General features: G+C 71.4%; 51 protein-coding genes and 1 other RNA gene (1 of these 52 running past the window's edge). 20 read left to right on the top strand and 32 right to left on the bottom strand.

Annotated features, from left to right (window positions below):
• On the top strand, positions 1 to 1,037 hold the final stretch of the coding sequence (locus J4573_RS54765) for a SulP family inorganic anion transporter (RefSeq protein ID WP_307797365.1). 1,378 nt of this gene lie to the left of the window's left edge; only the last 1,037 of its 2,415 coding nucleotides appear in the window; the start codon falls outside the window, past its left edge; its stop codon occupies positions 1,035 to 1,037.
• A 101-nt stretch (positions 1,038 to 1,138) separates the two neighbouring features.
• Here J4573_RS54765 and J4573_RS42845 read toward each other — a convergent pair whose 3' ends face one another.
• The 4 genes from J4573_RS42845 to J4573_RS54760 form a co-directional block, all read right to left on the bottom strand.
• Complete coding sequence (locus J4573_RS42845; protein ID WP_208261924.1) at positions 1,139 to 1,420, bottom strand: hypothetical protein; 282 nt, start codon at positions 1,418 to 1,420, stop codon at positions 1,139 to 1,141.
• 236 nt (positions 1,421 to 1,656) lie between these two features.
• Positions 1,657 to 2,055, bottom strand: coding sequence for a hypothetical protein (locus tag J4573_RS42840; RefSeq protein WP_307797364.1), 399 nt, complete (start codon positions 2,053 to 2,055; stop codon positions 1,657 to 1,659).
• Positions 2,056 to 2,210: 155 nt separating this feature from the next.
• The gene (locus J4573_RS42835; protein ID WP_208261921.1) at positions 2,211 to 2,555 is read right to left on the bottom strand and encodes a hypothetical protein; all 345 of its coding nucleotides are present in this window, start codon (positions 2,553 to 2,555) and stop codon (positions 2,211 to 2,213) included.
• 46 nt (positions 2,556 to 2,601) lie between these two features.
• Complete coding sequence (locus J4573_RS54760; RefSeq protein WP_243774490.1) at positions 2,602 to 3,363, bottom strand: pyridoxamine 5'-phosphate oxidase family protein; 762 nt, start codon at positions 3,361 to 3,363, stop codon at positions 2,602 to 2,604.
• Positions 3,364 to 3,472: 109 nt separating this feature from the next.
• On the opposite strand from J4573_RS54760, the gene J4573_RS42825 reads away from it, so the two are divergent.
• The 5 genes from J4573_RS42825 (at position 3,473) to rnpB (ending at position 7,930) form a co-directional block, all read left to right on the top strand.
• Entirely contained in the window at positions 3,473 to 4,282 is an 810-nt protein-coding gene (locus tag J4573_RS42825) for a Nif3-like dinuclear metal center hexameric protein (protein WP_307797363.1), read from the top strand.
• On the top strand, positions 4,279 to 5,022 hold the full coding sequence (locus J4573_RS54755) for a zinc ribbon domain-containing protein (protein ID WP_307797361.1): 744 nt from the start codon (positions 4,279 to 4,281) through the stop codon (positions 5,020 to 5,022). Before J4573_RS42825 ends, J4573_RS54755 begins: the two co-directional genes overlap by 4 nt.
• Positions 5,023 to 5,024: 2 nt before the next feature.
• Complete coding sequence (locus J4573_RS54750) at positions 5,025 to 6,131, top strand: bifunctional RNase H/acid phosphatase (protein WP_307797360.1); 1,107 nt, start codon at positions 5,025 to 5,027, stop codon at positions 6,129 to 6,131.
• A gap of 78 nt (positions 6,132 to 6,209) precedes the next feature.
• Complete coding sequence (locus J4573_RS42815) at positions 6,210 to 7,523, top strand: TrpB-like pyridoxal phosphate-dependent enzyme (RefSeq protein WP_307797359.1); 1,314 nt, start codon at positions 6,210 to 6,212, stop codon at positions 7,521 to 7,523.
• A gap of 25 nt (positions 7,524 to 7,548) precedes the next feature.
• Positions 7,549 to 7,930, top strand: an RNA gene (gene rnpB, locus J4573_RS42810) — RNase P RNA component class A.
• A gap of 12 nt (positions 7,931 to 7,942) precedes the next feature.
• Here rnpB and J4573_RS42805 read toward each other — a convergent pair.
• Genes J4573_RS42805 through J4573_RS42795 form a run of 3 tightly spaced genes read right to left on the bottom strand, consistent with a single transcriptional unit; the run spans position 7,943 to position 10,415 of the window.
• Entirely contained in the window at positions 7,943 to 8,533 is a 591-nt protein-coding gene (locus J4573_RS42805; protein ID WP_208261917.1) for a histidine phosphatase family protein, read from the bottom strand.
• Positions 8,534 to 8,541: 8 nt separating this feature from the next.
• A complete protein-coding gene (locus J4573_RS42800; protein WP_208261916.1) occupies positions 8,542 to 9,381 on the bottom strand; it encodes a TIGR03620 family F420-dependent LLM class oxidoreductase in 840 nt (279 codons plus the stop codon).
• A 32-nt stretch (positions 9,382 to 9,413) separates the two neighbouring features.
• Complete coding sequence (locus J4573_RS42795; protein ID WP_208261915.1) at positions 9,414 to 10,415, bottom strand: oxygenase MpaB family protein; 1,002 nt, start codon at positions 10,413 to 10,415, stop codon at positions 9,414 to 9,416.
• 82 nt (positions 10,416 to 10,497) lie between these two features.
• On the opposite strand from J4573_RS42795, the gene J4573_RS42790 reads away from it, so the two are divergent.
• A complete protein-coding gene (locus J4573_RS42790; protein ID WP_208261914.1) occupies positions 10,498 to 11,121 on the top strand; it encodes a TetR/AcrR family transcriptional regulator in 624 nt (207 codons plus the stop codon).
• A 6-nt stretch (positions 11,122 to 11,127) separates the two neighbouring features.
• Here the strand turns inward: J4573_RS42790 and J4573_RS42785 are convergent, their stop codons facing one another.
• From J4573_RS42785 to J4573_RS42765, 5 genes are all read right to left on the bottom strand, one after another.
• The gene (locus J4573_RS42785) at positions 11,128 to 12,384 is read right to left on the bottom strand and encodes an oxygenase MpaB family protein (protein ID WP_208261913.1); all 1,257 of its coding nucleotides are present in this window, start codon (positions 12,382 to 12,384) and stop codon (positions 11,128 to 11,130) included.
• 36 nt (positions 12,385 to 12,420) lie between these two features.
• Positions 12,421 to 13,590, bottom strand: coding sequence for a PucR family transcriptional regulator (locus J4573_RS42780; protein ID WP_208261912.1), 1,170 nt, complete (start codon positions 13,588 to 13,590; stop codon positions 12,421 to 12,423).
• Positions 13,591 to 13,675: 85 nt separating this feature from the next.
• Positions 13,676 to 14,623, bottom strand: coding sequence for a DMT family protein (locus tag J4573_RS42775; protein ID WP_208261910.1), 948 nt, complete (start codon positions 14,621 to 14,623; stop codon positions 13,676 to 13,678).
• 96 nt (positions 14,624 to 14,719) lie between these two features.
• The gene (locus tag J4573_RS42770) at positions 14,720 to 16,597 is read right to left on the bottom strand and encodes a hydroxysqualene dehydroxylase (protein ID WP_307797357.1); all 1,878 of its coding nucleotides are present in this window, start codon (positions 16,595 to 16,597) and stop codon (positions 14,720 to 14,722) included.
• A 129-nt stretch (positions 16,598 to 16,726) separates the two neighbouring features.
• On the bottom strand, positions 16,727 to 17,338 hold the full coding sequence (locus tag J4573_RS42765; RefSeq protein ID WP_208261908.1) for a TetR/AcrR family transcriptional regulator: 612 nt from the start codon (positions 17,336 to 17,338) through the stop codon (positions 16,727 to 16,729).
• A 74-nt stretch (positions 17,339 to 17,412) separates the two neighbouring features.
• Between J4573_RS42765 and J4573_RS42760 the strand changes: the two genes are divergently transcribed.
• Together J4573_RS42760 and tatA are read left to right on the top strand one after the other, a co-directional pair.
• The gene (locus J4573_RS42760) at positions 17,413 to 18,960 is read left to right on the top strand and encodes a flavin-containing monooxygenase (protein ID WP_208261907.1); all 1,548 of its coding nucleotides are present in this window, start codon (positions 17,413 to 17,415) and stop codon (positions 18,958 to 18,960) included.
• On the top strand, positions 18,957 to 19,298 hold the full coding sequence (gene tatA, locus J4573_RS42755) for a twin-arginine translocase TatA/TatE family subunit (RefSeq protein ID WP_208261906.1): 342 nt from the start codon (positions 18,957 to 18,959) through the stop codon (positions 19,296 to 19,298). Before J4573_RS42760 ends, tatA begins: the two co-directional genes overlap by 4 nt.
• Here tatA and J4573_RS42750 read toward each other — a convergent pair.
• The gene (locus tag J4573_RS42750) at positions 19,213 to 20,505 is read right to left on the bottom strand and encodes a YncE family protein (protein ID WP_208261904.1); all 1,293 of its coding nucleotides are present in this window, start codon (positions 20,503 to 20,505) and stop codon (positions 19,213 to 19,215) included. The genes tatA and J4573_RS42750 overlap by 86 nt on opposite strands.
• A gap of 135 nt (positions 20,506 to 20,640) precedes the next feature.
• Here J4573_RS42750 and J4573_RS42745 point away from each other — a divergent pair, with 135 nt between their 5' ends.
• The gene (locus J4573_RS42745; protein ID WP_208261902.1) at positions 20,641 to 21,297 is read left to right on the top strand and encodes a TetR/AcrR family transcriptional regulator; all 657 of its coding nucleotides are present in this window, start codon (positions 20,641 to 20,643) and stop codon (positions 21,295 to 21,297) included.
• Positions 21,298 to 21,305: 8 nt separating this feature from the next.
• On the opposite strand, the gene J4573_RS42740 is transcribed toward J4573_RS42745, so the two are convergent.
• On the bottom strand, positions 21,306 to 22,211 hold the full coding sequence (locus tag J4573_RS42740) for an alpha/beta fold hydrolase (protein WP_208261900.1): 906 nt from the start codon (positions 22,209 to 22,211) through the stop codon (positions 21,306 to 21,308).
• A 70-nt stretch (positions 22,212 to 22,281) separates the two neighbouring features.
• On the opposite strand from J4573_RS42740, the gene J4573_RS42735 reads away from it, so the two are divergent.
• Entirely contained in the window at positions 22,282 to 22,824 is a 543-nt protein-coding gene (locus J4573_RS42735; RefSeq protein ID WP_307797356.1) for a helix-turn-helix domain-containing protein, read from the top strand.
• Here the strand turns inward: J4573_RS42735 and J4573_RS42730 are convergent.
• Positions 22,821 to 23,411, bottom strand: coding sequence for a TetR/AcrR family transcriptional regulator (locus tag J4573_RS42730; RefSeq protein ID WP_307797354.1), 591 nt, complete (start codon positions 23,409 to 23,411; stop codon positions 22,821 to 22,823). The two genes, J4573_RS42735 and J4573_RS42730, sit on opposite strands and share 4 nt — an antisense overlap.
• A 101-nt stretch (positions 23,412 to 23,512) precedes the next feature.
• Here J4573_RS42730 and J4573_RS42725 point away from each other — a divergent pair, with 101 nt between their 5' ends.
• Entirely contained in the window at positions 23,513 to 24,979 is a 1,467-nt protein-coding gene (locus J4573_RS42725) for an MDR family MFS transporter (RefSeq protein ID WP_208261899.1), read from the top strand.
• A gap of 234 nt (positions 24,980 to 25,213) precedes the next feature.
• Here J4573_RS42725 and J4573_RS42720 read toward each other — a convergent pair whose 3' ends face one another.
• Positions 25,214 to 25,411 carry a hypothetical protein gene (locus tag J4573_RS42720; protein ID WP_208261897.1) on the bottom strand — a complete coding sequence of 66 codons (198 nt, stop codon included), beginning with the start codon at positions 25,409 to 25,411 and terminating at the stop codon, positions 25,214 to 25,216.
• Between the two features lie 115 nt (positions 25,412 to 25,526).
• Here J4573_RS42720 and J4573_RS42715 point away from each other — a divergent pair, with 115 nt between their 5' ends.
• Complete coding sequence (locus tag J4573_RS42715; protein WP_208261896.1) at positions 25,527 to 26,651, top strand: helix-turn-helix domain-containing protein; 1,125 nt, start codon at positions 25,527 to 25,529, stop codon at positions 26,649 to 26,651.
• Between the two features lie 8 nt (positions 26,652 to 26,659).
• On the top strand, positions 26,660 to 27,616 hold the full coding sequence (locus J4573_RS42710) for an NsdA family TPR-like regulatory protein (protein ID WP_208261895.1): 957 nt from the start codon (positions 26,660 to 26,662) through the stop codon (positions 27,614 to 27,616).
• On the opposite strand, the gene J4573_RS42705 is transcribed toward J4573_RS42710, so the two are convergent.
• The 4 genes from J4573_RS42705 to J4573_RS42690 form a co-directional block, all read right to left on the bottom strand.
• The gene (locus J4573_RS42705; protein WP_208261894.1) at positions 27,611 to 28,000 is read right to left on the bottom strand and encodes a hypothetical protein; all 390 of its coding nucleotides are present in this window, start codon (positions 27,998 to 28,000) and stop codon (positions 27,611 to 27,613) included. The genes J4573_RS42710 and J4573_RS42705 overlap by 6 nt on opposite strands.
• Positions 28,001 to 28,070: 70 nt before the next feature.
• Complete coding sequence (locus J4573_RS55705; protein WP_208261893.1) at positions 28,071 to 28,175, bottom strand: alpha/beta fold hydrolase; 105 nt, start codon at positions 28,173 to 28,175, stop codon at positions 28,071 to 28,073.
• A gap of 32 nt (positions 28,176 to 28,207) precedes the next feature.
• Complete coding sequence (locus J4573_RS42695; protein ID WP_208261891.1) at positions 28,208 to 28,924, bottom strand: alpha/beta fold hydrolase; 717 nt, start codon at positions 28,922 to 28,924, stop codon at positions 28,208 to 28,210.
• Positions 28,921 to 30,360 carry a carotenoid oxygenase family protein gene (locus J4573_RS42690; RefSeq protein WP_208261890.1) on the bottom strand — a complete coding sequence of 480 codons (1,440 nt, stop codon included), beginning with the start codon at positions 30,358 to 30,360 and terminating at the stop codon, positions 28,921 to 28,923. The genes J4573_RS42695 and J4573_RS42690 overlap by 4 nt, the downstream gene beginning before the upstream one ends.
• A gap of 80 nt (positions 30,361 to 30,440) precedes the next feature.
• Here J4573_RS42690 and J4573_RS42685 point away from each other — a divergent pair, with 80 nt between their 5' ends.
• A complete protein-coding gene (locus J4573_RS42685) occupies positions 30,441 to 31,055 on the top strand; it encodes a TetR/AcrR family transcriptional regulator (protein ID WP_208261888.1) in 615 nt (204 codons plus the stop codon).
• Between the two features lie 173 nt (positions 31,056 to 31,228).
• Positions 31,229 to 31,516 carry a hypothetical protein gene (locus J4573_RS42680; RefSeq protein WP_208261887.1) on the top strand — a complete coding sequence of 96 codons (288 nt, stop codon included), beginning with the start codon at positions 31,229 to 31,231 and terminating at the stop codon, positions 31,514 to 31,516.
• A gap of 25 nt (positions 31,517 to 31,541) precedes the next feature.
• Here J4573_RS42680 and J4573_RS42675 read toward each other — a convergent pair whose 3' ends face one another.
• Together J4573_RS42675 and J4573_RS42670 are read right to left on the bottom strand one after the other, a co-directional pair.
• A complete protein-coding gene (locus J4573_RS42675) occupies positions 31,542 to 31,703 on the bottom strand; it encodes a hypothetical protein (RefSeq protein WP_208261885.1) in 162 nt (53 codons plus the stop codon).
• A gap of 112 nt (positions 31,704 to 31,815) precedes the next feature.
• Entirely contained in the window at positions 31,816 to 32,418 is a 603-nt protein-coding gene (locus J4573_RS42670) for a TetR/AcrR family transcriptional regulator (RefSeq protein WP_208261884.1), read from the bottom strand.
• A 65-nt stretch (positions 32,419 to 32,483) separates the two neighbouring features.
• Here J4573_RS42670 and J4573_RS42665 point away from each other — a divergent pair, with 65 nt between their 5' ends.
• Together J4573_RS42665 and J4573_RS42660 are read left to right on the top strand one after the other, a co-directional pair.
• Positions 32,484 to 33,482: an ATP-binding cassette domain-containing protein gene (locus tag J4573_RS42665; RefSeq protein ID WP_208261883.1), complete on the top strand. Its 999-nt coding sequence runs from the start codon at positions 32,484 to 32,486 to the stop codon at positions 33,480 to 33,482.
• Positions 33,479 to 34,306, top strand: a complete 828-nt coding sequence (locus J4573_RS42660; RefSeq protein ID WP_208261882.1) for an ABC transporter permease — start codon at positions 33,479 to 33,481, stop codon at positions 34,304 to 34,306. Before J4573_RS42665 ends, J4573_RS42660 begins: the two co-directional genes overlap by 4 nt.
• A 21-nt stretch (positions 34,307 to 34,327) precedes the next feature.
• On the opposite strand, the gene J4573_RS42655 is transcribed toward J4573_RS42660, so the two are convergent.
• Positions 34,328 to 34,654, bottom strand: coding sequence for a cupin domain-containing protein (locus J4573_RS42655; RefSeq protein WP_208261881.1), 327 nt, complete (start codon positions 34,652 to 34,654; stop codon positions 34,328 to 34,330).
• Between the two features lie 71 nt (positions 34,655 to 34,725).
• Here J4573_RS42655 and J4573_RS42650 point away from each other — a divergent pair, with 71 nt between their 5' ends.
• Positions 34,726 to 35,667, top strand: coding sequence for a helix-turn-helix domain-containing protein (locus J4573_RS42650; RefSeq protein WP_243774489.1), 942 nt, complete (start codon positions 34,726 to 34,728; stop codon positions 35,665 to 35,667).
• Positions 35,668 to 35,675: 8 nt separating this feature from the next.
• Here the strand turns inward: J4573_RS42650 and J4573_RS42645 are convergent, their stop codons facing one another.
• From J4573_RS42645 to J4573_RS42605, 9 genes are all read right to left on the bottom strand, one after another.
• Positions 35,676 to 36,587, bottom strand: coding sequence for a hypothetical protein (locus J4573_RS42645; RefSeq protein WP_208261880.1), 912 nt, complete (start codon positions 36,585 to 36,587; stop codon positions 35,676 to 35,678).
• Entirely contained in the window at positions 36,584 to 38,485 is a 1,902-nt protein-coding gene (locus tag J4573_RS56425) for a class I SAM-dependent methyltransferase (RefSeq protein WP_208261879.1), read from the bottom strand. Before J4573_RS56425 ends, J4573_RS42645 begins: the two co-directional genes overlap by 4 nt.
• Entirely contained in the window at positions 38,482 to 39,717 is a 1,236-nt protein-coding gene (locus tag J4573_RS42635; RefSeq protein WP_208261878.1) for a glycosyltransferase, read from the bottom strand. Before J4573_RS42635 ends, J4573_RS56425 begins: the two co-directional genes overlap by 4 nt.
• Positions 39,714 to 40,568 (bottom strand): alpha/beta fold hydrolase, encoded by an 855-nt coding sequence (locus J4573_RS42630; RefSeq protein ID WP_208261877.1) that lies wholly within the window; start codon positions 40,566 to 40,568, stop codon positions 39,714 to 39,716. The genes J4573_RS42635 and J4573_RS42630 overlap by 4 nt, the downstream gene beginning before the upstream one ends.
• Positions 40,510 to 41,277: an alpha/beta fold hydrolase gene (locus J4573_RS42625; protein ID WP_208261876.1), complete on the bottom strand. Its 768-nt coding sequence runs from the start codon at positions 41,275 to 41,277 to the stop codon at positions 40,510 to 40,512. The genes J4573_RS42630 and J4573_RS42625 overlap by 59 nt, the downstream gene beginning before the upstream one ends.
• A 7-nt stretch (positions 41,278 to 41,284) precedes the next feature.
• Positions 41,285 to 41,572, bottom strand: coding sequence for an acyl carrier protein (locus J4573_RS42620; protein WP_208261875.1), 288 nt, complete (start codon positions 41,570 to 41,572; stop codon positions 41,285 to 41,287).
• Positions 41,565 to 46,073, bottom strand: coding sequence for a type I polyketide synthase (locus J4573_RS42615; protein ID WP_208261874.1), 4,509 nt, complete (start codon positions 46,071 to 46,073; stop codon positions 41,565 to 41,567). Before J4573_RS42615 ends, J4573_RS42620 begins: the two co-directional genes overlap by 8 nt.
• 143 nt (positions 46,074 to 46,216) lie before the next feature.
• A complete protein-coding gene (locus J4573_RS42610; protein WP_208261873.1) occupies positions 46,217 to 53,473 on the bottom strand; it encodes a type I polyketide synthase in 7,257 nt (2,418 codons plus the stop codon).
• Between the two features lie 251 nt (positions 53,474 to 53,724).
• Positions 53,725 to 54,828 carry an alpha/beta fold hydrolase gene (locus tag J4573_RS42605; protein WP_208261872.1) on the bottom strand — a complete coding sequence of 368 codons (1,104 nt, stop codon included), beginning with the start codon at positions 54,826 to 54,828 and terminating at the stop codon, positions 53,725 to 53,727.
• A gap of 324 nt (positions 54,829 to 55,152) precedes the next feature.
• On the opposite strand from J4573_RS42605, the gene J4573_RS42600 reads away from it, so the two are divergent.
• A complete protein-coding gene (locus tag J4573_RS42600; RefSeq protein ID WP_208261871.1) occupies positions 55,153 to 56,895 on the top strand; it encodes a RelA/SpoT family protein in 1,743 nt (580 codons plus the stop codon).
• Positions 56,896 to 56,990: the final 95 nt, after the last annotated feature.

The following is a 56,990-nucleotide window of genomic DNA, read 5'->3' as shown; positions in this document are numbered from 1 at the left end:
GGTCCGGTGGAACCGGAGCGAGGTCCGGCGAGCGCTGGCACGTGGTCGTGGAGGGCACGCTGACCTTCCTCGGCGTGCCCAAGGTGACCAAGGTCCTGCAGCAGGTCCCGGCCGGCGCCGGTGTCGATCTGGACCTGAACGTGGACTTCATGGACCACGCCGCGTTCGACGCCATCCACGAGTGGCGGAGGGCCCATGAACGCCAGGGTGGCGGGGTCGACATAGATGAAATACACGAGGCTTGGTATGAAAGAGCTGTGACAGGTGATATGTCTCCGCCGCGTAAGTCGTCCCCTCCTGCCCGCTGGTGGGCTCCGTGGGCGAATCGCCGCAGGCGGAGTGAGGCTCCCGAACTCGACGCGCCCGAGGTGTCGGCGAGCGCCCTGCTGCTGGCGGGCGTTCGCGAGTACCACGGCCGTACCGCCCGGCTGGTCCGGCCGATCATGGCCGAGCTGGCCTTCGAGCAGAAGCCGGAGCACCTCTTCATCACGTGCGTCGACTCGCGCGTGGTGCCCAACATCATCACCGCCAGCGGCCCAGGTGACCTGTTCATCAACCGCAACGTCGGCAACCTGGTGCCGCGGTTCGGCTCCCGTACGCCCGACGACTCGGTGGCCGCCACCGTCGAGTACGCCACCAACGTGCTCGACATCAAGACGATCACGATCTGCGGCCACTCCAACTGCGGGGCGATGGCCGCCCTGCTCGCGGGCGGCACCGAGGTCGAGCACCTGCCCGCGCTGTCGCGGTGGCTGAAGCACGGCAACACCAGCCTGGCCCGCTTCCTGGCCACCGAGCCGCCGCCGGACGACGAGACGCCGCCGCTGGCCCGGCTGTGCCAGACCAACGTGATGCAGCAGCTCGACAACCTGCTGACCTACCCGTGGCTGCGCAACCGCGTCGAGGCCGGGAAGCTCGAGCTGGTGGGCCTCTACCTGGACCTGGAGACCGCCGAGGTCAACGTCCTGGACACCGCCCGCAACGCCTTCGTGCCGATCCCGGACGAGGCGCCCGACGACGACCGCGCCCTCACCTGACCAGGGGCCCGCAAGGAAAATGATCATGGGGTCGTCCCCCGACCGGACGACCCCATGATCTACCCGGCCCGCGGTCACCCGCCGCCGCGGACCCGCTTCGGTCAGCTGCCGATCAGCTCGTCCACACCGCTTCCCGCGGTCCCGCGATCCTCGTAGGTCCCGTAACCGCGATCCCCGTAGCCTCCGCGGTCCCCGTACTCGGCGTCACGCGCCGCCCGGTCGTCGCGGACGTACACGCCCGCCAGCCGACGCGACCAGCGGTCCTGCGCGTCGGTCGCGGGGGCGTACAGCCAGTCGTGCCGGCTCGACTGCGAGAACGCGACGACCCCTATCACCGCGGCCAGCAGGACCGTGATCCCGACCACCAAGAGCACGATGAACATCGACGCTCCTCTCCGCGGGGCGCAACGGGAGCCCCGCCGCCACCGCCGATCCCCCAAGGCGATCAGCTGTACCTTGGACGTTAGATGCGCCGTTTCCGCTCCTTTGTGTCGTGTGACCCGAACAGGGTGAGATGCGACCCAGTTCACACAAAAAGGCCCCGAACGCCTGCGTCGGAGCCTCAGAGAGCGGTGGGACGGGTGACGTGAGGGCGTTCAGAGCTTCGGCGTGAGGGCGCTCAGAGCTTCGGCGTGAACGGGCGGCGATAGTCGGGATCGTCGGGCTGGACCTGGCCGCGCAGGGCCGCCTCCACCAGTTCGATCGCCTGGGAGAGGTTCACCAGGCGCCCGCCCTCGCGGCGGTAGGTGTCCAGCACGGCCTCGACGCCGTGCGGTGGAACGAGCTCGGCCAGATCGACCCGGGCCGTACGGAAGCCCTCCCGGGCGGCCTCGACCGCGGCGTTGACGTGGAGACGGGCCATGCGGGCCAGCGCGATCGGATAGCGGCGCAGCACCCCGTACCGGCGGTACTCGGGCGGCACGATCTCGAGGAGCCAGGTCATCGCGGTGTCCTCGAAGCGCTCGGAACCGGGAGGGTGGACCTGGGCGGGCCAGCCGGGCGGGACGTACGTGCTCACGTGCCTAAGATAACGCGATATTCGAACCCATGTTCGACTCATATCGGACATAGGTTCGTTACTCGGGCGGGGGCAAGGCCAGGGCGGGGACGGGCCGGAGCGAGGACGGGCCGGAGCGAGGACAGGGGCGTCGAGGGCGAGACCTGCTCGGCGGGCTACTCGGTCTCCGGCTGGCGGCGAATCCGGATCTTGCCGGACGCCAGGTCGTCGCGGCCGTCGGACGAACCGGCCTGCAGCATGTCGTCGGCCTTGCGCAGCTTCTGCTGCTCGGACTCCTCGATCTTGACCTTCTTGGAGCCCTCGAACGCCGAGGCCAGATCCTCGAACATGCCGCCGCCGAAGCCGGCGCCGGTCTCACCGTCGCCGCGGATCGCACCCATCAGCGACGACTTGCCCGTGCCCTCTTGAGGCCACTCGACGGGCTCGTGCTCGGTGGGCTTGGCGGCCGTGCCCAGGGGACGGCCCTTGACGCGCTTGCGGCGGCGAAAGGGTGACTTCACGCACACTCCAACGCAGAGAGGCTCCGAATTGATCCCGCCGGGAGGTTCATCGTGTGAACCCCCAGCGAGTAGGAGAACCCTTGAAGTCCTCCTGTTGCAGTCCGAACGCCCATTGTGGACGCACGGCGACCACGGCGTTCACCTCGGGGTCGAGGAAGTCCACACGATAGCCGGTGTCGTACTTGGCATTGACCATGTCGATGAACCGCTGGAGGTCCACCGGATCGGTGACGATCTCGGCCCGCCCCTCGATGACCACGGGGTTCTCGGCCTCCTCGGTCGTCACCACGACGTCCGCGTTGTCCCGCAGATTTTTGATCTTGCGTGACGGACGGCTGCTGCTGAACCAGAACGCCTCGCCCGACCAGCACCCCCAGACCGGCATCGCGTGCGGCCGGCCGTCGGGCCGCACGGTGCACAGCCAGAAGTTCCGCGCGGCGTTCAGCCGCCGCACCGCCCACTCCCAGGGCAGCAGGCCCGTGCCCTCGTCCGGCCCCTGCAGCCCATAGCCGGGCATGTAAGGCCGTTCCGCCACAGGCCCGGTCCCCTGCGCAGGCGTCGTGGCCGCGGGCAGACCTACGGTCGGCGCACCCGAGGCCGGGGGCGCGTGGGTGGGCGGGATGGCGAGTCCGGCCAGCGGCGACGGGCTCGGTGAACGCACGGTCGGGCCGGGCGGCGGTGCGGGCCGGACCGCGGAGGCGGGGTGATGAGAAGATCCGTGCGCGTTCACCCCCCGATCCGTGGCGGCCCCATCGGGACGCTTGAGCGGTTCGGGCTGATCTTCCGGTACGAGGCCGGAAGCCGACATGACGATCTCCCCTCGGTGTGGCTCTCCGATCCCATCGTTTCAGACGCGGTCGCACATAGTGGTCGTTCGTGACTCGGCTGAAGCCTCAGGGAACGGTAGCCTGCGGGGCGTGCGCCTATCCCATGTCATCAAGGTCCTCGAGGATACCTATCCGCCGTCGTGGGCCGAGTCGTGGGATGCGGTCGGACTGGTGTGCGGCGACCCCGATCAGGAGATCGGGCGGGTACTGTTCGCGGTCGACCCGGTGGCCGCCGTCGTGGACGAGGCGCTGGAGTGGTCGGCCGACCTCATCGTGACCCATCACCCGCTGCTGCTGCGCGGGGTGACGAGCGTGGCCGCGACCACGCCGAAGGGCCGCCTGATCCACCGCCTGATCACCGCCGGGACCGCGCTCTACACCGCGCACACCAACGCGGACGTGGCCGATCCCGGCGTGTCCGACGCGCTGGCCAGGGCGGTCGGGCTGACCGGTGACCTGCGGCCGATGGTCCCCGCCGCCGACGACCCGGCCCGCGGGCTCGGCCGGATCGGTGAGCTGGCCGAGCCGATGACGTTCGCCGACTTCACCGCCCGCGCGGCCGCCGGCCTGCCCGCCACCGCGTGGGGCGTACGGGGCGCCGGCGATCCGGCACGTGAGGTCCGTACGGTCGCGGTGTGCGGCGGCGCGGGCGACTCGCTGCTGGACACCGCGCGTTCCGCCGGCGTGGACGTCTACCTCACCGCCGACCTGCGCCACCATCCCGCGTCGGAATTCGCCGAGCACGACGGCCCGGCCCTTGTCGACGCGGCCCATTGGGCTACCGAGTGGCCCTGGCTCGCCGACGCTGAAACGCGGCTCACCCAGGCGCTCGATGTCAAGACACGGGTGTCCACGCTCGTCACCGACGCGTGGAGCCTGCATTACGAAGGAGCAATGTGAAAGCCGCACCGGAAGCCCAGCTGCGCCTGATCGACCTGCAGGAGCTCGACACCTCGCTCGACCGCCTCGCCCACCGCCGCCGCACGCTGCCGGAACTGGCCGAGCTCGACCGGCTCGAGGGCCGCAGGACCGAGCTGCGCGACGCGATCGTGTCCGCCGAGACCGAGGTCGGCGACCTGGACCGGGAGCAGAAGAAGGCCGAGCAGGACGTCGACCAGGTCCGCACCCGCGCCGACCGCGACCAGAAGCGGCTCGACTCCGGCCAGGTGACCTCGGCCAAGGACCTCGGCAGCCTGCAGGCCGAGATCGCCTCGCTGCAACGCCGCCAGTCCGACCTCGAGGAGGTCGTGCTGGAGATCATGGAGCGCCGCGAGGAGGCCGAGGGCAAGGTCAACGCGCTGAAGACCGAGCGGGAGAGCTCCGAGAAGGAGTACGCCGACGCCGGGGCCCGCCGCGACGAGGCCCAGCAGCAGATCGACGGCGAGTCGGGGATGACCACCACGGCGCGCACCGCCGTCGCCAAGGACGTGCCGGACGACCTGCTGGCGCTGTACGAGAAGCTGCGCGGCCAGTTCGGCGGCGTCGGCGCGGCCAAGCTCTACCGCGGCGCGTGCCAGGGCTGCCACCTGGCTCTCAACACCGTCGACCTGAACCGGATCCGCGCCGCCGCGGGCGACGAGGTCATCCGCTGCGAGGAGTGCCGCCGCATCCTCATCCGTACGCCGGAATCGGGCCTCTAGGCGTGGCCGGTCGCAAGCTGGTCGTCGAGGCCGACGGCGGGTCGCGGGGCAATCCGGGTCCCGCCGGGTACGGCGCGCTGGTCCGTGACGCGCTCACCGGCGAGGTGCTCGCCGAGGTCGCCGAGTCGATCGGGCACGCCACCAACAACGTCGCCGAGTACCGCGGCCTGATCGCGGGGCTGCGCGCCGCCGCGGGCATCGACTCCTCCGCCCGCGTCGAGGTGCGGATGGACTCCAAGCTGGTCGTCGAGCAGATGTCGGGCCGCTGGAAGATCAAGCACCCGGACATGATCCCGCTGGCGCTGGAGGCGCGTGAGCTCGCGTCCGCCCTCGGCTCGGTGACGTACGGCTGGATCCCGCGCAACCGCAACGCCCACGCCGACCGCCTGGCGAACGAGGCGATGGACGCGGCGGCACGCGGCGAGGACTGGAGCCGTACCGCCGAGCCGCAGGACCCTAAGCCGGCCCCCGCCCCGGCCGCGTGGTCGGGGGCCGCCATGAAGCCGACGCGCACGCTGCTCCTGCGGCACGGCGAGACCACCATGTCCGTCGAGGGACGCTGGGCGGGCATCGGCCCGGTCCAGCTCACCGAGAACGGCCTGGCGCAGGCTCGCGCCGCCGCGGTCGCGCTCAAGGACCGCGACATCGACGCGATCGTGACCTCGCCCCTGGCCCGCTGCAAGGCGACCGCCGCCGAGATCGCCGCCACCACCGGCGCCGAGGTGCGGGTCGAGGACGGCCTGCGCGAGACCGACTTCGGCGACTGGGAAGGCCACACCTACCGCGAGGTGATGGAACGCTGGCCGGCGGAGAACCAGGCCTGGCTCTCCGACCCGTCCGTCGCGCCGCCGAACGGCGAGAGCTTCCTCGCCGTCCAGCGCCGCGTCCGTACGGCCCTCGACAAGCTCAAGGTCCGTCACCGGCACCAGACGGTCCTGGTCGTCTCGCACGTCACGCCCATCAAGCTGCTGGTCGTCGAGGCCCTCGGCGCGCCGATGTCGGCGCTCTACCGGATGCACCTGAACGTGTCGTCGCTGTCGTCGATCGACTGGTACGACGACGGTGCCGCGACCCTGCGGGCCTTCAACGACACGAATCATCTGTCCTGACCGGTTCCGGACGCCCGGGAGGCCACGGCCGGTCCCTACGGTGGGTGTGACGACCGTCACCGCACCGTGGAGGGCCCCGTGGCCACTCTCCCGTCCCGCTGGTACAACATCGTCCCCGACCTGCCGTCGCCTCCCCCGCCGCCCCTGCACCCGGCGACCCGCGAACCGGTAGGTCCCGAGGACCTCGCGCCCCTCTTCCCCGCAGACCTGATCGCCCAGGAGGTCGCCACCGACCCCTACCTGGAGATCCCCGAAGAGGTCCGCGACGTCTACCGTCTCTGGCGCCCGACACCCCTCAGAAGAGCGCACCGCCTAGAGAAAGCCCTAGGGACACCAGCCCGCATCTACTACAAATACGAGGGCGTCTCCCCGGTCGGCTCCCACAAGCCCAACACCGCAGTCCCTCAAGCCTTCTATAACGCCCGCCAAGGCATCCGCCGCCTCACCACCGAAACCGGCGCGGGCCAATGGGGCAGCGCTCTGGCCTTCGCCTCATCCCAGTTCGGTCTGGAAACCGAGATCTGGATGGTGCGCGCCTCGTACGACCAGAAGCCGTACCGCCGCTCGATGATGGAGCTCTACGGCGCCAAGGTGCACCCCAGCCCCTCTCCCCTCACCACCTCCGGCTCCAAGGTCCTAGCCGAGGCCCCCGACTCCCCCGGCTCCCTAGGCATAGCCATCAGCGAAGCCGTAGAAGTGGCCGCCTCCTCCGAAGACACCCGCTACGCCCTGGGCAGCGTCCTCAACCACGTCCTCATGCACCAGACGGTCATAGGCGAAGAGGCCCTAGAACAACTAACCGACATCAACGACCCCCCAGACCTCATCATCGGCTGCACAGGCGGAGGCTCGAACTTCGCAGGCCTGGCCTTCCCCTTCCTCCGCGAGAAACTAAAAGGCCGCATCAACCCCGACTTCCTGGCCGTGGAACCCGCCGCATCGCCCTCCTTCACCCGGGGCCGCTACGCCTACGACTTCGGCGACACCGCGGGCTTCACCCCGCTCCTCAAGATGCACACCCTGGGCCACGACTTCATCCCCGACCCCATCCACGCCGGAGGCCTCCGCTACCACGGCATGGCACCCCTGCTCTCGCACATCTACGACCTCGACCTCTTCACGGCGGTCGCCAAACCCCAACGCGAGTGCTTCGAGGCAGGCGTCCTCTTCGCCCGTACCGAAGGCATAGTCCCGGCCCCCGAACCCACCCACGCCCTGGCCGCCGCCATAGAAGAGGCCCGCCGCTGCACCGAGCCCAAGGTCATCCTCACCGCCCTCTGCGGCCACGGCCACTTCGACATGACCGCCTACGACCGCTACCTCCAAGGCGACCTCGAAGACCTGTCCCTCTCCCCCGACCGCATAGACCGATCGCTAACCCGCCTCCCCTGAGCCTGTAACCTTTACCCACGGCGGACGAGCCGGCCGGGCGGCCGCGACGAGGGGCGACTCTCGCCGAGGAAAGTCCGGGCTCCACAGGGCAGGGTGGTCGGTAACGCCGACCCGGGGTGACCCGCGGGACAGTGCCACAGAAAACAAACCGCCACCTCTGGTGGTAAGGGTGAAACGGTGAGGTAAGAGCTCACCAGCGCCCACGGCGACGTGGGCGGCTAGGTAAACCCCACCCGGAGCAAGGTCAAGAAGGAGAGCCGACAGGCCCTCCGCGCAGGTGCTCGAGGGCTGCTCGCCCGAGCCTGCGGGTAGACCGCTGGAGGCCGCCGGCAACGGCGGCCCGAGATGGATGGCCGTCGCCCGCCGCAAGGCGGGAACAGAACCCGGCTTACAAGCCGGCTCGTCCGCCCCGACATCGGCTATGAGTGAGGCCAGTCGGGGCAGCGCCATTCCTGGCCGTTCCACTCGACCAGGAACGGGCGTGCGTGCGGGAGGGGCGTTCCCCAGACATGTGCTCCCAGGGCGCAGAGGTGGGCCAGTGCGGTGGTGAGGCTCGCCACGTGGCCGACCAAGGCGACGGTCCCGCCCGTGTGGGCCGCGATGATGTGGTCGAACGCCTTGGTCATGCGCGCGAGGACCTGCCGTCCGGTCTCGCCGTCCCCAACCTGTTGTGACAGGTCCTGGTCGACCACCCAGGCGCGGAGCACGGCGGCGGTGCGCCGGCGAATCGCGGGATCGGTGGTCCCCTCGTGGCGGCCGATGCCGACCTCATCCAGCTCGGACATGGACGTCGCCGGGGCGGTCAGGGCGTCGGCGGTCTGACGCGAGCGGAGCGCGGTGCTGGTGTAGACGTGGCTGATCGGTTCCGCGGCGAGGAGCTCGGCCGCTTCCTTGGCCTGGTGATGGCCGCGCGAGGTGAGCGGGGCTGAGGGGACAGCGCCCGCTACGGCAGAGGTGACGTTCACCGATTCGGCATGGCGCAAGCACCACATGCGGACGACTCTGCTCATCTCGTCATTTAGAGGAGGGCGTCGGCCAGGTGGCGCCAGTGGGGCATTGGGTCTTTGTTGATGACCTGGATGGCTACGTGGTCGGCGCCCGCTTTGATGTGGCCCTGGAGCTTGTCGACGATGGTGTCTGGGGTGCCCCAGAAGACCAGGTCGTCGATGAGGCGGTCGCTTGCGCCGGAGATCTCGTCGTCGGTGTAGCCGAGGCGCTTGAACTTCGCGATGTTGTACGGGCTGGTCAGGTACGTGTGCATGTGCTCGCGGGCCTTGGCGCGGGCGGTTGAGGGGTCGGGCTCGAAGAGGACCGCGTGCTCGACCGCCAGGAACGCGTCGCCCAAGATCTCGCGGGCTTGGGCGGTGTGCTGCACGTTGACGTGGTAGCTCTGTGCGCCGTCGGTGCGGTCGCGGGCCAGCTCCAGCATCTTGGGGCCGTACGCGGCGAGGATGCGGCGGATGGGGGCTTGTGGGTTGGGCGTTTGGGTTGCCTGCATCTCGTCTAGGTAGGCACTCATTGCGGCTAGAGGTTTGACGTCGGAGTCTCGTTTGCCGCCGAAGCCCAGGCCGAGGATGTGGCGGTTGGGGTACGCGTCGGCCAAGAGGTTCGCGGCGCCTTGGGTCCAGCGGGCTTCTCGGGACCAGATCTGTGCGATGCCGTTGACGATGTGCATGCGTTCGGTGGAAGCAAGGAGGAAGCCTGCGTGGGTGAGGGCTTCGCGGCCTAGGAGCTCGGGGAACCAGAACGCGCCCCAGCCGAGGCCTTCGAGTTCCTGGATCGCGTCGCGCATGCGTGCGGCGGGCAGATGCTCGAAGTCGAAGGTGTAGATGCCGAAGGTGCCTAGATCGATGCTCACGCATCGAAATATCGCAGAATTGCGATCTGAGGTCAAACGGCGGCTTCGATCTGGTCGCGGGTGAGGACGGGGTCGGGGGCGGTGGGAGCGGTGGAGAGGACGGGCGGCCGGGTGCCGGCTGCGACGCGGGCCTTGGCTTCGCGGAACTCCTTGATGGGGCCGGTCGCCTCGTACAGGCCGTTCACCGCCAGCCAGAGGGAGTAGCGGCGCATGCGCAGGCGGAGGGCGTTGGGCGGCTGGTAGAGCGCCAGGCGCTGGGCCCATTCGGGGAGCATGTCGCGGGCCGCCCAGTCCATGAAGGTGCTGCCCGGCTCCCACGGCTTGGCCTGGCTGTCGCGGAGGTTGGGGCCAGTGCCGAACGCCTTGATGGGGGTGATCGCGAGTTTGGGGAGGTAGGACTCCAGGCAGTCGGCGACTTCTTTTTTGGTGGCGGGCAGGTCGGTGCCGCCGAGGGCTTCACCGATGCGGACGAACTCGGCGTAGTAGCACTCCAGGTCGGCACCTCGGAGGGGGCGGCGGTGGTAGCGCTCGTGCGCGGTCGCCAGGCCCCAGACCACCGTGGCGTAGTTCCAGCGCAGCCACTCGGGCGAGTCGGCGTCGTAGGCGAGGCCGTCGGGGCGGGTGCCCTTGATGGTGTGGTGCATCGCGCGAACGGTGCGGGCCAGGCGTTCGGCGGTCTCGGTGGAGCCGTACGCGGTGCCGATGAAGAACGAGATGGAGTGACCGAGGCGGACCGAGGCGCCTTCGATGTCGATGTTGCCGGTCGGGATGCCGTCGTCGCCTCGTTCGGCGATGCGGGAGTGGTCGTAGCCCATCCAGCTGATGCTCGGGTCGAGGCCTTCGATGTACGCGGCGGAGACGAGACCGAGGACGAGGGTCGGCAGGTGCGAGTGCACGTACCAGACCGCACTGTCGGGCCCGAACCAACCGGGGTCGCCCTCCGGGCCGGCGAAGTCCAGGCCGCGGAAGAAGCGGGACCGGATGTCGGCGTCGAAGGACTGCTCAAAGCGGCTCGCGAGGACGTTGACGGGCATTCGACACTCCCTGTCTGGCTACGACTGTATCCAGAATAAGCATTTGGGTACGGGCGTGTCCAGACTTGGTAGGGTGTCGGGCATGACGACGTCGGCGACGCGATGGGCAGGGGTGCCGGCGGCGCGGCGCAAACAGGAACGGCGCGACATGCTCGTCGAGGCCGCGTTCACGCTGTTCGGTGAGGACGGCGAGGCGGGGCTGGCGGTCCGGGCGGTCTGCCGGAAGGCCGAACTGCACACCCGCTACTTCTACGAGAACTTCGCCGATACCGATGCGCTGCTCGCGGCGATCTACGACCGGCAGGCGGCGGCCCTCGCGGAGATTCTCGAACGGACCGTCGAGGCGGCCGGGCCCGAGATGGAGGCGCGGACGCGCGCCGGGATCCGCGGCGTTCTGCAGTTCATCAGCGACGACCCGCGGCGGGGCCGCGTCCTGTTCACCGAGGCCCGCGGCAACGAGGTCCTGGCCGCGCGGCGCCGGGCCGCCGAGACCGCCCTGCTGGACGCGGTGATCGCGTCCGGCGGAACGGAGGGGCCGCGGCTGCCGGTCCTGGTCACGGCGATGATGTTCACCGGCGCGATGAGCGAGCTGGCCCAGCAGTGGGTGGACGGGCGACTCGGGAATGACCTCGACGCGGTCGTCGACCACGCGGTCGAACTCTCATTGGCGCTGCATCGGACTGCTCTTAAACTCGCCAGCGAATAGGCCCCTTCAGGCGGTGCCGGGATCGGGGGCGGTGATGTGGCGGGCGTCTTGGCGGCTGTGCGTACGGTCTGCGTGCTGCTCGCGCGTCATGCGGCGGATCAGGGTGGTGCGGCGGCGTTGCCCAAGGCGTTCGCTCAACCGGGTGGCGCCCGGGATCAGCGTCCGCGCGGTCTCCAGAACGAAGACGACGGCGGCGGTCGCTCCCACGGCGGCCTGATACCGCAGGTCGTCGGGAGCCCCTAGGAAGTCGGCGTTTCGCTTGCCGAGGATGAGGCGGCTATAGGACATCAGGTAGTTGGTCAGGGCGTGGCGGGCGAACGCGGACTGCTTCAAAGCGGGCGGGAGCAGGAGCGGAGCCATCGCGTGCATCAAAGACCGCCCGAGCCGCTGCGAGTCCTCGTCGGGCATGAATTCTGTGGACGCCTCAAGCCACAGCAGCCGCCACGCGTCACTTTCCTGGGCCGGGAGCAGATCGGGGTGCACGCCCATGAGATGTCCCACGTACCGCCACAGGTGAAAGACCGCGACGCGGTCGGGGCCCGAGAAACGCAGTCCGAGCGCGCGCGAGCCGAGCATCATCACCAGCGAGAAGAGCAATAGTGTGCCGGTCAGCTGAACCTGGTTCACGGGTGCGTCCCACGCTGAACGGTCCCAGTCCTCGCGTTCGTTCATAGCGGCGCGGACCTGGGCGTGCATGACCCGTACGCGCAACGTGTTCATGAACCCCGCGCCGAAGCGGTCGAGGCCGGACGGCGTCGTGACGTCCACCCACCAGGACGCGGTCTCGGCGAGGCGGCGCGGGGCCATCGTGTCCAGGTCTCCGGTGCGCAGCAGGGTCTTGTTCGCGCGGGACGCCAGATAGCCGCCATAGAGCGACGCGCACGGCATGACCATGCTCAACCCGAGCAGGCCCGTTCGGCCGACCGCACGGGCACCGCTGCGCAGCAGGTCCGGGTTCACCCAGTACGGAACGGTGTCCACCTCGGCGAACAGCTCGACCAGCTCGCGCGGCGGGTCGTCGAGGGTCTCGATGCCGTTCTGCAGCGCGCGCTCGAACAGCCGGCGGCCGGACGCGCCGGGCATGCGGGCGATCATCTGCGCCACCGCGTCGGCGAGCGGGTCGCCTGCCTGGGCGTACGAACGGAACGCCGCGAGCTGCGACGGCGTCGCCCGGATGTCCCCCGGCCCGAGTAGCCGCAACGCCAGCGTCCACGGGGGTTTGGTCATCCACGTGGGGTGGGCGAGGCGGGGTTCGCGTTTCATGGCTGGCTAGCTCCAAGAGGTCAGAACGGCGAGAGGCTAGAACGAGTGGTCCGCGAGCAGGTGCCAGGCGCGCAGTGCCATCAGGTAGTCCAGGGCGTACGCGGGGTTGTAGAGGTCGGGGCCGAAGAGGCGGTTGATCTCGCGGAGGCGGTGGCGAACGGTCTGCGGGTGGGCGTGCAGGCGTTCGGCGGCGCCGGCCGCGTTGAAGCCGCACTCGAAGTAGGCGAGGAGCGTTCCGGCGACGCGCGGGCGCTGGGCCGGGCGCAGGCGCTGCAGCGGCGCCAGCCGGGCCTCGGTCAGGTGGCGGATGAGGTCGGGGCTGTTGACCAGCAGCATCGCGGGGATGTGCTCGGTGAGGTGCACGGGCCTGTAGTCGGCGAGGAACGTGTCGGGCAGGCGTTCCAGTGCGCTACGGGCGAGCCGCTGCGACAGTGCGGCGCGTGCGGTGACGACAGTGGGTCCGACGACGGCCGTACGGTCGCCGAGGATCTGGTCGAGCAGTGCGCGGCGCCCCGGCCCGTTCGGGTCGGGAAAGAACAGACATGGCACGTCCAGGTGCCGCGCGAGCAGCACGTCGGGCGGGAGGAAGTCCAAGGGGGCCGCGCCGTGCCCGACGGCGGCCACCGTCAGGGTACGGGGCGGGGTCCAGCCGGCGGCCGCGGCGGCGCGGCCGAGCTCGGCGGTGCGGTGCTCGGGATTCAGCAGGACGTCGATGAGCTCCTGCTTGATGTGATCACCGGCGCCGGCCGGCGTCCTGACCGAGGCGTACCCGGCGGCCGTGGCGCGCTGGAGCCGGTCGACGTAGGCCAGGCTGCAGCGGGCCAGGTGACCGGCCTCGTCGGGGGTGGCGGTGAGGCCGCTCCGTACCGCCCTTTCCGTCACCTGCTGAACGGTCACCTGCGCCGCGATCGACAGGGCCACGTGCAGGTCGGCGGCGCCGCGCCCGGCGCGCGCCTCGGCCGCGCCGAGCCGCCAGAACGCGTTCGCGACGGCGGGCGGCGGAACGCGTCCTGGCCGGTCGAGCGACGCGGGGAACGCGGCCACGCCCTGCCGGATCGCCGAACGCAGGGCGTCGAAGGTGGGCGCGGCGGTCCCGCCTGGCGCAACGGGACCGCCGCGGGTTGGGGAGCCGAGGCCGGCTTTCAGGTGAGCCTGCGCGGCGTCGGCGGCGGCATCGGCGATCGGCGGCGCGAGCTCGTCGAACATCAGGCGTTCGCTCCACCGCCGGGCCGTAGCCGTACCGTTCACACGACCTCTGGACGCGGGCGCTTGGCCTCTGGGCATCGGCGTTCTAGGCATGCCGATGCCCCTCAGCCCGCAGGTGTCCCTCGGCATGCCGGTGTCCGTGGACGCCGGCATCGTGATGTCGCTGCCGCTGCCGTTCGTCCTTGCGTTCATGATGCGGAACGGCGGCGATCGCCAGCACGGACAGGGTGAGTGCCACCGCGACCTGCCTGCCGCGATCCTCCGGCCACCACTCGTGGTAGAGCGGTCCGGCCAGTACGAACAGGTAGGTCTTGGCGGTCGCGGTGGCGACGAACCCGGTGATGACCATGCGGTTGCGCTGCAACGCGATCTGGAGCTGGGCCAGGGCGAACGGCGCGACGACGACGAAGACGTAGAGGTAGGGGGTGGTGATGAGCTCCCGGGGACTGCGGACCAGGTCGGCGGCCCCGGTCAGCATGAGCTCGGCGGTTCCGGTGAGCAGGCCGACGTTGATGGCCAGCGCCACCCCGGTCAAGGGCCGCGAGTGCAGTCCCTTCCGGGAGAGGTCGCTGGCCAGCAACGCCGCCACCGGCACCAGCAGCGACGGCAGTGCCACGCTCACGACCAGCCACGGCGGCGCACCCGCCACCGCGGTCTGGTCGTGAGCCCCATCGGACGCCTCCCCGAACATGGCCGCCGCCGCGGCCAGGATCAGGACGCATCCCCACTCGCGCAGCGTGAGCCGTTCACCCAGCACCCCGAGGCCCAGGATGAGCAGCATCCCTAGCCCCGCCAGGAACATCGGCTGCGCGCTCACCACTGAGAGGCCGGTCAGCGCCGCCGCCTGTACGCAGGCTCCCACCAGCAGGAAGGAAGCCCCGACGAGCCAGACCCGGTCCTGCAGCAGCTGGGCTGCCAGCTGCCAGGGATGGTTTCCGGCAAGGGGATGCATCCTCTCGGCGGCGAGCTTGAAGTACACCAGCCCGGCGAAATAGATGCCGGTGGACAGCACGGCTATGGCGAGCATGGGCATGGCTGGACCCTTCGGGCTTCAGGGCATCAGGGCCTGGGGGTGGGACCCTGGGGAGGGCCATGGGGTGGGACCCTGAGGGGGTTGGGCTCTCAGGGGTCAGGGCTTGGCCGGGTCCCACAGGTCGAACGCATTGGCCTGGCCGGCCTTGTAACGACGGTCATCGTCGTCGTAGAAGCCCTTGAACTCGTTGGGCAGGTAGAGCTTGAACAGCTTGGCCGGGGTTCCGCCCGCTCCGGAGGCGTCGAGGATGGCGTTTGCGGCCTTGCGCCCTGCCTCGTTGGCACCTTCCATCGTGGCCAGGTTGATGTCGGCCCGCACGTAGTCGGAGGCCAGGAAGAGGTTGGGCAGCGCGGTCGTCGCCTCGGGACGGTAGTTCCACGAGCTGGGCCTGTTGATGAGCAGGGGCTCGTCGTTGGCGACCCCGGGGGTGCCGTTGCCGGTGATGGCCGGGTCGATGAAGTAGGAGTGGATGTTGGCGTCGCTGAGCAGGACGTCCCCCCAGGGGATCGACTTGCGCAGCTGCGCGAGGATCTCCTTGATGATCTGGTCGGAGGTGCAGTCGCGCGCGGCCTTGCCGTACAGGACGCCGGGCCGGTCCCACGCCGACAGGTCGATCGACAGGCACTCGTTGACGTCGCCCTTGCCGTAGGTGGTCCCGAACTTGTTCTTCCAGAACTGCGCCTGGCTGATCGAGGTGAGCGCCCAGGGCTGGCCGGCGTAGGCGACGTGCCCCTTGGCCAGGTCGATCGGCTGGCGCAGGTAGAGCATGATGCCGTTCATCCAGTCGGTCGTCAGCTCGCGCAGCGACTTCAGGGACGGGTCGGCGGCGATGATGTCGTCGTTCAGCAGCGGAACGGCGCGTTCCACCGGGACGGCCAGCACGTAGTGGTCGGCCTCCACCGTGGTGGCGGCGCCGTTGTCACCGGTGACCTGCGCACCGCTGATCTTCTTGTCGGTGACGTTGAGCTTGGTGAGGGTGGCGTTCGGCTGGAACGTGACGCCCAGCGAGCGCAGGTGGGTCATCCACGGGTCGATGAGCGCGTCGTTGGTCGGCGCGTTCAGCAGCCGGTCGGGGGCCTTGTAGCCGCCCAGGCCCAGCGTGCTGTAGACCCACGCCTCGGCCATCAGGCCCATGGTGTGGGCGTTGGCCTTGTCCGGCTTGGCCGCGACCAGCGTGCCGGTGAACATCTCCACCAGCACCTCGTTGTAGGCCTTGGACATCTTCTCGGCGTGCACGAACTGGGAGAAGCTCATGTTCTCCCACTGCTTGTACCGCCGCTCGGGACCGCTGGTGACGAACGCGATCATCTTCTGCAGGAAGTAGCCGATCTCGACCACCGAGACCTTGCCGGCCAGGTTGAGCGCGGTGGTGAGGAAGGCCAGCAGCGAGTCGGGGCTGAGCGTGCCCTCGATGGTCCCGGCCGCGGGCAGGGTCATCTTGGTGCCGTTGTAGAACGCGGCGACCTCCTTGCCCGCGACCAGGTTGTTGAACGCCGTGCCGCCGCCCGACAGCGGGATGCGGCTCATGGTGTCGGGCAGGTTCTGGTAGAAGCCGGGGAAGAAGCGGAACCCATGCTCGGCGGGCAGGTCCTTGCGCCCGCCCGATCCGGTGTTCGGGACCGACATGCTGCGGCACTTGCCGCCCCAGGCCTTGCGCTCGTAGACGGTGACCTGGAATCCGCGTTCGGCGAGCTCGTGGGCGACGGTCAGGCCGCCCATGCCGCCGCCGAACACGGCCACTCGCTTGCCGGCCGCGGCTCGTCTCAGGCTCGGCACCCGCCGGGCCGAGGGCATCGCGGCCGAGGCCTGTCCTTGGCCCATGGCGCCGACCGCGGCGACCGCGCCCGCCGCCGCGATGGCCCCGGTGACGAATTGGCGGCGGCCGACTCCCTCCGACTGCCGAGGTCCGGTGCCCTCCGGTTCGCTGGTTGATCCCGTGCTCGATCCCGTGGTTGGTGGGGTGTTGTCCGCCACGGCGCACTCTCCTCTGCGGGGGTGGGACGACAACCGACACTAGTGTCGGTTGCAAGTGGTCCCTTACTATGAGCAAGCCGCCGCGGGGCGTCAAGCCCCACGGCGGCTTTGATCGAGCGGGCCCGGCGGCTACCCGGCGTTCCCCAGCCCCGACCACAACAGGCGCATCGCACCCTCGACCAGCATCGACTTGGGCATCTCGGGGTTGCGCTCCCACCACTGCGCGACGCCGTCCAAGCCGGTGATAATCAGTTCGACCATCGCCTCGCCTATCGGTTCGCCGGGCTCCACGCCGACCGACCGCATGTCGCCCGACAGCAGGGCGGTCACCGCGCGCGTGCGCGCCTCGCGCATCCCCTGCCGTACGGTCTGGATCTCCGGATCGCCCTCATCGCCATGGTCGAACAGAAGTCTCCTGGCAGCGGGCTTGCTCTGGGCGAAGCTGAAGTAGGCGTCGATCGTGGACCGCATCCGTTCCTCGGCCGGTCCCGCGCCGCTGATCCGCGCGCCGACGTACTGCACCAGCGCCGCGTTCTGCTCCTGCATCACCGCCAGCAGCAGCACCCGCTTGGAGGGGAAATGGTCGTACATCACGGTCCGTGCCACGCCGGCCGCCGAGGCGATCTCACCCAGCGAGGTCGCATGATAGCCCTTGCCCGCGAATATCTTGACCGCGGCCTCGGTGATCAGCGCCCTGCGGGCCGATGCCCGCATGCGCGGCTTTGGTGCGATTTCCGCCATCTTCTTGACTCTCCTCCCGATTTGCCCTCACCCTAACCGACAGACACGTCGGTAATGCCATCAGGGAGCCGTGCATGGGGCGCAGGACATCGTCGGGCACTTCGTCGGGCAAGCCGTCCGGCACATCGTCGCGCACATCGCCGGGCGCGGCGCCCCGCGAACCGTCGATCGCGATCGTCGGCAGCGGGTTCAGCGGGATCGGCCTGGCCATCGGGCTCAAGAAGGCCGGGTTCACCGACATCACCATCTACGAGAAGGCGGGCGGGCTCGGCGGCGTCTGGCGCGACAACACCTACCCGGGCGCCGCCTGCGACGCCCCCTCTCACCTGTACTCCTACTCGTTCGAGCCCAAACCCGACTGGACGCGCCGCTTCGCCGAGCAGCCCGAGATCCTCTCCTACCTGAGGCACTGCGCCGACGCCTACGACCTCGGCCCGCACTTTCGCTTCGGCACCGAGGTCACGCAGGCCGAGTTCCAGCCCGCCGCCGGAAACTGGCGCCTGCACACCGCCGCCGGTGAACGCCGCGACCACGATCTGCTCGTCACCGCGTGCGGGCAGCTCAGCAACCCCGCCGTGCCTCTGATCCCCGGGCTGGAGGCGTTCCCTGGAACGGTCTTCCACTCCGCGCGCTGGGACCACGACCACGACCTGCGCGGCAAGCGCGTCGCCGTGATCGGCAACGGTGCCAGCGCCGTGCAGTTCGTGCCGCTGATCGCGCCGGACGCCGCCGACCTCACGGTCTTCCAGATGGAGGCGCACTGGGTCAGCCGCAAGCCCGACCGCGTCTACCCGCGCTGGCGCAAGGCGCTCAACCGGCGCGTCCCCGCCGTGCAGAAGCTGTCCAGGCTGGGCATCTTCCTCTGGTTCGAGCTGCTGCTGAACCCCGCGCTGGTCACCCCGCGCGGCCGCCGCGCGCTGTCGGCGCACATTCGCGCGCTCTGCTCGTTCACCCTCCGCACGGTGCGCGACCCCGCGCTGCGCCGCCGCCTGACACCGGAGTACGAGCCGGGCTGCAAGCGCATCCTCACCTCCAGCGACTACTACGAGGCGCTGAACCGCCCGAACGTGCACGTCATCGATCACCCGGTCACCGAGGTCACACCGCACGGCCTGCGCACCGCCGACGGCGAGCACTTCCCCGCCGACACCGTCATCCTGGCCACCGGCTTCCGTTCGCAGGACTTCGTCGCGCCGATGCGCGTCATCGGGCTGCACGGCCTGGAGTTGAACGCGGCATGGAAGGACGGTGCCCGCGCGTACCTCGGCCTGGCCGTGAACGGTTTCCCCAACTTCTTCCTGATGTACGGGCCGAACACCAATGTGGGCTCCGGCTCCATCGTTCACATGCTCGAGAGCCAGATCGCCTACATCGTCCAGGCCGCCCGCCTGCTCGGAAGGGGCAACCGCAGTCTCGACGTGCGCGCCGACGTTCTCGACCAGTTCGACTCCGACGCACAGCGCCGCTTGAGCACGTCGGTGTGGAATCGCGGTGGATGCGACAGCTGGTACCTGGACGCCGAACGCCGCAACACCAACAACTGGCCCGGCTACATGACCGGTTACCGCCGCCGCACGCGCCGCCTCAACCCCGCCGACTACCACGTGGAGGAATCAGCATGAGCACCCTTGGCCCGACCGAGCTTCTCATCATCCTCGGGGTCGTCCTCCTGTTGTTCGGATCCGCCAAGCTCCCCCAGCTGGCCCGTTCGCTGGGCAAGTCCGCGCGCATCCTCAAGGCCGAGACCAAGGGCCTGTACGAGGACGAGACCGCGGAAGCGAACGAGCCGGCCCGTTCCGGCTACGAGAACGGGCCGGCCCGGCCCGGCGGGGCTGGAGGACCAGACCAGCCCGGCCGGCCGGACCGGCCCGCGCTCAGCTCGCCGGCGGGCTCGTCCAGTTCGCCGGAACGTGAGCCAGCCGCACCCGCTGCGGATGGTCACCGACCGGCACCGAGGTGACCTTCCGGCCCGTGGCGAAGTCGATGGCGGTGACCTGGTCGGCGCCGCTCTCGGAGATCACGCAGTCGCGGCCGTCGCCGCTCACCGTCGCCCAGTACGGCTTGGACGCGGTGACCAGCGGGCCCTCCTGGAGAGTCGAACGGTTCACCACGGTCGCGTAGTCGTCCATCGTCCCGGCGACGCACAGCTTGGCGCCGTCGGGGCTCATCGAGAGCCCGTGGTGGCGCGAGTCGTTGACGAAGGTCGTCCGGTCGTCGCTGGTCGCCGGGTTCTTGGGCAGCGTCTTCACCCGAGTGATCTTGTCGGTGGCGACGTCGTACTCCAGGAAGCCGTTGAAGAACGACACCTGGAAGTAGAGCTTGGACTCGTCCGGCGAGAAGACCGCGGGCCGGACCGCGTTCGACAGGTCGCTCCTGCCGACGGCGTTGAGGCGCGACCGCATGTCGATGGTCTTGACGACCTTGTAGGTGTTCGCGTCGGCGATCGTGATGTGCCGGTCGCCCTTGGTCCAGTCCAGCCCCGGGTCGTCGAGATTGGTCTCGACGTTGCCGATGGACATGTTCCAGATGTACTTGCCGTCGGCGGTGAAGATGTTCTCGTGCGGCTTGTCGCCGGTGGCGAACGAGCCGAGCTGCTTGCCGGTGTTGATGTCCAGGACGTGCACGGTCTTGGTGAGGGACGCCGAGACCGCGACCCTCGTTCCGTCGCGCGAGACGGCCATGTGGTCGGCGCGGTAACCCGACACCGGGAACCGCCACCTGACCTTGCCGGTCGTCAGGTCGATCGAGACGACGTCGCCGAAGCTGGGCCGGGAGGCGACCATCGCGCTGCCGTCGGGCGTGGAGTACATGTCGTCGACGAACTGGTCGTGCCCCTCGCCCGCGGTCGCCCGGATGCCCAAGAACACGGCCAGGTTGAGCGGGTTGAGGTAGATCTCGGTGAGCCGCTGGTCCTTGTCGGGGATGACGTTGATCCGCCCGATCTTGGCGAAGTCGCCGCTGGGCTTGATGACGTCGGCGGTGCCCTCCCAGTTGTTGCCGACGAACATCACCTCCCGCAGCGACGGAGCCGCGGCCTGAGCCGACCGGGCGGAACGGGCCGACGCCTGCGTTGCCGACGCCTGCGTTGAGGTGCCCGCGACCAGGGCACCGACGGTGAGGGCGCACACAGCGCCGTGGAGCAGCGATCCGCGCCACGATGTCCTCATGGCCGTCCTCCAAGGGGGGTGGGGGTAGGAGATCGCGCCTGGAACCAAGTCTGAATATCGCCGTATTCAGATTTGGTTACTGGATAGTAGGCACGTGTGACGGCGGCCACAACCCCCATGCGCGAAAATCGATGCATGGCGGGCAGGATCACGCCGGCCGAGGGCCGGTACGGCGGCAGGACGGCGGACGAGCGACGGGCCGAGCGACGCGAACGCTTCCTCCAGGCGGGCCTGGATCTCTTCGGCTCCCGCGACGGACCCGGCTACCGCGCCGCGAAGGTCGCCGACGTCAGCCGCGCCGCGGGCCTGTCCACCCGCCAGTTCTACGAGGAGTTCCGAACCCTGGAGGACCTGCTCGCCGAGCTGCACCTCTACGTCAACGACGCCGCCGAACGGGCCGTCCTGGCGACGCTCCCCCAGGTCGAGCACCTGGACGACCCGATCGAGCGCTACACCCGCCTGTTCCGCGCGTACGCCGCCGGGATCACCGCCGACCCCCGCCACACCCGCATCGCGTTCGTCGAGATCATCGGCGTCAGCCCGCGCCTGGACCGCCAGCGCCTGGATCGCCGCGCCCGCTGGATCGACTTCCTCTGCGAGCAGGGCGCCGCCGCGGCGGCGCGCGGCGAGATCGCGCCCGGCGACTTCCGCGTCACCGCCACCGCGTTCATCGGCGCCGTCAACGGCCTCATGCACGACTGGGCCGTCGGCTGGGTCGACGCCACCCTGGACGAGATCGTCGAGGAGCTCCTGCAGATGCTGCTCGCCCGCATCCACACGATCTCCGCCTAGGACTCCGCTCAGGAGTTTCCGAGGACGTCCCTGATCGCCTGAAGCACGGCGCCGGTCCCGCGGTAGGTGATGGTGACGTGGCCCGCTCCCTCGACCGGCCGCATCTCGCCGCGCGGGACGGTCTGGGCGAACGCCGTGTAGAGGCGGTTCTTGCCCTCGATCTCCTGGCGCAGCGCCTCCTCGGGGATGCCCTGCGACACCGCTTGCTTGAACGGGTCGACCTCCGACGACGACAGAACGATCAGGGGCACGTCGGGCAGCGGACCGGCGCCGCGTACCTCGTCGTACAGCTCCTCGACGTTCTTGGCCTCATCGAACCCGACGCGCAGCCACGACTCGCTGACGTGGCCGTCGACGAGCGGCTCGCGGGTCTCCTCCGGCCAGTCCCGCAACTCCGCCCCGAACAGCCCGCGGTAGAACTGGACGACCTCGTCGGGCAGCTCGTCGGGGAACGCGTCGTCGGCGTCCCAGGCCTCCCAGCGTTCGACCAGCTCCTTGGGCATGTAGGCCTGGTAGTCCTCGTGCGCGGGGTCGAGCATGACCAGGCCGCTCACCTCACTGGGGAAACGCTGCGCGTAGTGGCGCGCGTAGAGGCCGCCGAGCGAGTGCCCGACCAGGACGTACGGGCCCGGCACGTCCATGACGCCGAGCATCGCGCGGAGTTCGTCGGTCGCCTGCGTGGATGTACGCGGGAGATCGACGCGCTCGCTCCATCCCGTTCCGGCGCGGTCGTAGATCACGCTGGTGGCGAGCCCGGCGGCGCCCTCCTGGAGCCTCAGGTAGTCCATCCCGACCGCTCCGGCTCCGGGAAGGAAGACGACGGCGGGCGTACCGCCGCCCGACTTGTGCGCCCACAGCCGCAGGCCGTCCACGTCGTAGTTCCGCCCGAGCGGCGGCCTGACCTCTGTCCGCATCGCAAGCTCCCTGCGATCGATCCTGCAATCCCAATTTTGGTAACGGTACCAAATATGGGATCGTAAGCGCGTGGACACCCTTGACCTGCTCCTCCACCCGGTGCGGCTGCGGATCGTGCACGCCATGTCCGGCGGGCGCACGCTGACCACGTCCGAGCTGTGCGCGCACCTGCCCGACGTACCGCGGACCACCGCGTACCGGCACGTCGCGCTGCTCGCCGACGCGGGCGTCCTGGAGGTCGTGGACGAGCAGCGGGTGCACGGCGCCGTCGAACGCCGCTACCGGCTCCGGCGCGAGCGGACGGTGATCGACCGGGACATGGCCGCGACGATGACGCTGGAGGATCATCGCAAGGCGTTCGCCGCGGCGATGGCGGTCCTGCACGCCGAGTTCAACGCCTACCTCGACCGGGACGGCGCCGATCCGGTCGCCGACCTGGTCGGCTACACGCAGTTCCCGATCTGGATGGACAGGGACGAGCTGAACGAGCTGATCGGCGAGTTCACCGACATCGTCATGCGCAGGCGCGGCAACGAGCCCAGGCCGGGCCGCACGCCCTACCTGATGAGCCCGATCTTCTTCCCCACCGAGGAGCCGTCCCAGGAGGACTAACCCTCGCCGGTCACCGACTTCCAGCCGTTCTCCAGCAGGTCGAAGATCCGCTCTAGGGCCTCTTCGTGGTCGGGTCTGGCGTGGGCCAGGATGCCCGCCTCCAGGGCGAAGTGCGCCAGGGCCGCGCAGGCGGCGTCGTCCTCCGGCAGGCCCGCCGCGACGGCGATCTCCTCGGCCAGGGCCGCCTCGTGGCGCAGCCACATCCGCCGCGTGTAGTCGCGCAGCGCCGGGGTGCTGTTGATCAAGTCCATGAACTGCGCGAAGCGCGGGGTGGCCCGGTACCGGTCGACCCGGTCACCGGCGACCTCGCGGCGGAGGGCCTCGATCACCGACTGGCCGGCCGGACGGTCCCGTACGGCGGCCCGCAGCCCGGCCTCGCGCTCGTCGTCCTTGTCGAACAGCAGGGCGACCTTGCCGTCCGGGAAGTGCTTGAACAGCGTGGTCACCGACACGTCGGCAGCCTCGGCGATCTCCCGTACGCCGACGTCCTCGTAACCGCGCTCCAGGAACAGCTCCAGCGCGGCGTCCGCCAGCGCCTTGTGCGTGGCGGCCTTCTTGCGTTCGCGGCGCCCCATCGTCTCGGTCACACTCCCAGCCTACCCCAAAGGTTGAACGGGATGAAAAGTTGAACAGTTGCACTTTCTTAGCTGTTGCACTTACCTTGAGGGCGAACGAAAGGAGTGACGACATGTCCACGACTGAACAAGAGGCCCCGTCGGAGGGGCGAATCCGCCTGATGCTGCTCGGCGTGATGCTGGCGATGCTGCTGTCGATGCTCGACAACACGATCGTCGGGACCGCGATGCCGACGATCGTCCGCGACGTCGGCGGGCTCGACCACCTGTCCTGGGTGGTCACCGCGTACATCCTGGCGACGGCCGTATCCACACCCGTGTGGGGCAAGCTGGGCGACCTGCGCGGCCGCAAGAACGTCTTCCTGACCGCGATCGTGGTCTTCCTGATCGGCTCCGCCGCCTCGGGGGCCGCGCAGACGATGGGCCAGCTGATCGCGTTCCGTACCGTCCAGGGCCTGGGCGCGGGCGGCCTCGCCGTCGGCGCGTTCGCCGTGATCGCCGACCTCGTTCCCCCGCGCGAACGAGGCCGCTACCAGGGGATGACCTCGATGGTCATGGCCCTCGGCACCATCGGCGGACCGCTCCTCGGCGGCGTCGTGACCGGCCACCTCGGCTGGCGCTGGGCGTTCTACATCAACCTGCCGCTCGGCGTGATCGCCCTCATCTGGTCCCAGGTCATGCTGCGCCTGCCCGCCGTCAAGAAGAGCGCGACCATCGACTGGCCCGGAATCCTCATCCTCGGCGCAACCATCAGCACAACGGTCCTGGCCGCCACCTGGGCCGGCGTCCGCTACGCCTGGACGTCCCCCCAGATCCTCGGCCTCGCCATAGCGGCCCTGCTCGGCCTGGCCGCGTTCATCTGGTCCCAGCGCCGAGCCGTCGAACCGGTCCTCCCCCTGCGCATCTTCGGCACCCGCAACCTCCCACTGGTAGCGGTCCTCATCGCAGTGGTGGGCGGCGTCATGTTCGGCTGCTCGCTCTACCTGCCGCTGTTCCAGCAGACCGTCCAGCACGCCAGCGCCACCGACTCCGGCCTCCTCCTGCTGCCGATGATGGCCCCGATCGTGCTGGTCTCCCAGTTCCCCGGCCGCATCATGACCCGCACCGGGCGCTACAAGATCTTCCCGATCCTGGGATCGATCCTCCTGGCCGCCGGATCGTTCCTCCTCGCGACCATGGACACCTCAACGCCCCGCGTGATGACCGCCCTCTTCATGGCGCTCATCGGCGGCGGCCTCGGCTGCATGATGCAGATGACCACGGCCATCGCCCAGAACAGCGTCGAGATGCGCGACATAGGAGCCGCCACCGCAGCGGTCACGCTCTTCCGCACCCTGGGCGGCTCCATCGCCGTGGCGGTCTTCGGCGCCCTGTTCACCCGTTCCCTACAGAACGCAGACGGAGCGCACTCAGGCCCGGCCTACCTCCACGCCGTAGCCAACGGAACGCAGCACATCTTCTTCCTGGCCGGAGCCCTCTGCCTGGTCGCCCTAGCCGCCGCCCTCCTCGTGAAGGAGGTCCCCCTGCGCGGCAAGCCCACCTCCCCACAGCCTGCCAAAGAGCCCGTCACCACCTCATGACAACCCCCGGCCGGAACGCCTCGACCACCCGCCCGAGGCGTTCCGCCACACTGCCCAGATCCCAGCAAGGCCCCAGCGCCACCCCTGTCGACGAGAAGAACCACCCCTCCTCCACCCGCACACTCTCCCCAAAGCAAGGCGTCTCCGGAGCGAACACATGCAGCAGCTCAGCCCGCCGCCGAGTCCCGAGACCCCGCCCCTCCAACACAACTCCCAGCGCATCCAGCGACTCGTTCACCGGCACACCTCGATCAGCCGGGCCCGCAGCTCCTCCGCAGTATCCGCGTCCACGCACGACGCACCCGCCTGCACCTGATCGCCCCGCTTGGGCCCGCGCGTGGCCCACCAGCGCCCCGCGTCGGTCGTGATGATCGACCAGTCGCGGAACTCCGCGCGCAGCTCCGCCTTGATCTCGTCGACTGTGGTCCGCACCGTTCCCTCTCCATGTGTGGCGATTCCGTCACGGCCAGTACATCCGCGGCCGGTGCGGCACGGTCAGAGGCAGAATGAGCACAGGGATCGACAATCCTGAACACGCGAGGTGCTGATGGCGCTCCACGACAAGTTGCGCGCCGAACGGACGCGGCGCGGCTGGACGAGGTTGGAGATGGCGCGGCGCCTCACCCCGCACGTGTCCGACCAGTGCCCCGACCTCGACACACTCCAGGCGTACGTGAAGCGCTGGGAAGCGGGCAAGGTCGGCATCAGCGAGCGCTACCGCTTCGCCTACGCCGCCACGTTCGAGACCGACCTCGACGCCCTGCCCGACCCCACCGGCGACCTCAACCCCGACGACGAGGAACGGCTGATCAAGGCGGCGCAACGCCCCTTCCGCGTCGACGCCTCAGTGATCGAGCTGTTCGCCACGATCCTGGCGGCCCAGCGCCGGACCGAGGATGTGATCGGGTCAGGCCCTCTCCTCGGCCCTGTCCGCGCACAACTCACCATGATGGAGCAGCTGATCGCCGAAGCCCGGGGAACGATCCGGACCTCGCTCCTGGACGTCGGCGCGCAGTGGGGGCAGTTCGCCGGGTGGCTGCACGCAGGCAACAACCAGGCCGATCGTGCGATGGCCTACCTCGGCACCACGCTCGACTGGGCCACCGAGACCGGCGACCGGGCCATGGTCGGCGCCGTGATGTCGTGGAAGGGCTATGTGGCCGAACGTGCCGGTCAGGTGGGGGCGATGATCGGCCTGTCGCAGGTAGGGCAGCGCAGCAGAGACCGTGGAGGCCGCGTCTATGACCTCTACCAGGAGGCCCGAGGTCATGCCCTGCGCGGAAGCGCCGACCAGGTCGATCGCCTTGTCGACGAGGCCGCCGAAGAGGCAGAGCAGCTCACGCCCGAGGACATCCGCCCGTGGGAGTACTACTACCTGACGCCCGGCTTCTTCACCATGGAGCACGGCGTCGCCTACCGCATCCTCGGCCGCAGCCTGCCCGACCGGAACGCGGACGCGATCGAGTATCTGACCCAGGGCCTGAGCAGTCTCCCGGTGGAGATGCGCGGATCCGAGTGGTCGGGCGAGTTCATCTACCAGCTAGGCCGCGCCCATCTCCAAGCCGGTGAACGTGACGAGGCGGGACGGCTGGCGGGCGAACTGACCTCGTTGGGCGAACGGCTCGGCTCGGACCGCCTGATCCGCCAAGCCGAAGCGCTCGCGGCCGTGTGAGGTGCTGAGTGGCACCTCACGACGGGCCGCAAACAGGACAGAGCTGGCACGGCCAGACTGAGCTCAACCCCGAGGACGAGGAACGGCTGATCAAGGCGGCTTGTCGGCCCACGCGGGTGGATCGTTCGGTGATCGAGTCGCTGGCGGCGATCCTGGCGGCGCAGCGGCGGACCGAGGACGTGATCGGGTCCGGGCCGCTGCTCGGGCCTGTGCGGGCGCAGCTCGACATGATCGGGCATCTTGTCGCCGAGGCGCGCGGGCCGCTGCGTTCGGAGATGGTGAACGTCGGGGGGCAGTGGGCGCAGTTCTACGGGTGGCTGCGGGCTAGTTGTGGTGACGTGGCGGCGGGCAATCGGCATCTCGATCGTGCGCTGGAGTGGGCGACCGAGAGCGCGGACGTCGATCTGGTTTCAGAGGTGGTCAGCTTCAAGGGGCATCTGGCCTGGATGTCGGGCCAGGCGGGGGCGACCATTGGGCTGTCCGCCGCGGCGGTGCGGGGTGATGGGCTTTATCCCGGGCAGCGCGCTATCTCGTGCTCTCAGGAGGCGCGTGGGCATGCGATGACGGGCGACGCGTGGGCGGCCGAGGCCAAGCTTGATGAGGCGGACGTGCAGGCTGCGGCCGCGCGGGAGCGGCTGGATGACGCGCCGCCATGGCTCTACTACCACTCCCCCGCGCTCTTCGAGCTGGAGCGCGGGCTGGCCTATCGCTACCTCGGGCACCATGACCAGCGCTACAACCAGCGTGCGATCAAGGCGTTCGGCCAGGGTCTGAGCGGTCTCCCGGTGGAGATGCGGGGGTCGGAATGGTCGGGCGAGTTCATCTACCAGCTGGGGCGTGCGCACTTGCAGGCGGGTGAACGTGAGGAGGCGGGGCGGCTGGCGGGCGACCTGACCTCGTTGGGCGAGCGCTTGGGGTCGGACCGGCTCATGCGCCAAGCCGAAGCGCTTTCACCTTCCTCATGACGCTCCGGCGAAGCCGATGACCCAGAGGCCGAGCACGCCCAGGACGCCCACCGGCAGCGCCGTGAGAAGTTGCCCCAGCGCCGGCCAGTCACGGGTCTGCGGGATCATGTGCAGCGCACCCAGCGTCATCATCGTCGCGCCCCAGACCGGGAGCAGGACGAACACACCGATGAACGAGTACAACACGACGGTGTCGCGCGGGGACATGCAGCTGAACATCCCGCTGTCGTCGCAGCCGACCGGGGCACGGTCCGAGGCGACGGCCCCTGCGATCAGAGCGAGCATCCCTGGCACGACGACCAGAAGCAGCGTGGCCAGCAGGAAGGACATTCCGCGCCTGCGGTGCCGTACGGGCGGCTGCCAGGGCATGTAGTAATCGTTCATGCCAACCATGCTCGGCGCGGCGGGCGGTCGGCGCCTGAGTACGTGTACTCAAGTACGCGGGGCAGAAGACCTACTTGAGGTGGGTGCGCAGGAGTTCTGCCACCTCGTCAGGGGCCTGCTCTGGAATCCAGTGCCCGACGCCCTTCAGGGTGTGGAAGGTGTAGGGGCCGGTCACGAATTTGCGGTTGAGCTCAGCGCCCGTACGGCCTAGGGCGGGGTCCTTGTCGCTCCAGATGAAGAGCGCCGGAACCTTGACCGCGGCCAGCCGCCCAGGCGGGTTGAACGGCATGCCCGATACCAGTTGAGCGCCGGGGTAAGCGCCCCCGGCTTCAGCATGAAGTCGATGTCCCTGGCGGCGTTGGCCTCGGTCTGGCCGCCGTCCGCCATTCCCGCGATGAGGCGTGACCTGGCGTTCAGGGCGAGCCGGCGCAGGGCCAGCTCGGGCAGCCAGGGCACCTGGAACGCGAACATGTACCAGGACATGAAGAACTGCCGGCTGGTGAAGATGGCCCGCATGAACGCCGCCGGATGCGGAACCGACAGCGCGGTCACGGTGGCGACCAGGTCAGGACGGCTGGCGGCGAGCGACCACGCGACCGGCGCGCCCCAGTCGTGCCCGACCACGTGCACCTTGGGCACCCCGGCCGCCTGAACGAGCGCCACGACGTCCTCGACCAGCTCGGACAGGCGATAGGCGTACCGCCCACGCGGCCGAGCCCCGGCCGAGTATCCGCGCTGGTCAGGCGCCAGCGTTCGGTATCCCGCCTCGTGCAGCAGCGGCGCCAGCCGATCCCAGCAGCGCGCCGTCTGAGGGAACCCGTGCAGCAGCACCACGACCTCCCCCTCCAGCGGCCCCTGGTCGACCACATCGAAGACCAGCCCGTCGCGTCTGAAGGATGAGATCCGTTGGGTGTCCATGGTCATGCCTGCCTCGCCTCAACTCGTCGCTGCGAATGATCGCTCGATCGCTGGATCCACTGCCCATGGAAGGTGAAGCCGAGGCTCTCAGGAACCGGCAGGGTACAGACAGGCCCATCGGCGACCGCCTCGGCGTTGAAGACGACGATGTTCGTGGTCCCCTCGGCGATATGGCTCTCGTACGCGATGAGCCAGCCCGCGTCGTCGACAAGCCCCGGGTCACGAGGAACGAAGATGGGCTCGCTGACCAGATGACCTGGGCCGTAGTCGTGGATGTCGGCCTCCCCCGACTCGGTGCCGTAGCGCGCGACCGCCGTCAGCGCCACGCCCGCCGTGGCGTCGGCGGCCGCCGCGCCATAGACGTTGCGATGCGCGCCGGTGGAACGGCGAATATCGATGGTGGGCCATTCGAGCGGCAGCCCGTGCACCTGGTGAGCCTCGACCTTCCCGGACGTTCCCACCCGATAGCGCCACAGCCGCCCGACGGGGAAGCACGACGGATCGGTCAGGTGGCTCATGCTGGCGATGGCCTCGTGCATGACCGTCCACGACCGGAACCGGACCAGGTCGAAGACGATGTCGTCGCCGTCGTCGAACGCCCCGGCGAAGTGCCACTGGAACCACGGATCGGCCTCGACGATCCGGAACGGACCACCCGCCCGAGGAACGAGCAGAATCCGCGTGGGCTCGTCGCCGTGCCAGCGCATCGCCTGGAACGCGGGCGACCGGCCCGACGCCACCGCGCCCAAATCCAAGATGACGGGTCCAAGGCAGAAGACCAGATGAGTCTCGGTCATCGCGAAGTCATGGACCATGAACCGCCTCGGCAGCCTGATCGACCGAAGACGTTCGGTCGGCCCGCCCTTCCTGCTCCGGTAGATCTCCAACCGAGGACGCGGCCCGTAAACACAGCCGAAGTTCCACAGCTCCCGACGCCCAGGGTCCCAGCACGGATGGGCCGAGTAGGGACGCCCCAACCGACGCCCGAACGGCCCCGAAGGCTCCAGCGCGCCACCGAGATCGCACTGCCCAAGCGTCTCCAGCGTGCCGGGCTCCAGCTCCCACGGCAGGTCGCTCTCCCACAGTGCGAGCAGCCTGCCGTCGATCATCGTCACCGACGTGTTGGCCTGAGAGTTGGCCGGACGCTGAAGCACATTGCGGAGCCGCCCACCCTCCGCGTTCGCCCCCGCCAGCCGCACCCGCCGCCCATCCCGAGCCGCCCGATACGAGGGCGTGCGAACGTACCGCGACCGGACCCGAACCTCCCCCGAGGCGAACGTGACCGCGCTGACCAGGCCGTCCCCGTCGATCACATAGTCGGACAGATGGTTGCCCGCGCCGTTCCGATAAAGCGTCCCCGCCAGCCCCTCGGGAACGCTCCCCTGGCTCACACGAAGCTCGGCATCGACCTCCCGGGCCCAGCCACCACGCCGCAGATCCATGCGCCCTCCAATGTGATCGCCGATCACATACATGTGATCAGCGTTCACATGCCCTGTCAAGATGTGGTACGACTGGCCGCATGGACACCCGGCGGCCCTACCACCACGGCTCCCTGCCGAAGACCCTGGTCACGCACGCGATCGAGCTCCTGGACGAGTCCGGCGCCGACGCCGTGGCCGTTCGCGAGGTCGCACGCCGAGCAGGCGTCGCCCCCTCGGCCCCGTTCCGCCACTTCGCCGACCGCGCCGCGCTCCTCACCGCCGTCACCGAGGCCGTCGCCGTCGACTTCGGCGAGGTCCAGATGGCCGCCGTGAACGCCGCCGAATCCATCCCGTTCCGCGCCCTGGGGACCGCGTTCGTGCAGTACGCGCTCGACTACCCGCACCGCTTCGCGCTCCTGCGCGGCGCCCTCTTCGGCGGAACGCGCACACCCGTCCTAGAAGAAGGCCACAGGGCGTTCACCCAAGCCGTCACCGACCTGATCGTCACCGCCCAACAACAAGGCGAGCTACGCCAAACCGACCCCGACCTGATCCGCCTAGCCGCCCTGGCCCTCGTCTACGGCCTCTCCCAGATGTTCGTCGACAACTACCTCGACTCCACCCAAGCCGAGACCCTCATAGACCAGGTCACCGAACTCTTCGGTCTAGGCGTCCTGGCTCCCGGAGCTCCCGAGCGCTCCCCCGCCACCTGACCGAAAACCCATTGCGCAGCCACCTCGCCGCAATACGACACTGCTCGCCATGACCAGGCCAGAGCCCACCGAACTCGACTACCTGAGGGAGATCGAGAGGCTCGCCAACGCAGTCACCTGCGCTGAAGCTCGCAGGCGTGGCCCTTATCCGCCCAGCGGTGATGCCGCTTGGGATGACTGACACCTACGAAGAGACGTGCGCGCGACTCGCAGTTGAAGAACGGCCGGAGGGCTGGGCCCTATGGAACACCTGGGCCGAGGACGACCTGAAGGTCACGATGGTGGTCTCAGCAGTCGAGACCACCGAAGGCCTGCTGATGAACTGGGCCAACGGCAGGAACGTGCTCCCGGTCATGCCCTTTCCAGCCCAGATCGCCCAAGTGCACGCGGGCTGGATCGCGACGATGGTCTTCTCCCCGTACGGCAAGAAGAAGCTCGGCCTCCAGGGCCACAAGCTCTGAGCACCGGGGGACGAGTCAAGGCCTGCTACTTGCGGTGAATCCTTGCCAGGCCACGAGTGGCGAACTTGCGCACCTGCTCATCAGGGTCGTGCTGCAGGCGCCGCAAGGTGGGCTCGGCCGCCAGGTCACGGAAGTTGCCGAAGTCCGCTGGGTCGCCAAGGAGGCCGAGGGCCCACATGAACAGCAACTGGTCATCGGCATGGCCAAGAATGACCGGCCTGCTGCCTTCCGGGTCCGCCTCGATATGGACGGTACTGGTGATGCGTGCCCCTGGGGCAAGCGATTAATCCGGGGCCGGGTCAGGCCGGTGGGCGGGTGGGGCGGCCGCAGACTCGGAGGGTGCTTTCTAGGCATGCGGACGCTGCTTCTTGGGCTGTTAGGCGGTTCTCTGCCACTTCTGCGGCGGCGGCGTGTTGGAGGCCTATGACGGCGGAGGTCAGCCAGGCGGCGGAGAGGGAACGGTCGAAGTCGCCGGTGTCCTGGCCTCGCTGGATGAGGCGTTCCAGGCGTGGGGGTACGACGTCGTGCGGGTCGTTGGCGGTGGGGCGCGGGATGGCGGCGAGGTTGAGGATGAGGGGGTGGCGGCGCAGGAAGCGCCAGCCGGCGTCGAGGAACGCCGCCAGGGCGTCGGGGGGCGGGGCGGTGTCGAGGCCTGCGGCGTCGAGAGCCGCGATGTACTCGTCGGCCGCGACCTCGATGAGAGCGGCGATGAGGGCGTCGCGTGAGGGGAAGTGCGCGTAGACGGTCTGGCGGGTGACGCCGGCCGCGGCGGCGACCTCTTCCATTCGGGCGTCCGGGCGTTCGCCGAGGACGGTGCGGGCCGCGTCGAGGATGGCGTCGATGCTGCGCCGAGCGTCGGCCCTGCGGGGGCGGATCGGCGTGGCGGCGGACGAGTCGACCATTCCAGCAACGATATCTGTTCGGCCGCAATCTTGACGTGCTGTAAGAGATAGACAACTCTTACAGCATGTCAAAGAAAAGCGCGGGGCCGGCGATCGAGGCGCATGGGTTGGTCAAGACCTATGGGGAGAACCGGGCATTGGACGGGATAGACCTCATGGTGAGGCGCGGGCAGGTGTTCGGGTTCCTTGGTCCGAACGGGGCGGGCAAGACCACGACGATCCGCATCCTGGCCACCCTGACCAGGCCCGACGGCGGCACTGCCCGCGTGCTCGGTCACGATGTGCTCGGCGAACGGGATGCGATCCGGGCCCGGGTCTCGGTGACCGGCCAATTCGCCGCGCTGGACGAGGACCTGACCGGGTACGAGAACCTGATCATCCTCGGGCGACTCCATGGCCTGTCCCGGGCTGGGGGTCGTCGGCGCGCCGAGGAGTTGCTCGCCGCGTTCGACCTGACCGCCGCGGCGGCACGGCAGGTGGCCGGGTACTCGGGCGGGATGCGGCGCAGGCTGGACATCGCGGCCGGCCTGATCGTGACCCCCGACCTGCTGTTCCTCGACGAGCCGACCACCGGGCTGGACCCGCGCAGCCGCAACCAGGTGTGGGAGCTGGTCCGCCAGATCGCGGCGGCGGGCACCACCGTGCTGCTCACCACCCAGTACCTGGACGAGGCCGACCAACTCGCCGAGCAGATCGCGGTCATCGACCACGGCCGGATCGTGGCCGAGGGCACCAGCGCCCAGCTCAAGTCCCGGGTCGGCTCGGGAACGCTGCACATCCGGCTTCTTGACGGCGAGCAGCGCCCGCAGGCGGAACGGGTTCTGGCCCACGAACTGGAGGGGACGGTGCGGCTCGCCGCTGACCCGCTCGCGTTGTCGATGCTGCTCGCCGACTCGGAGGGACTGGCGGATGGAGGTTTGCTGGTCGGGCGCGCTTTGACTCGGCTCGCCGAGGCCGGGGTGGGGGTCGCGGAGGTCGGTCTCGGGCAGCCCAGCTTGGACGAGGCGTTCCTCGCACTGACGGGGCACCCGGCCGACATGGACCGCGAGGAGGTGAACGCATGAGCGCCCCGCCCGTCGCGCAGACCCACCAGATCGATGCCCTGCTCGCCGCGGGGCGGTCGCGCCGCCGTGCCGGAGCGCTCACCGCCTCCGCGACCTTCGGGCGGCGGGCCGTGCTCAAGGTCAAGCACGACCCGAAACAGCTCGTGGACTCGATCGCGATCCCGGTCCTGTTCACCGTGCTGTTCACCTATCTCTTCGGCGGCGCGATCAGCGGCTCGACCGGCGCCTACCTCAAGCTCCTGCTGCCCGGCGTGCTGAGCATGAGCATCGCCATCGTCACCATGTACGGCGGCGCCCGGCTCGCCCAGGACGTGACGACCGGGGCGTTCGACCGCTTCCGTTCGCTGGCCGTGTGGCGCGGCGCGTTCGTGGTGGGCGGCCTGCTCAGCGACGCAGCCCGTTACCTGTTCGCGAGCGCGATCGTGGTGGGCCTCGGGATGGCCATGGGATACCGGCCCGACGGGGGCGCGCCGGGTGTGGTCGCCGCGGTCGCCCTGGTCATCGCGTTCGGGCTCGCCCTGTCCTTGCTGTGGGCCGTGGTCGCCCTGCTCGTACGGGATCCGGCGGTCGTCATCAGCATCGCCAACGCCGTGCTGATACCGCTCTCGTTCGCCAGCAACATCTTCGTCCAGCCCCGGACCATGCCCGGCTGGCTCCAGGCCTTCGTCGACGTCAACCCGCTCACCCACGTCGCGGCCGCTGCCAGGGCACTGATGAACGGCGGCGACGCGGGCGGTGCCGTCGCCTGGTCGCTCCTCACGACCGCCGCCATCGCCGTGGTGTGCGGACCGCTCACCCTCCACCTCTACAGCAGGCGAGGCTGAGGGGCGGCCAAGACCCCGGCGTCAGCCCTCGGGGTAGAAGAGGAAGAGGGTGCAGCCGGTCGTCGTCTGGGGGACGTGGGCGGATCCCCTGGGGGCGTGGATGAACGAGCCTGCCGGGTAGTCGCGGATGCCGTCGTTGAACGTGCCGGAGACGACGAAGACCTCTTCGGGGCCGGGTTCGTGGACGTCGATGCCCTGCCAGGTGGTGTTGGGGTCCATCTGCAGGACGTGAGCCGTCGCGCCGTTGTCGCCGTGCCAGAGGGTGCGCAGGTGGATGCCTGGGAAGAGCTCGCGGACCGGGGCGTCTTCCAAGGTGGACCACTCGAAGGCGGGGAGTTCTGTCGTCATGGAGCCAGCTTCATCCAGTACCGACCGCCCCGCCGAGTGTCAGAAAAGACATCTCGCGGTACTTTTCTGCCATGCATCGCGTGGTGGCTCTTGTACGGGAGGGGCAGGCGACGTTCGAGCTCGGCTGCGCGGCCGGGGTGTTCGGGGCCCGGCCGCCCGGTCAGGCGGTGCGTTACCGGTTCGGCGTCTGTGCCGAACGACCCGGCCGGGTCGGCACGCGCAACGGGTTCGACATGGTGATCGAGGACGGGCTGGAGGCGCTTGAGGACGCCGACACCGTGGTCGTTCCAGGCTGGCTGCCCGTGGAGGAGGCGCCTTCGGCCGCGGTGACCCGGGCGCTGAAAAGCGCGCATGAGCGAGGAGCGCGGCTGGTCAGCATCTGCACGGGGGCCTTCGCGCTGGCGCACGTCGGGCTGCTGGACGGGCGCGGAGCCACTACGCATTGGGCGCGGACGGAGGATCTGGCCGCGCGCTTTCCGCACGTTCAGGTCGACCCGGACGTGCTCTACGTCGACGGCGGGGACGTGGCCACCAGCGCCGGAGCGGGCGCCGGGATCGATCTGTGCCTGCATCTGGTGCGCGTCGATCAGGGGGCCGGGTTCGCCGCGCATGTCGCACGAGGGATGGTGATGCCGCCTCATCGTGAGGGCGGTCAGTTGCAGTACTCGGCGCCGCCACGCCCCATTCAGATCGACGGGACGCTCGCGCCGTTGCTGGAGTGGGCGGCGGAACGGCTCGGCGAGCCGATCGGGGTCGAGGAGATGGCGGGGCGAGCGTGCGTCTCCACGCGCACGCTCGCCCGTCGGTTCACCGATCAGCTGGGCGTCGGGCCGGGACAGTGGCTACTCAACCAGCGGCTGGCCGCGGCCCGGGAACTGCTGGAGTCCTCTGACCTCTCGTTGGAGGCCATCGCCCGCCGGGTGGGGCTCTCCTCGGCCACCAATCTGCGGAGACGCTTTCTCGGGGCGTTGGGCACCACGCCCGGCGCCTACCGGCGAACGTTCCGGACCTAGGCGTTGCCTTAGATCGCCCGGGTGGCTCCGGCGGCCGGGACCGCGGTGAGGAAGCGCGGCGGGCGCCGGGCTGACGACAGCGCGGCGGTGACCGTTGCCCGAACGTTCGGTACGGCGGTCATGGGAACCAGGGCCACGGCGCAGCGGCCCACCGCCAGGCCGCCCAACGCGCCTGCCGAGAGCGCGGCGGCCAAGGCGGTGTCCAGAGTCGACTCGCCCGGAACGTGGGCCTCAGTCAAAGCAGGCCCGAGAGCGGCAAGGTTTCCGGCGCGCAGTGCGGCGATCGGCAGGGCATCCACCGTACGGGCGCCCGGCCCTGACGAAACGCCCACGTCCATGATGAGCAGGCGCAGCCCTGCGGCGGTCAGGTCGCACGGCAGGTGCTCGGCCGGCAGGTGCTCGGTCCCCACGAGAGCGTGAGCCTCGCGGGCATGGCGGGCGACGTTGTACGAGGCGGACTCGTTCGGCAGCTCGGGCTTCCCGCACAGCGCCTCAAGCACCATCGACACCACGCAGGCGGTCTCCGCACCCGTCAGCAGCTCGGTCGCGGCGGGCAGCTCGCAGTTCACGACCAGGCGAACCCCTGGGGCCTCCTGGGCGATGAGCGCCTCGACCGTGGGGACCGCCCAGGCGGGAACGGCGCCGGACGCCAGCGCGGTGGGCAGGCGACCGCGGCCGATGGAGAAGCGGTCGGCGTGGTGGTTCATCGAGTACAGCTCGGTCGAGCCGTCGTCGGTCACTCCGGCGGCGATGATGACGCCCCACGGGAGCGCGACGCCCAGGGACGCCGGGCTGCCGTTCAGCAGGACCATGCCGCCGGGCGCGCGCCAGGCTCCGGCGGGCGCGCTCCCGTAGGCCCGTTCGTAGACGTGCGCGGTGACCCGGACCTCCGGGTCGACGGCGAGTTCGGTGTTGATCAACCTTCGTCCTTTCGTGCCAGCACCCGGTAGGCGTTGCTCGTGCCGGGGATCAGCGGCACCACGAGCCTGTCGAGCAGGACCGCGAGCGGGACCAGGGGCACGGCGCAGCCGATCGCGAGGGCGCGCAGGGCCCGGTCCCGGAGGGTCGGAGGGGCGGGGGCCCAGGGACGGTCGGCGTCCGGGCCGAACGTGCGGAGCAGGAGGAGCACCAGGAAGAGCACGTCGTAGCGCTGGTGGGCGGCGCGGCGCTGGCGGGCGACGACGCGCAGGCCGCGGACGGCCAGGGCCTCTTCCAGGTTGCCGACAGGGATCATGTGGAGGTGCTGCGGCTGCAGCCAGGACACCCAGAACCGGCCGAACGCGCGGCCGAACAGCGACTCGGGGTCGGGCAGCTCGATCAGCAGGTGGCCGCCTGGGCCGAGGATCTTGGCGGCGGCGTCCAGCTCGGCGAGCGGGTCGAGGGTGTGCTCCAGGTAGTGGTGCATGCTGATCAGGTCGTAGCGGCCGAACAGCTCGTCCATCAGCTCGGTGAACTGGCCCTGGTAGGCGCGCCGCAGCCAGCCCCGGCGCGCGCCCTCGCCGACGCCGGTGCCCTGGTCGAGGCCGTCGAACGCGGTGCTGGGCAGCATGGTCGAGGCCGTACGGCAGAAGTGGCCGTGACCGGTGCCGACGTCCAGCCAGTTGCGCGGCATCAGGTGGCGGCGCACCAGGTCGGCGCGGGAACGGTAGTACCTGCCCTGCCGCGCGAACATCCGGCCCGCGGCCTCGGCCCCGACGCCGTCGTAGAAGTCGCGGTAGTAGAACTCGAGCCCGGCCGCGTTGAGGCGCGGGTTCTGGAAGACGTGGCCGCAGTCCCGGCAGCGTTCGAGCGTGAACCGGCCCGCCTTGATCTGGACGATGTCGCCGCTGGTCACGTACCGGCTGACCGCGATCGAGCCGCACCACGGGCAGTCATCGCGCGCCGGGCCGAGGAAACGGCCGACGCCGCGCGCGTACTCGGCCTGGTAGGAGGCCCGAGCCTGCTCGCGCACGGCCGTGCCGCGGCGCTCCCACGACGACGGGCGCTCGGCGAGCGTCCGCCACCAGCTCCACGGCGTCCGTACGAGCCGGAGCAGCGAGGCGAGATGCAGGTCGCGGGGCGAGATCGGCCCGCCGGTGAAGATCAGGTACGGGGAGAGGGAGTAGACCGCCGCCGCCACCAGCCCCCAGAGCGGGTCGGCCAGCAGCGCCGCCAGGACCAGCGCGTACGCCCCCATTGAACGCGCGAGGACGCGGGCGGGCGCGACGCCGAGCCCGCGCAGCCACGCCCGGCGGCCGCGGCAGACCGGGACGCGCGGCGTACGGCACGGCACGACGGCCAGGCCGGCGGCCACGCCCTTCCGCGCGTCGACGCGGGCGAACGCGCGCAGCCGCGCCGTCGCCGCCCCCAGATCGCCCGGGTCGAGCGGACCGGGCGGCAGCCCGGCCCGGCTCAGCACCTCACCGTCGGCGAGGACCGCGACCCCGGCGCCACGGCCCGGCGCGAGCGGGTTGGCACGGTAGGAACGCGGATTCACCAGCCGCGCGAGATCGAGCGCCCGCTCGACCGGCAGATCCGACGGAACGAGATCGAGCACCTGGACCCCGGTGCCCCGCGCGTGCTCGATCGCAGCGCGGCGCACCCGCCCCGTCACGACCGCGCCCTCGACCGTGAGGGCGCCGTGCGTGCCGCCGGCCAGGGCCTCGACCGACCGCTCCCGGCGTTCGGCGGGCGCGGCGGACCGCTCCCGGCCGCGCTCGACCGGCCGCTCCCGGCCGCGCTCGTCCACCCGCACGCGGCGCAGCGGCGCCAGGCGCAGCCGGACCCTGACCGCGTCGGCGGCCAGCAGCGCGGGAACGAGAGCGGGAATCCAGTTCACGCGAGCTTCTCCAGCCGTTCCGCAGCCTGCGCGGCACCGCCCGCCGCGGCGAACGAGTCGCGGACGCGCTGCGCCGCCTCCCGGTAGGCGCCTTCGGTCAGCACCGACGAGATCGCCTTCCGCAGCTCCTCGGCCTGCACGCGGGTGAAGCGCACGGTGAGCCCGGCCCCGGCCTCGGCGACCTGCTTCGCGATCACCGGCTGGTCGTCGCGGATCGGCGCCACCACCAGCGGCAGCCCGCTGGCGAGCGTCTCGCAGACGGTGTTGTGGCCGCCGTGCGACACCACGGCCGACAGCCGCTCCAGCAGCGCGAGCTGCGGCACGTGGTCACGGACCAGCACGTTGGGCAGCGGCTCGGTGACCGCGCCCTCCGGCGCGACGAACACCGCCTGCACGTCCAGGTCCCGTACGGCGTCGGCGGCGACCTGGAAGAACCGCTCCCCCGCCGGGCCGTTGATCGTGCCGAGCGAGACCAGCACCGCGGGCCGCTCGCCGTCCAGCCACTCCCAGGGGAAGTCGCCGCCGGGCGGGCGGCCGAGCGCCGGTCCCACGAACGCGAAGTGATCCGGGAAGAACGAGGTGTCGCCGATCATCGCGTCGGTGGAGAACGCCAGCACCAGATGATCGGAGAAGCGCAGGTCGAGCAGGTCCTCCAGGTCGTAGTCGAGCTGGAAGTCGGCGATCTGCTCGCGCACCCACTCCTCGACCTTGGGCATCCCGGCGAGCGGCCGGGTGAACTCCGCCGAGGTCGTCGCCGACGTCGCCCACGGCAGGCCGCGCAGCCTCGCGGCGACCGGGGCCGCGAGCACCTGCTGGTCGGAGATGACGACGTCGGGCTCGAACTCGTCGATGGCGGCCTCGACGCCCGGCATCATCGCGTGGCCCAGCGGGACGATGAACTCCTCCCACAGGAACTTCAGCGCCGCCGGTCCGCGCAGCTCCATCCAGTCGCGGCGCGCGGCCTCCAGTTTGGCGGTGAACGCCTCGTCCTCGGCCGGGAAGACCCGCGCCCCGGACGGCAGCAGCGGCTCCAGGCTGCCGGGATGGCCGACCCAGGCGACCTCGTGCCCGCGCCGCGTCAGCTCGGCGGCCACCGCGACGGTCGGGTTCACGTGCCCGGTCAGCGGCGGCACGGCGAACAAGAACCGGCTGGTCTTGACCTCGGGCTCGGCGGGCTTGGCGGGCTCCCCGAACAGGGACGGCACCTGCACCCGGCGGCTGCGGCGGCTCACAGCGCAGCACCCCCGGCCAGGGCCGGAACGCGCGTTCCCGCCTGATGTGCCAGCCAGGGCAACAGCGCCTCCAGCAGCTCGGCCGTCCCCTCCCGCAGAACGGTGTGGGCATGACCGGGCAGAACGTGCAGCGTGCAGTCCGCGACCGACCGCAGCAGCAGCTTCCCGGCGTCCAGAACGTCGGAGTGCTCCCCGTACACCGCGAGCACCGGGCACGACACCCCGGCCAGGTCCACGGGCCGGATCGGCTCCACCGCGGCCAGGTCGTCGAGCAGGCTGGTGCCGTTGATGAGCGCGTCGGCGGTCTGCGCCTGCCGCCCGCGCTGCCGCCACCCGATCGCCATCAGCTGGTCGGCGAGCCGCTCGTACTCCAGAACGAGCGCGGACTTGCCGAGCGTGTTCAGCATGTCCTCGGTCCACTCGCCGGCGCGCTCGGCCGGACCGTACGACTCCACGAGCACCAGGCCCGCGATCCGCTCCGGCCGGGCCAGCGCCGCGTTCAGCGCGACGACGCCACCGAAGCTGTTGGCGACCAGGTAGACGGGCGCGGTCAGCCCGAGGCCGTCCAGCACCCCGAACAGGTCCGCGACCGCGTCGGCCGCCGAGTAGCCCGTCGTGGTCCGCTCCGAGAGGCCGTGCCCGCGCAGGTCGTACAGGACGGCGCGTGCCCCGGCCGCCGAGACCGGCCCGGCGAGCGTGTAGTAGAAGCTGGACAGGTTGTCCATGACCAGCCCGTGGATGAACACCACCACGGGCGCGTCGGCTTGATCGGCTTGGCTGGCTTGATCGGGATCACAGGGGTCCATCGTCTGGACGTGGAATCGGATCCCGCGTGCGGTCACCTCGGCCATGTGTCTCCCCCAGGAAGTCGGTCAGCAGGGGCGTCAGCCGCGCCCGTGCCGTGATGTGCAGGTCGTGCCCGCCGTTCAGTACGTGCCGCCGCGCGCCCGGGAGCGCCCGCCCGACCAGGTCGCCGGACGCACGGAACGGCGAGTCCGCCCCGACCACCGACAGGACCGGCAGGTCGCCGAGCGCCCGCAGTTCGTCCTCGCCGACCGCCGGCTCGGCGGCCAGGTCCTTGAGCAGGCTGGTCTCCTCGACCAGCGCGGCCGTACGGCGCCCCGCGGCCGACCTGCGACCCGCCTGCGACGGGACCAGCGAGGGGGCGATGGCGGCCGAGTCTCCCTCGAAGGGCGGGTCGATCAGCGCGAGCCGGGAGACCCGTCCGGGGCGGCTCAGCGCGAACCGCACCGCCACCGCCGCGCCGTAGCTGTGCGCGGCGACCGCGAACGGCGGCAGGTCGCCGGTCAGCGCGGCCAGGTCGTCGGCCATGGTCGCGGTGTCGTAGCCGGACGGGGTCCGCTCGCTCATCCCGTGCCCGCGCCAGTCCGGCAGCCGCACCCGGCAGGACCGGGCCAGCGCGGGCGCGACGGTGAAGAACCACGAGGCGGCGCTGCCGGTGAACAGCCCGTGCAGCATCACCACCGGCGCGGCGCCGCCGCGGTCCCGTCCGAGGTCGACGACGTGGAAGCGCACCCCCCGCGCGCTCACGAACGCCATGAAGGGATCAGACCCCCACGGGCTCGGGCCGCGACTCGATGTGCGCCACCAGGTCGCCGACGGTCATCCGCATGATCTCGTCCAGGTCCATCCCGGCGATGAACGCGGCGAAGTCGACCCGGCCGCCGTAGCGCCGCTGCAGCTTCTCCGCCAGCGCCACGAACTCGATGCTCTCCAGCGCCAGGTCGTCGTTGAAGGTCGTCGCGGGCCCCACCTCGACGTCCAGCAGGAAGTCCTCGCCGACGACGTCGACGAGCATCGCGACGACCTCCCCGAGCACACCCTCATCACTCATTGCCGTTCTCCTCCGTCTTCTCGGTGTCGCCCCTGTGCTGTGCCGTGACCGTCCAGGCCACGACGTGTCCCTCCAGGACGCTGGACTCCACGGCCGTGATCGAGTCCGGCGCGGCGACCAGCAGCCGGCCCGTGTCGGCGGCGGTGACCACGAACCCGTCCGGGCCGTGCGCCCCGCCTGCGGCGCGGGCGGCGGCGTCCTTGGCCGCGGCCAGGCGCGTCGCCTCGGTCGCGCGGTCGCCGGGCAGCCGCGCGAGCAGCGCCCGCTCCCCCTCGGTCAGCAGGCCGTCGCCGCCGGACCCGCCGGGCCCGCCGGTCGCGGCCGGGTCGTTCTGCTGACCGGGCACGGTGCCGATCACCAGGCCGGGTGCCTGGTCGGGCACCTGCGGGTGGCCGGTCACCGGGCGCATGCCGATGCCGGTCGGTTCGGGCCGCGGCCGTACGATCGCCGCGCCGAACTCGTCGGTCTGCACGACCGACACGGTCAGGTCCGGCTCGAACGGCCCGCGCACGACCGGCCGCGCGTCGCCGTCCTCGCCGTCCGACATCGACACCGTCAGCTCGGCCGGGAAGAGCGGGCCGTGCCCGCGGTCCCACAGCCAGTGCCGTACGGCGTCCTTGATCGCGATGCGGCTGAGCAGCCACGGTCCCTGCGCGCGCGGCGTGAGCGCCTGGTATTCGGCGCGTTCGGCCGCGCACAGGTACTGCCGCATGAGCAGATCCCGCGACGACGTGCCGTCCCAGCGGCGCCGCGCCAGGCACCAGCCGCCCGGCTGCGGCTCGCCGATGCCCGACACCTCCGGGGTGAACTTCATCCGCCACACCGGCTCGTCGGTGTAGAACCGGTGCGTGGTCCAGCCGTCGATGCGGCCCCAGACCGACCCGTCGGGCGCGAGCATCTCCGCGTCGCACTTGATGGTGGTGTCGGAGACCGTACGGTTCCAGACCGTGATGCCGAGCCGTTCACCGGCGGGCGGCAGCGGCCCGTACCAGGACACCTGCTCGATCCCGATCGGGAAGACGGTCTGGTCCTTGTCGCCGTAGATCTGGATCCAGTGGCCGCACAGCTGCCCGGCGCTGTCCATCAGCGCGCCCGGCGTGGGCAGCGAGGTCAGCGCCGCGCGCAGGCCGTTGGCCGCGAGCGAGGTCATCTCCGAGACGCCCTGGTAGAGCGGCCCGTGGAACATGAACCGCTCGGCGTAGAACCGGTCGGCGGTCACCGCCGGGGTGCCCTCGCGGTCCAGCGGCGTACGGTCCGGGCTCGGCGGCGCGGGATAGCGCTCGGCCAGCAGCACGGTCCCGTCGGTGTGACCCTTGATGACCACCTTCACGCGGCGCACGCCGCTGCGGTCGGAGTCGACCACGACCGCCTGGATGTCGGCGGTGGTGGCCGGGTCGGCGACGACCCAGCGCAGCGCGCGCACGTCCTCGAAGCCGATGACCACCAGCTCGGGGAACAGTTCCCGCGCGGTCTCGGCCATCACCTCCAGCAGCGTGGTGAGCGGCACGACCGGGAAGCGGTCGGAGGTCTCGGGCCAGCCGGCGGGCTGCGGGATCAGGCAGTGGTCCAGCACGTACGGCATGGCATCGACGGAGAAGACCCGCGAGGTGGTCAGCTCGGTCACGGCCGGAGCCGCGTCACCGGGCGAGGGCCGCACCGCGCCGGTGCCGAGCGCCTCCAGCACGATCTGGGCGCTGTCGGCGGCGTCGCGCAGCAGCGCGTCCAGCTCGGCCATCACCGGCGAGTCGATCGGCAGCGGCGCCATGCTCGGCATGCCGAACGGGGCGCCGGTCCCAGGGCGGCCCGACACAGGCGCCACGTTCAGCGGCGGCACCGTGCCGTTCAGCTTGATCAGCGGGGTGCCGAGGTCCAGCCGCATCCCGGTCCCGCTCGCGGGCGTCTCGTTCTGCGGGGCCGATCCGTGGCCCTCGACCCACAGCGCCGCCATGACGCGGCGCAGCTGCGCGATGCCGTCGCGCTTGGGCACGTTGACCGCCAGCGCCAGGTGCTCGCGGTCGCCCAGCCGGTCCCCCACGAAGCCGGTCAGGCTGCCGGGACCGACCTGGACGAAGACGCGCACGCCCACGCCGTACAGCTCCTCGGTCAGCTCGCTGAACCGCACCGGCTCCAGCAGATGCTGGACGACCAGCCGCCGCACCTCGCCCGGCTCGGACGGGAACGGCGCGACCGTCGTCCCCGACCACAGCGGCACGCGCGGCGGGCGGATCGGCAGCGCCTCGAACGAGCGGTGCACCGGGCCCATGTACGACTCGGCCATCGGCGTGTGGAAGCCGGACCGGAACGGCAGCTCCTGCCCGAGCACCCCCTCCGAGCCGAGCCGGTTCAGGACCTCGCGCACCGCGCCGGGCGGGCCACAGATCACCGACTGGTGCGGGCAGTTGTCGTGGCTGACCACGACCTCGTTCAGGAGGCCGATGGCCTCCATCGCCCGGTCCGCGCCGCAGCCGAGGGCCGCGTACGCCACGTCGGGCACGTCCAGGGTGTCGTGGTCGAGCGCGGCCATGAACGCCTCGACCGCGTCGGCCGGGTACATGCCCGAGGCGATCATCGCGGTCCACTCGCCGAGGCTGTGGCCCGCCGCGATGTCGGGCACGACGCCGAGCTCGCCGAGCACGTCGTTCAGCAGCCGCCCGACCGCGATGACGTCGGCGGCGTGGCCGAGCAGGTCGGTGCGGCCGGTGAGCCCGGGCCGCTCCATCCCGAAGTGGTCGGCGACGTCGTCCACCCGCGGCTCGAACGACGGCTCGAACCCGGGGAACAGGAACGCCAGCCGCCCGCCAGAGGACAGCAGCGGCTTCGGTGTGAACCAGATGTCGCTGCGCCCGCGCCAGGGCGTGCCGCGCTGGACGATCGCGCGTGCCAGGTCCAGCCGCCGGGTCGTCGGGTCGACGATCGCCAGCCGCACCGGCAGGTCCGGCGGCTCCTCCCCGGCCGCTGCGCGCGCGAGCAGTTCCTCGTCGGGCGCCGACAGCAGCGCGGTGAGCTCTTCTTCCGTACGGGCGGCCAGGCGCAGTTCGCCCTCGGCGACCTGGGGCGACCCGATCACCCGGATCGGGCCGCCGGCCGCGTCGCGCGCCGACGGCGGCTCCTCCAGGATCACGTGCGCGTTGGCGCCGCCGAAGCCGAAGGCGTTCACTACGGCGCGGCGCGCCCCGGTGGCGGGCCGTTCCCACGTCGTCGACTCCCGTACGGGACGCAGGCGCGTGCCGGCCATCGCCGGGTGCGGCTCGTCCAGGTGCAGCGTGGGCGGCAGGACGCCGTCGCGCAGCGCGCACGCCGTCTTGATCAAGCCGGCGATGCCGCTCGCGGGCATGGCGTGGCCGATCATCGACTTGACCGTGCCGAGCGCGAGCGGCGGTCCGTCGGCGCCGAACACCCGGCGCAGCGTCTCCAGCTCGGCCTCGTCGCCTGCGGGCGTGGCGGTGCCGTGCGCCTCGATGAGCCCGAGCGCGTCCGGCGCGGACGGGTCGAGCCCGGCGTCGGCCCAGGCGCGTTCGACGGCCAGGACCTGGCCCTCGACCAGCGGGCTCATGATGCTGCTCGCCCGGCCGTCGCTGGACGAGCCGACGCCGCGGATCACCGCGTGCACGCGGTCGCCCGCGCGCTCGGCGTCCGACAGCCGCTTCAGCAGCACGATCCCGGTGCCCTCCGACAGCAGCGTGCCGTCGGCGGACCGGTCGAACGGGCGGATCGTCTGGCTGGGGCTGAGCGCCCGCAGCTGGCTGAACACGCTCCACACCGTGGCGTGGTGCGCGTGGTGGACGGCCCCGGCGAGCATCGCGTCGCACTGCCCCGAGCGCAGCGCCCGTACGGCGTGCTCGACGGCCAGCAGCGACGACGCGCAGGCCGCGTCGAGCGTGTAGGCAGGACCGCGCAGGTCGAAGCGGTTGGCGATCCGGGACGCGGCGAAGTTCGGCACGAGCCCGATCGAGGCGTCCGGGCTGTCGGGACCGAGCCGTTCGCAGAACGCGGCGCGGATCCGGTCCAGCCGTTCGGCCTCCAGCCCCGGCACCAGCTCGGCCAGCACCGACGTCAGCTGGTGGGCGGTGCGGACGCGCTGGTCGAAGCGGGCCACGCCCGGCGTGATGTAACCGCCGCGGCCGATGACCACCCCGATCTTCGCCCGGTCGGGCAGCCGTTCGTCGCCGCCCGCGTCGGCGATCGCCTCGGCGGCGGTGCGCAACGCGAGCAGCTGGTCGGGCTCCATCCCGGCGACGGCGGCCGGCATGATGCCGAACCGCGCCGGGTCGAAGGTGGCCAGGTCGTCGACGAACCCGCCGCGGCGGCAGTAGAACCTGTCGCTCTGCGGCGCCCGCCCGTACGCCTCGGGGTCGTAGTAGAGCGCCGGGTCCCAGCGGTCCGCCGGAACGTCGGTGATCGCGTCGACCCCGGCGCGGACGTTGCGCCACAGCTCGGCCGCCGACCCGGCGCCGGGAAAGATCGCCCCGACGCCGACGATCGCGATCGGCTCCCCGTTCATGGCCTCGCTCCGCTCGGCGGCTCGCAGCCGTCTTCGCGCGACGGCTTCCCTCGTCGCTCCGGTCGCAAGCTCCCTGCGCTCCTCAGTCCAGCCGTCGCGCGGCTGCTCGCGTTCATGGCCTGGCTCCGCCTCGTCTCGCTGCTCTACCTGGCCGCCCCGGTGAACACGACCTGGACCTCGTCGCCGGTGGCGATCTCGCGCAGCAGCGCGGAGACGCCGGCCTCGGGCTCGATCAGCGCGATGCCGCGGCGGGCGTACTCGCGGGCGAGCTCGGGCGACACCATGCCGCCGCCCGCCCAGGGGCCCCAGTCGGCGACCAGGATCCGGCCGCGCAGGTCGGTCCGCCAGACGCGGGCCAGGGTGTCGCAGGCGTCGTTGGCGGCGGCGTAGTCGGCCTGGCCGCGGTTGCCGTAGACGCCGGAGATGCTGCCGAAGACCACGAAGAAGCGCAGGTCGGGCCGGACCGCGGCGGCCAGCGCGCTCGCCCCGGCGACCTTGGTGCGGTAGACCCGGTTGAACGACTCGGGCGCCTTGTCGCGGACCAGCCGGTCCTCCAGCAGCCCGGCGCCATGGATCACGCCGTCCAGCCGGCCGTGCCGCACGTAGACGTCCTCGACGATCGCGCGCACGGCCTGCGGGTCGCGCACGTCGGCCGCGTGGTAGCGGACCGAGGCGGCGGCGCCGCGCAGCTCCTCCAGGGTGGCGCGCACCTCGCGCTCGGCGAGGATGCGGCGGATCGCGGCCTCGATCTCGGCGGGCGTGCGGCCGCCCTGTGCGACGAGCGCGCGGCGCAGCCCGACCGCGTCGAGCGCCCCGGCGCCGCCGTCGCCAGGCTCGCTGCCCGGCTCCGGCTTGGGTTCGGGCGTTCGGCCGATGATCTCGATGTGGCAACCGGTCGTGCGGGCCAGCCGCTGGGCGACACGGGCGGTGATGCCGCGGGCGCCGCCGGTCAGCAGCACGACGCCGCTGGAGTCCAGGTCCAGGCCGTGGGCCACCGGGTCGGCGCTTCCGTTCAGCGAGGGCAGCTCGGCGGGCGTGACGGTGAGCGTGCGGCGGGCGTCGCCGTCCAGGCCGACCTCGACCGGCGCCTCGGCGTCCAGCATCTCGGCCAGGATCCGCAGCGCGATCGCGCGCGGGATGTCCTTGGTGTCGACGTCCACGGCGCGGACCAGGATCTCCGGGTACTCCTGGGCGATCGTGCGGGCCAGGCCGCGCAGTCCCGCCCCGGCCGTCGGGTCGCCGATGCCGCTGCCGTCGAAGTGGCGGCCGAACGTGCCGCCCGCGCCGCTGGCCAGCACCAGCCAGCGCAGGCCGCCGGCGAGCGCGTCGCGGATGCCGCCGTACGCGCCGGGCAGCACCGGGGCGCCGCCGGGCCGCAGCGCGGCGAGGTGGATCAGGCCGTCGCACGGGCCGTCGGGCTCCAGCGGGGTGCGCACCTGGGCGCCCTGCTGCTCCAGCAGGTCGGCGAGCTCCAGCGCGATGCCGCAGCCGTCGTCCACGATCACGAACCGGCGCCGGGCGAAGCGGTTGGCGACCGGCTCGGGCGCGGGCAGCGTCGGCAGGTCGGCCAGCCGGATCACCTGCCGGAGCGGCGCCCCGGCCTGCGGGCCCTCGGCCGCCGGCGGAACCGGCGGCGGCGTCGGTGCGGGCGTCACCGGCGAGACCGGCGCGACGGGCGCGGGCGGCGCGACCCGCGCGGGTGCCGGGGCCGGGGCCTGGGCCGGGGCGGGTGCCGCGGCCTGCTGCGGTACGGGTGGGGCCTCGGTACGGGGCTCGGTCATGACGGCGGTCGCGGCGGACCCGCCACCACCCTGCTGCGCCGCGACCGTGGCCTGCGGCTCGGCCTGGAAGGCGCCCGCCGAGTCGCGGGAGGCGGCCTCCTGCTCGTCCTCCCCGGCGACGCCGAGGTGGCCGCTGATCCAGTCGACGATCTCGCCGATGGTCTTGATACGGGCGAGCTGCTCGACGATCGACTCGTCCAGGCGCGCCCCGGCGGTCGTCAGGCCCACCCGTTCCGCCAGCTCACCGATGATCTCGGTGCGCTTGATGGAGTCGATGGACAGGTCCGCCTCCAGGTCGAGGTCGGCGCCGAGCATCTCCTCCGGGTAGCCGGTCCGCGCGCCGATCACCGAGAGGACGGCGGCGCGGATGTCGTCGGCGCTGAGCTTCGCGGCTTCCGGCTCGGGCTCGGCGGCGGCCGGTGCCGGTGCGGACGCGGCCGCCTGGGCCGGCTCGGCGGTAGGGGTCTTCACGACCTCGCCCGCGTACACCGCGCGCGGCGCCGGGACCGGCGCGGCCGGGGCGACCGGGCGGGTGACGATCGCGGGCGGCGCCGTGCCGAGGTAGCCGAGCACGACGTCGCGCTGCGCGGCGACCAGCTCGCGGCTGGTGCGCAGGTATTCGAGGACCGCCGCTTCGGAGGCGCTCGGCACACTTTCGGACTCGCCCATGCTTCCTCCTGAGGGGAGCGCGACCCGCTCGGCGGGCCGCAGCGCGTTGTTCAGATGACCGCCGTCGGCGGTGCGTACGAGATGTCCGTTGACGGTCCAGCCCGCGGGCCGGACGGGGGTGGCGGGGACCGGGCGCGCGTCGCGGCCGGCGAACAGCGGCTGCGGGTCGACCGGGACGCCGGCGACGGCCAGCTCGGCGAGCGCCTGCAGCAGCCGCTCCAGACCGCCCTCGCCCGGCGCGTCGACCGCGACCGCGGTATGCGGCCGGTCGCCGAGGATCTTGCCGACCAGCTGGGTCAGCACCCGGCCGGGCCCGGCCTCGACGAACACCCTGGCGCCCGCCGCGTACATCGCCTCGATCTGGTCGACGAACCGGACCGGCGCGCCGACCTGACCGGCGAGCGTCGCGCGCAGCTCGGCCGGGTCGGTGTCGTAGGGCGCGGCGGTGGTGTTGGACCACACGGGGAACGCGGGCGAGCGCAGGTCGCGCCCGCCGAGCTCGGCGCGCAGCGTCGCGGACGCGCCCGCGACGAGCGGGCTGTGGAACGCGCAGGCGACCGGGATGCGCTTGGCGGACACGCCGCGCTCGGCCAGCACCGCCAGGGCCTTCTCCAGCGCCGGCGTGGAGCCGGAGATGACGACCTGGCGCGGCGCGTTGTGGTTGGCGATCACGACCTCGGAGACGCCGCCGAGCGCGGCGCGCACCTCCTCCAGCGTCCCGGCGGCGGCCGCCATCGCGCCCGGGTCGCCGTCGCCCGCCGCGGCCAGGATGGCCTCGGCGCGGGCGGCGCTGAGCGAGATCAGGTCGTCGTCGCCGAAGACGCCGGCCGCGCACAATGCGACCAGCTCGCCGTAGCTGTGGCCGCCCGCCAGGTCCGGCCGGACGCCGAGCTCGGTGAGCAGCCGGTGGACGGCCAGGCCCGCGATGCCGAGCGTCGGCTGGGCGACCCGGGTGTCGGTGATCGCCTCGCGCTGCCGGTCGGCGTCCTCGGGCGTGAACGCGGCGGGCGGGAACATCGTCCCCGCGTACCGGCCCTCGGCCAGGCGCAGCAGCCGCTGCAGCCTGGGGAACGCCACGAACAGGTCCGCGAGCATCCCCGGCCGCTGGCTGCCCTGGCCCGGGTACAGGAACGCGACCTGCCCGGCCGCCTCCTGGTCTCCGCCGTCGCGGACAGCGTCGCCCGAGGGGGGACGACCCCCCACGCCCCCCGCGCCGGAGGGGGCGCTTCGCGCAGAGTCGGCGACGACCACGCCGGGCGCGGAACGGAAGTCGCGGGCGGCGTCGAGCTTGGCGGCCAGGTCGTCCACGCCGGTGGCGACGATGGCCACCTGCACCGGGCCGTCGCCGGTCGCGAACGTCCTGGCGAGGTCGCGCAGGCGCGGCCGTGGCCTGCGGTTGAGCAGCCCGCCGAGCCGCTCCAGCTCCGAACGGGCCGCGGCGCGGTCGGCCCCTCGGATCAGGAACAGCTCGGCGGGCCAGTCGGCGAGCCCGGAGACAGGCTCCGGAGCGCCGTCATAGCCGGCCAGGACGGCGTGGAAGTTCGAGCCGCCGAAGCCGAAGCCGCTGAGTCCCGCGAAGCGCTCGCCCGGCGCCGCCGCCCAGGGGCGGGAGGCCGTGCCGAACGCGAACGGGCTGGTCGCCGAGTCCCACGCCTTGGTGGGGTCGGTCAGATGGAGCGTTCCGGGCAGCACGCCGGTGTGCAGGGCGTAGGCCGTCTTGATGAGCCCGGCGAGACCCGCGGCGCACTTGGTGTGGCCGATCTGCGACTTCACCGAGCCGAGCGTGATGCTGCCGGGCCTCGCCCCGGCCTCGGCGAACGTCTCGGTGAGCGTGGTCAGCTCCGTACGGTCGCCGACCGCGGTGCCGGTGCCGTGCGCCTCGACCATCCCGACCTCGTTCAGGCCGACGCCGGCGCGCTCGTAGGCGCGCTCCAGCGCGAGGCGCTGGCCCTCGACGCGCGGGGCGGTGAGGCCGAGCGAACGGCCGTCGCTGGATCCCGCGACCGACTTGATGACCGCGTAGACCCGGTCGCCGTCGCGTTCGGCGTCGGCCAGCCGCTTGAGCACGACGCACGCGACGCCCTCACCGAGCGCGATGCCGTCGGCCTTGGAGTCGAACGTGGCACAGCGGCCGCTCGGCGACAGCGCGTGCACCGAGGAGAAGAGCAGGTAGTCGTAGATGCCGTTGTGCAGGTCCGCGCCACCGCACAGGACCATGTCGCTCGTTCCGGCGACCAGGTCCTTGCAGGCGGCGTCGAGCGCGGCCAGCGAGGCGGCGCACGCGGCGTCCACGGTGTAGTTGGCGCCGCCGAGGTTGAGGCGGTTGGCGATACGGCCCGCGATGACGTTGGTGAGAACGCCGGGGAAGGAGTCCTCGGTGAGGCGCGGGAGCTGCTCGTCCAGGCCCTCGGGCACCTCGCCGTAGTACTTGGGCAGCAGCGCGCGGGTGCTGTAGGCGGTGCCGAGGTCGGTGCCCGCCTCCGCGCCGAAGAACACCGAGGTGCGCGAACGGTCGAACGGCCGGTCCTCGTAACCGGCGTCGGCGAGGGCCCGCGCCGCGACCTCCAGCGCGAGCAGCTGCATCGGCTCGACGCTGGCCAGGGAGTTCGGCGGGATTCCGTACGACAGCGCGTCGAAGGGGATCTCCGGCAGGAAGCCGCCCCACTTGGACGGCGTCTTGGCGCCCGAGTCGACCTTGGTGGCCGCCGGGTCGTAGTAGATCTCCGGGTCCCAGCGTTCGGCCGGGACCTCGGTGACCGCGTCCACGCCGCCGACGATGTTGGCCCAGTACTCTCCCGCGTCGCGCGACTCGGGGAAGACGCAGCCGATGCCGACGATCGCGATGTCGGACGGCGCGGCCTCGGTGCGGGACTCCTCCGCGGGCGCGATGCCGAGCATGGCCGCGCGGGCCGACAGGAAGCACGTCGCGCCCGTCGTCACCTGCTCGTGCAGGCCGGTGATGCTGGTGGTGGCCGAACGCAGCGCCGCCACCTGGCCGATCATGTACATGCCCTCGCGGCGCTGGTCCTCGGTCTCCACCGACTCCAGGCCGCCCTTGCCGACGTCGGCCACGGCACGGCGCAGGCCCTTGGCCGCGATGCGCAGGCGGCCGAGGTTGAGCTCCTCGAGCCGCTGCCACATCTCCTTGCGCGGCGTGCCCGCCTCTTCGAGCTTGCGGCGGGCCTCCTCGAACGCCTCGACGTACGGGGTGCGCGCGCAGCGTGTGGCGTGCCCCGGCGAGGTCTCCAGCAACGTGGTCCCGTCGCACTCGACGGCGGCCCGCTGGAAGCCCGGCAGGATCGCCCCCGCCGCGACGGCCTCGTAGGTGAACAGGTAGGCGGTGCCCATCAGCACGCGGATGTCGGCGCCGCGTTCGGCCAGCGGACCGGCGAGCGCCGCGACCATGGCGGCCGAACGCTCGTCGTGCACGCCGCCCGCGAACATGATGGACATCTCGGCGGCCGCGTCCGGGTGGGCGTCGGTGAACGCGATGAGCCGCTCGATCTGGGCGTCCCAGAGCGGGAAGCTGGCGCGCGGCCCGACGTGCCCGCCGCACTCCAGCCCCTCGAAGACGAACTTGCGCGCGCCCTCGGCCAGGAACCGCTCCAGCAGCCCCGGCGACGGCACGTGCAGGTAGGTGCTGATCCCGGCCTCTTCGAGCGGCGTCGCCTGGGACGGCCGCCCGCCCGCGATCACCGCGTACGGGGGCTTCACCTCGTGCACGGCGGCCAGCTGCGCCTCGCGCAGCTCCGGCGGCGCGAACCCGAGGACGCCGACGCCCCACGGCCGGTCGCCGAGCCGGTCGGCGGTGTCGAGCAGCAGCTCGCGCACCTCGTCGCCGCCCATCAGCGCCAGCGCCAGGAACGGCAGCCCGCCGTCCTGGGCGATCGCGGCGGCGAACGCGGACCGGTCGCTCACCCGGGTCATCGGCCCCTGCACGACCGGGTAGTCGCGGCTGATCGGGGCGCCGGGCGGGTTGTCCTTGGGCGCCAGCGGCTCGGCGCGGAGCGCGGCGCGGATGTGCGCGGTGATCTGCTCGCGCACGGCCTGCACGACGCCGCCCGCGGTCTTGTGGCGGGCGGCCAGCGACCCGGCGGACGCGCCGTCCTGGCCGACCGGCAGCAGCCTGCCCGCAAGGCCGGTGGCGCCGAGCCGCGCGTTGATCCCGGAAAGGTCCAGCCCGGTCAGGTCGATCTCGGGCAGGTCGGGGCGGGTGTAGACGCGGTGCCCGGCGACGATCCTGGTCTCGCTGCCGTCCATCGCCGCGACGGCGGCGGCGACGTCGGCGGGCAGCTCCATCTCTCGGACCAGCGCCAGCTGGGTGTCGAGCACGACCCCGGCCGCGCCGCCCGCGACGGCCGCGGCGGCGGTGTGCGGCCCGATGCCGCCCGCCGCGTACACCGGCACGTCCACGCGCGCGTCGCTCAGCAGCCGTTGCAGCAGCACGAACGTGGTGAGGTCGCCGATCCGGCCGCCCGCCTCGCACCCGCGCGCGATCAGCCCCGACAGGCCCGCCCAGCCCGCGACGGCGAGCGCCTCCTCAGGGGAGACGACCTCGACCAGCAGGCGGCGGCCCCGGGCCAGGGACGCGGCGTCGATCCGGCCCGGCCCCGCGACGGGCCTCGTGGCCGCCGCGTCCACGACCACCGTGTCCACGGCGTCCGGCAGGTCCCCGGGCAGCACCCCGCAACCCGCCGCGACCCGCACGCCGAACGTGCCCTTCCACCAGCGGCCCACCTCGGCGAGCGCGGCCAGCGCACGGTCTCTGTCGGTGCCCAGGTCCAGCACGCCGAGACCGCCGGCGCGCGCGACCGCGACCGTCAGCCGCGGCGAGGTGTGGCCGAACGGGCCCACCCCGATGATCTCGGCCGGGGGACGCGCGTCGGTGACCGGCCGCGCTCGTTCCCGCCCGGCCCGGCCCTCCGCAACCTCGACCCTGTCCGCCGTCATCCACTGCCCCCAGACGTCCCGCGCGGCCCGTTGACCCTGTGGCCGGCGCGGCTCGAAGAACCCTCAAGTCGATCCGGTCGCGGGCAAGGGCCCGCGACGCTGCGCCACCTTACGATCGGTAGCGGCCGGATCACTCAGGCGACACACCCGTGATCGGGCGGATTACGGGCCGTCCAGAGGGTTCCTGGGGCCTCCCTTGACGCGGGGAAAACCCGGGGGCTCGAGTTGGAGGTTTCGGGGGCCGTCCGGGGTCAGACGGTGACGGCGCCCTCGCGGCGCGGCGGGCGGATGCCGTGACGCACCGTGCCCTCGTCCAGCCAGCGGTCCAGGTGCGCCCAGGTCGTCGTACGGGCGGACCGGCCGGTGAGCACGCCGAGGTGCCCGCCCGGCGCGATCTCGAAGCGGACCCGCTCGGAGCCGCTCAGCAGCCGGGTGAGCGGATGGACCGCCTTGATGGGGGCCAGCCCGTCGCCCCGCCCGGCGATGGCCAGCACCGGCACCTTCACCTCACTCAGCCGGATGACCCGGCCACCGATCTCGATACCGTCCCCGGCCAGCGCGTTCTTCCGCAGGAGCGCTGCATAAAGCTGTTCCAAGGTACGGCCCGGATAGGCGAGCATGGTGTTGGTGAAGTGGTCGACGGCCTCAATCTGGGCCAGAAACTCGGCGTTGTCGAGATTGGTCAGCATGACGTAAGGACGCAGCACGTATTTGTCGAACCCGACGAGCTGATAAGCGCGTTTGACCAGGGGCTGCGGCACTCCGCCGAACAATGTGTGCAGCACCGACACCTCCATGCCGCGGGTGACCCATGACAGCGGGCGCAGCGGCGCGGCCAGCGGGACCGCCCTGGTGTCGATCGGGGTCGCGATCGCGGCCACCGAGGCGACCGGCAGGTCCGGGTCGTTCGCCGCGGCCAGCAGCGAGAAGATGCCGCCCAGACACCAGCCGACGAGCTGGACCGGCTGGCCGCCCGCGTCCTTGCTCACCGCGCGGATCGCGCCCGGCAGGATCTCCCCCACCCACTCCTCGAAGCCCAGGTCACGGTCGGCGTAGGCGATCGGGCCGTAGTCCAGGAGGTAGCTGAGGCGGCCCGCGTTCACCACGTGCTCGGCGAGGCTGCAGCCGCGCCTCAGGTCGTAGCAGCGGGCCGGGGCGGCCAGCGGCGGAACGAACAGCACCGGCGGCCCGGCCGGGATCACCCCCTCGGGGGACCGGTAGCGGAACACCGATCGCTTGGGCGCGTCGTCGATCATCTCCGTCGGCATCGGGCGCAGGTCGCCCACATGGCCGTACAGCACTTTGCTCGTGACATTGGACGCGGCGGCCCGCAGGCTCCGAGGGGAGAGAATCATCGCGATATTATCCGTCTCCATTCGAGGGGCGAATAGTGGCGTGCGACCTCTTTCTACACCGGCCTTATGAGACTCATATCACATACCTGTGAAGGGCGTGTTAATTCATCTTGACCCCGCCGCGCAGGGGTGACCGAAAAGAACGCGTCAATCTCAGCCCGCCGCCGCCTCGCCGCCGCCGAGCCGCCGCCCGCCCGGCATGGTCGCAGGTCACCCGGGTGGGGAGACGGCCCCGCTCTCGCGTGGTCATGGCGACATCGCGCATAATGCCAGTTACACCCCGTAGCAACGGCGCTCCGGGGCATGGCGGCCAAGTGGGTGCGTATGACGACCCTCAATCCGGCGGGTTCACCAGGGGCGGCTCGGCGATCGCCCCTGGATCTGCTGCGTCGCCGCGAGGCCGCGCGGGCCGCCGCCCGCGATCCGGTCCGTTCGGCGGTGGCGCCGCTGCTGGTCGCCCACCGTGCCGCCTGCCCGGCCGGTGACGAGAGCGAGCTGCTGCGCGGCTACGAGGTCGCCGAACGGCTGCACCGCGGCCAGCTCCGCAAGTCCGGCGCCCCGTACATCACCCATCCCCTGGCCGTCGCGATGATCCTGGCGGGCATGGGCATGGACACCACCACGCTGGTCGCCGCGCTGCTGCACGACACCGTGGAGGACACCCCCTACACGCTCGGCGAGGTACGGGCCGACTTCGGCGAGGAGGTCGCCGTCCTGGTCGACGGCGTCACCAAGCTGGACGGCGAGCGGTGGGGCGAGCGCGCCGAGGCCGAGACGTTCCGCAAGATCGTGCTGGCCGCGGCGGCGGACCTGCGGGTGCTGGTGATCAAGCTCGCGGACCGGCTCCACAACCTGCGGACGCTGCGTTACCAGCCGCCGCACAAGCGCGCCCGCTACGCCACGGCGTCGCTGGAGCTGCTGGTCCCGTTCGCCGAACGGCTCGGCATCCACGTGCTGAAGCGCGAGATGGACGACCTGGCCTTCGCCGCCCGCGCCCCCGAGGAGCACGCGTTCGCCGAGGCGGCCGTGCGGGTGGCGCTGCGCGGCACCGGCACCGCGCTCGGGCCCGCGCTGACGCGGCTGCGCTCCGCGCTCGGCGAGCAGCGCGTCGGCGGCCGGCTGGAGATCAGGCCGCGGCACCTGTACGCGGTGCACCAGGAGCGCGGCGGCGACCTCGCCGGGCTGCGGCCGTGCGAGGCGGCCCGGCTGCTGCTCCTGATCGACGGCGACGACCAGGACTGCTACGTGGCGCTCGGCGCGGTGCACGCGGCGCTGCACCCGATCCCGGGCCACGTCAAGGACTTCATCGCGCTGCCCAAGTTCAACATGTACCAGTCGCTGCACACCCGGGTGATCAGCCCGGACGGCGACCCGCTGGACGTCATCATCCGCAACCGCGCCATGCACCCGGTGGCCGAGTACGGCATCGTCGCCCACATCCGCGACGCGGGGAACGGCGTCGCCACCGCGGACGCCGTCGCGGGCCGCCGCGACCTGGTGTGGCTGAGCCGGCTGCTGGCCTGGCAGTCCGACGTTCCGTCGGCGGAGTTCCTGGCCGGGCTGCGCGCGGACCTGGCCTCGGGCAACGTCGCGGTGTTCACCACCGCCGGGGAGATCGTGATGCTCCCGGCGGGCGCGACCGCGCTCGACTTCGCCTACGCGCTCGCCGCCGAGACCGGCGGCCGGAGCATCGGCGCCCTCGTCAACGGGCGCCTCGCCCCGCTGTCGGCCGAGGTCCGCAGCGGCAACGTGGTGGAGATCCTCACCGACCCCGACGGCGCGCCGTCGGAGGACTGGCTCGCCTTCGCGGTCACCGCGCCCGCCCGCGTGCACATCCAGCAGTGGATCGCGGACCGCCGAGCCGAGGAGAACGCGACGGCCGGGCGGACCCGGCTCGTACGGGCGCTCGCGGGCAAGCGGGTGGACCTGCTGACCGCCGAGGCGCACGGCGACTCACTGGCGGTCGCCCGGGACCTCGGCTATGCCGAGATCGACCACATGTACGCGGCGCTCAGCACCGGCGCCCTCACCCTGGACACCCTGCTCTCCCGCTTCGACCCCGCATAACCGCGCCGATCTTGCTCTCAGCGCCCCTGCAGGCCCCGAAATGGGGCGCTCAGAGCAAGATCGGCGCTGTGGTCAGGCCGGGGTGGGTGGGGTGT

The sequence above is a fragment of the Actinomadura barringtoniae genome (genome assembly GCF_017573505.1).
Lineage (GTDB): Bacteria > Actinomycetota > Actinomycetes > Streptosporangiales > Streptosporangiaceae > Spirillospora > Spirillospora barringtoniae.
The sequence above is the reverse complement of the archived record's forward strand: the minus strand, read 5'-3'. Positions and strand labels throughout refer to the sequence as shown.

Coding starts and splice junctions, on each gene's coding strand:
- J4573_RS42765 (WP_208261908.1), bottom strand. CDS start 17,338: ATGGCGGAAATCGCACCAAAGCCGCGCATGCGGGCATCGGCCCGCAGG.
- J4573_RS42750 (WP_208261904.1), bottom strand. CDS start 20,505: ATGAGGACATCGTGGCGCGGATCGCTGCTCCACGGCGCTGTGTGCGCC.
- J4573_RS42695 (WP_208261891.1), bottom strand. CDS start 28,924: ATGACCATGGACACCCAACGGATCTCATCCTTCAGACGCGACGGGCTG.
- tatA (WP_208261906.1), top strand. CDS start 18,957: ATGAGCACCCTTGGCCCGACCGAGCTTCTCATCATCCTCGGGGTCGTC.
- J4573_RS42620 (WP_208261875.1), bottom strand. CDS start 41,572: ATGAGTGATGAGGGTGTGCTCGGGGAGGTCGTCGCGATGCTCGTCGAC.
- J4573_RS42600 (WP_208261871.1), top strand. CDS start 55,153: ATGACGACCCTCAATCCGGCGGGTTCACCAGGGGCGGCTCGGCGATCG.
- J4573_RS42680 (WP_208261887.1), top strand. CDS start 31,229: ATGACTGACACCTACGAAGAGACGTGCGCGCGACTCGCAGTTGAAGAA.
- J4573_RS42785 (WP_208261913.1), bottom strand. CDS start 12,384: ATGAAACGCGAACCCCGCCTCGCCCACCCCACGTGGATGACCAAACCC.
- J4573_RS42745 (WP_208261902.1), top strand. CDS start 20,641: ATGGCGGGCAGGATCACGCCGGCCGAGGGCCGGTACGGCGGCAGGACG.
- J4573_RS42670 (WP_208261884.1), bottom strand. CDS start 32,418: ATGGTCGACTCGTCCGCCGCCACGCCGATCCGCCCCCGCAGGGCCGAC.
- J4573_RS42790 (WP_208261914.1), top strand. CDS start 10,498: ATGACGACGTCGGCGACGCGATGGGCAGGGGTGCCGGCGGCGCGGCGC.
- J4573_RS42630 (WP_208261877.1), bottom strand. CDS start 40,568: ATGGCCGAGGTGACCGCACGCGGGATCCGATTCCACGTCCAGACGATG.
- J4573_RS42665 (WP_208261883.1), top strand. CDS start 32,484: ATGTCAAAGAAAAGCGCGGGGCCGGCGATCGAGGCGCATGGGTTGGTC.
- J4573_RS42610 (WP_208261873.1), bottom strand. CDS start 53,473: ATGACGGCGGACAGGGTCGAGGTTGCGGAGGGCCGGGCCGGGCGGGAA.
- J4573_RS42690 (WP_208261890.1), bottom strand. CDS start 30,360: ATGGATCTGCGGCGTGGTGGCTGGGCCCGGGAGGTCGATGCCGAGCTT.
- J4573_RS42655 (WP_208261881.1), bottom strand. CDS start 34,654: ATGACGACAGAACTCCCCGCCTTCGAGTGGTCCACCTTGGAAGACGCC.
- J4573_RS42615 (WP_208261874.1), bottom strand. CDS start 46,073: ATGAACGGGGAGCCGATCGCGATCGTCGGCGTCGGGGCGATCTTTCCC.
- J4573_RS42605 (WP_208261872.1), bottom strand. CDS start 54,828: ATGATTCTCTCCCCTCGGAGCCTGCGGGCCGCCGCGTCCAATGTCACG.
- J4573_RS42760 (WP_208261907.1), top strand. CDS start 17,413: ATGGGGCGCAGGACATCGTCGGGCACTTCGTCGGGCAAGCCGTCCGGC.
- J4573_RS54760 (WP_243774490.1), bottom strand. CDS start 3,363: ATGTCGGCTTCCGGCCTCGTACCGGAAGATCAGCCCGAACCGCTCAAG.
- J4573_RS42725 (WP_208261899.1), top strand. CDS start 23,513: ATGTCCACGACTGAACAAGAGGCCCCGTCGGAGGGGCGAATCCGCCTG.
- J4573_RS42845 (WP_208261924.1), bottom strand. CDS start 1,420: ATGTTCATCGTGCTCTTGGTGGTCGGGATCACGGTCCTGCTGGCCGCG.
- J4573_RS42660 (WP_208261882.1), top strand. CDS start 33,479: ATGAGCGCCCCGCCCGTCGCGCAGACCCACCAGATCGATGCCCTGCTC.
- J4573_RS42795 (WP_208261915.1), bottom strand. CDS start 10,415: ATGCCCGTCAACGTCCTCGCGAGCCGCTTTGAGCAGTCCTTCGACGCC.
- J4573_RS42775 (WP_208261910.1), bottom strand. CDS start 14,623: ATGCCCATGCTCGCCATAGCCGTGCTGTCCACCGGCATCTATTTCGCC.
- J4573_RS42805 (WP_208261917.1), bottom strand. CDS start 8,533: ATGAGCAGAGTCGTCCGCATGTGGTGCTTGCGCCATGCCGAATCGGTG.
- J4573_RS42625 (WP_208261876.1), bottom strand. CDS start 41,277: ATGGCGTTCGTGAGCGCGCGGGGGGTGCGCTTCCACGTCGTCGACCTC.
- J4573_RS42740 (WP_208261900.1), bottom strand. CDS start 22,211: ATGCGGACAGAGGTCAGGCCGCCGCTCGGGCGGAACTACGACGTGGAC.
- J4573_RS42685 (WP_208261888.1), top strand. CDS start 30,441: ATGGACACCCGGCGGCCCTACCACCACGGCTCCCTGCCGAAGACCCTG.
- J4573_RS42650 (WP_243774489.1), top strand. CDS start 34,726: ATGCATCGCGTGGTGGCTCTTGTACGGGAGGGGCAGGCGACGTTCGAG.
- J4573_RS42705 (WP_208261894.1), bottom strand. CDS start 28,000: ATGAACGATTACTACATGCCCTGGCAGCCGCCCGTACGGCACCGCAGG.
- J4573_RS42715 (WP_208261896.1), top strand. CDS start 25,527: ATGGCGCTCCACGACAAGTTGCGCGCCGAACGGACGCGGCGCGGCTGG.
- J4573_RS42780 (WP_208261912.1), bottom strand. CDS start 13,590: ATGTTCGACGAGCTCGCGCCGCCGATCGCCGATGCCGCCGCCGACGCC.